This window comes from Rossellomorea vietnamensis, assembly GCF_025398035.1.
GTDB classification, from domain to species: domain Bacteria; phylum Bacillota; class Bacilli; order Bacillales; family Bacillaceae_B; genus Rossellomorea; species Rossellomorea vietnamensis_B.
This window is the reverse complement of record NZ_CP104558.1, coordinates 3,863,336-3,921,006: the sequence shown is the minus strand read 5'-3', so window position 1 is coordinate 3,921,006 and position 57,671 is coordinate 3,863,336. Positions and strand designations below refer to the sequence as shown.

Annotated in this window: 59 protein-coding genes and 2 other annotated features (2 of these 61 running past the window's edge); of the genes, 15 read left to right on the top strand and 44 right to left on the bottom strand. The window is 44.5% G+C overall.

Annotation, left to right across the window (positions count from 1 at the left end; genetic code table 11):
• Both ileS and N5C46_RS20060 read right to left on the bottom strand, forming a co-directional pair.
• Positions 1 to 404: the start of an isoleucine--tRNA ligase gene (gene ileS, locus N5C46_RS20065; protein ID WP_261749952.1), read on the bottom strand. Its footprint begins 2,689 nt before the window's first position; only the first 404 of its 3,093 coding nucleotides appear in the window; its start codon is at positions 402 to 404; its stop codon lies beyond the left edge, outside the window.
• Between the two features lie 52 nt (positions 405 to 456).
• Positions 457 to 713, bottom strand: a binding site (T-box leader).
• Positions 714 to 985: 272 nt separating this feature from the next.
• The gene (locus N5C46_RS20060) at positions 986 to 1,045 is read right to left on the bottom strand and encodes a putative holin-like toxin (RefSeq protein WP_224522333.1); all 60 of its coding nucleotides are present in this window, start codon (positions 1,043 to 1,045) and stop codon (positions 986 to 988) included.
• Between the two features lie 346 nt (positions 1,046 to 1,391).
• On the opposite strand from N5C46_RS20060, the gene N5C46_RS20055 reads away from it, so the two are divergent.
• Positions 1,392 to 1,544 (top strand): hypothetical protein, encoded by a 153-nt coding sequence (locus tag N5C46_RS20055; RefSeq protein WP_261749951.1) that lies wholly within the window; start codon positions 1,392 to 1,394, stop codon positions 1,542 to 1,544.
• A 409-nt stretch (positions 1,545 to 1,953) separates the two neighbouring features.
• Here N5C46_RS20055 and N5C46_RS20050 read toward each other — a convergent pair whose 3' ends face one another.
• The 13 genes from N5C46_RS20050 to N5C46_RS19990 all read right to left on the bottom strand — a co-directional run bounded on the left by N5C46_RS20050 (position 1,954) and on the right by N5C46_RS19990 (position 10,100).
• On the bottom strand, positions 1,954 to 3,030 hold the full coding sequence (locus tag N5C46_RS20050) for a DUF3626 domain-containing protein (RefSeq protein ID WP_261752388.1): 1,077 nt from the start codon (positions 3,028 to 3,030) through the stop codon (positions 1,954 to 1,956).
• A 36-nt stretch (positions 3,031 to 3,066) separates the two neighbouring features.
• Entirely contained in the window at positions 3,067 to 3,414 is a 348-nt protein-coding gene (locus tag N5C46_RS20045) for a VOC family protein (protein WP_261749950.1), read from the bottom strand.
• A 29-nt stretch (positions 3,415 to 3,443) separates the two neighbouring features.
• Complete coding sequence (locus tag N5C46_RS20040) at positions 3,444 to 3,848, bottom strand: hypothetical protein (protein WP_261749949.1); 405 nt, start codon at positions 3,846 to 3,848, stop codon at positions 3,444 to 3,446.
• A gap of 80 nt (positions 3,849 to 3,928) precedes the next feature.
• Entirely contained in the window at positions 3,929 to 4,276 is a 348-nt protein-coding gene (locus N5C46_RS20035; protein ID WP_261749948.1) for a YciI family protein, read from the bottom strand.
• Between the two features lie 34 nt (positions 4,277 to 4,310).
• Positions 4,311 to 4,775: a DUF3291 domain-containing protein gene (locus N5C46_RS20030; protein ID WP_261749947.1), complete on the bottom strand. Its 465-nt coding sequence runs from the start codon at positions 4,773 to 4,775 to the stop codon at positions 4,311 to 4,313.
• A 275-nt stretch (positions 4,776 to 5,050) separates the two neighbouring features.
• Complete coding sequence (locus N5C46_RS20025) at positions 5,051 to 5,800, bottom strand: ABC transporter permease (protein WP_261749946.1); 750 nt, start codon at positions 5,798 to 5,800, stop codon at positions 5,051 to 5,053.
• Positions 5,790 to 6,563, bottom strand: coding sequence for an ABC transporter ATP-binding protein (locus N5C46_RS20020; protein WP_261749945.1), 774 nt, complete (start codon positions 6,561 to 6,563; stop codon positions 5,790 to 5,792). The genes N5C46_RS20025 and N5C46_RS20020 overlap by 11 nt, the downstream gene beginning before the upstream one ends.
• Before the next feature lie 138 nt (positions 6,564 to 6,701).
• Positions 6,702 to 7,046 (bottom strand): DUF1048 domain-containing protein, encoded by a 345-nt coding sequence (locus tag N5C46_RS20015; RefSeq protein WP_261749944.1) that lies wholly within the window; start codon positions 7,044 to 7,046, stop codon positions 6,702 to 6,704.
• A 1-nt stretch (position 7,047) separates the two neighbouring features.
• Complete coding sequence (locus tag N5C46_RS20010; RefSeq protein ID WP_261749943.1) at positions 7,048 to 7,386, bottom strand: PadR family transcriptional regulator; 339 nt, start codon at positions 7,384 to 7,386, stop codon at positions 7,048 to 7,050.
• A 434-nt stretch (positions 7,387 to 7,820) separates the two neighbouring features.
• Positions 7,821 to 8,246 carry an SMI1/KNR4 family protein gene (locus N5C46_RS20005; RefSeq protein ID WP_261749942.1) on the bottom strand — a complete coding sequence of 142 codons (426 nt, stop codon included), beginning with the start codon at positions 8,244 to 8,246 and terminating at the stop codon, positions 7,821 to 7,823.
• Positions 8,247 to 8,269: 23 nt separating this feature from the next.
• The gene (locus tag N5C46_RS20000) at positions 8,270 to 8,767 is read right to left on the bottom strand and encodes a hypothetical protein (RefSeq protein WP_261749941.1); all 498 of its coding nucleotides are present in this window, start codon (positions 8,765 to 8,767) and stop codon (positions 8,270 to 8,272) included.
• A 43-nt stretch (positions 8,768 to 8,810) separates the two neighbouring features.
• A complete protein-coding gene (locus tag N5C46_RS19995) occupies positions 8,811 to 9,476 on the bottom strand; it encodes a Type 1 glutamine amidotransferase-like domain-containing protein (RefSeq protein WP_159362579.1) in 666 nt (221 codons plus the stop codon).
• Positions 9,477 to 9,632: 156 nt separating this feature from the next.
• On the bottom strand, positions 9,633 to 10,100 hold the full coding sequence (locus N5C46_RS19990; RefSeq protein WP_261749940.1) for an NUDIX hydrolase: 468 nt from the start codon (positions 10,098 to 10,100) through the stop codon (positions 9,633 to 9,635).
• Positions 10,101 to 10,349: 249 nt separating this feature from the next.
• Here N5C46_RS19990 and N5C46_RS19985 point away from each other — a divergent pair, with 249 nt between their 5' ends.
• The gene (locus N5C46_RS19985; protein WP_254652150.1) at positions 10,350 to 10,694 is read left to right on the top strand and encodes a PadR family transcriptional regulator; all 345 of its coding nucleotides are present in this window, start codon (positions 10,350 to 10,352) and stop codon (positions 10,692 to 10,694) included.
• The gene (locus N5C46_RS19980) at positions 10,685 to 11,938 is read left to right on the top strand and encodes an FtsW/RodA/SpoVE family cell cycle protein (RefSeq protein WP_261749939.1); all 1,254 of its coding nucleotides are present in this window, start codon (positions 10,685 to 10,687) and stop codon (positions 11,936 to 11,938) included. Before N5C46_RS19985 ends, N5C46_RS19980 begins: the two co-directional genes overlap by 10 nt.
• 162 nt (positions 11,939 to 12,100) lie before the next feature.
• Here the strand turns inward: N5C46_RS19980 and N5C46_RS19975 are convergent, their stop codons facing one another.
• Positions 12,101 to 13,066 carry a quinone oxidoreductase family protein gene (locus N5C46_RS19975; RefSeq protein ID WP_261749938.1) on the bottom strand — a complete coding sequence of 322 codons (966 nt, stop codon included), beginning with the start codon at positions 13,064 to 13,066 and terminating at the stop codon, positions 12,101 to 12,103.
• Between the two features lie 159 nt (positions 13,067 to 13,225).
• Between N5C46_RS19975 and N5C46_RS19970 the strand changes: the two genes are divergently transcribed.
• Both N5C46_RS19970 and N5C46_RS19965 read left to right on the top strand, forming a co-directional pair.
• A complete protein-coding gene (locus tag N5C46_RS19970) occupies positions 13,226 to 13,657 on the top strand; it encodes a MarR family winged helix-turn-helix transcriptional regulator (RefSeq protein ID WP_261749937.1) in 432 nt (143 codons plus the stop codon).
• 68 nt (positions 13,658 to 13,725) lie between these two features.
• On the top strand, positions 13,726 to 14,379 hold the full coding sequence (locus N5C46_RS19965) for an SDR family NAD(P)-dependent oxidoreductase (RefSeq protein WP_261749936.1): 654 nt from the start codon (positions 13,726 to 13,728) through the stop codon (positions 14,377 to 14,379).
• A gap of 42 nt (positions 14,380 to 14,421) precedes the next feature.
• On the opposite strand, the gene N5C46_RS19960 is transcribed toward N5C46_RS19965, so the two are convergent.
• Both N5C46_RS19960 and N5C46_RS19955 read right to left on the bottom strand, forming a co-directional pair.
• Positions 14,422 to 15,519, bottom strand: a complete 1,098-nt coding sequence (locus N5C46_RS19960) for a flavin monoamine oxidase family protein (RefSeq protein ID WP_261749935.1) — start codon at positions 15,517 to 15,519, stop codon at positions 14,422 to 14,424.
• A 132-nt stretch (positions 15,520 to 15,651) separates the two neighbouring features.
• Complete coding sequence (locus tag N5C46_RS19955; protein WP_167562120.1) at positions 15,652 to 15,804, bottom strand: hypothetical protein; 153 nt, start codon at positions 15,802 to 15,804, stop codon at positions 15,652 to 15,654.
• A 108-nt stretch (positions 15,805 to 15,912) separates the two neighbouring features.
• Between N5C46_RS19955 and N5C46_RS19950 the strand changes: the two genes are divergently transcribed.
• Positions 15,913 to 16,365 (top strand): universal stress protein, encoded by a 453-nt coding sequence (locus N5C46_RS19950; RefSeq protein WP_261749934.1) that lies wholly within the window; start codon positions 15,913 to 15,915, stop codon positions 16,363 to 16,365.
• Between the two features lie 77 nt (positions 16,366 to 16,442).
• Here the strand turns inward: N5C46_RS19950 and argH are convergent, their stop codons facing one another.
• Both argH and N5C46_RS19940 read right to left on the bottom strand, forming a co-directional pair.
• Positions 16,443 to 17,837, bottom strand: a complete 1,395-nt coding sequence (gene argH, locus N5C46_RS19945) for an argininosuccinate lyase (RefSeq protein WP_261749933.1) — start codon at positions 17,835 to 17,837, stop codon at positions 16,443 to 16,445.
• Positions 17,834 to 19,045, bottom strand: coding sequence for an argininosuccinate synthase (locus N5C46_RS19940; RefSeq protein WP_261749932.1), 1,212 nt, complete (start codon positions 19,043 to 19,045; stop codon positions 17,834 to 17,836). Before N5C46_RS19940 ends, argH begins: the two co-directional genes overlap by 4 nt.
• Before the next feature lie 211 nt (positions 19,046 to 19,256).
• Between N5C46_RS19940 and N5C46_RS19935 the strand changes: the two genes are divergently transcribed.
• Positions 19,257 to 19,568 (top strand): hypothetical protein, encoded by a 312-nt coding sequence (locus N5C46_RS19935; protein ID WP_261749931.1) that lies wholly within the window; start codon positions 19,257 to 19,259, stop codon positions 19,566 to 19,568.
• A gap of 25 nt (positions 19,569 to 19,593) precedes the next feature.
• Here N5C46_RS19935 and N5C46_RS19930 read toward each other — a convergent pair whose 3' ends face one another.
• The 8 genes from N5C46_RS19930 to sppA form a co-directional block, all read right to left on the bottom strand.
• Positions 19,594 to 20,433 (bottom strand): EcsC family protein, encoded by an 840-nt coding sequence (locus N5C46_RS19930; protein ID WP_261749930.1) that lies wholly within the window; start codon positions 20,431 to 20,433, stop codon positions 19,594 to 19,596.
• Positions 20,434 to 20,757: 324 nt separating this feature from the next.
• Positions 20,758 to 21,888, bottom strand: a complete 1,131-nt coding sequence (locus N5C46_RS19925; RefSeq protein WP_252189369.1) for an acetate kinase — start codon at positions 21,886 to 21,888, stop codon at positions 20,758 to 20,760.
• A gap of 387 nt (positions 21,889 to 22,275) precedes the next feature.
• The gene (locus tag N5C46_RS19920; RefSeq protein WP_420720426.1) at positions 22,276 to 23,262 is read right to left on the bottom strand and encodes a class I SAM-dependent methyltransferase; all 987 of its coding nucleotides are present in this window, start codon (positions 23,260 to 23,262) and stop codon (positions 22,276 to 22,278) included.
• Between the two features lie 131 nt (positions 23,263 to 23,393).
• Complete coding sequence (gene tpx, locus N5C46_RS19915; protein ID WP_034756208.1) at positions 23,394 to 23,894, bottom strand: thiol peroxidase; 501 nt, start codon at positions 23,892 to 23,894, stop codon at positions 23,394 to 23,396.
• 129 nt (positions 23,895 to 24,023) lie between these two features.
• On the bottom strand, positions 24,024 to 24,500 hold the full coding sequence (ytfJ, locus tag N5C46_RS19910) for a GerW family sporulation protein (RefSeq protein WP_261749928.1): 477 nt from the start codon (positions 24,498 to 24,500) through the stop codon (positions 24,024 to 24,026).
• Positions 24,501 to 24,515: 15 nt separating this feature from the next.
• Complete coding sequence (locus N5C46_RS19905) at positions 24,516 to 25,226, bottom strand: DUF2953 domain-containing protein (protein ID WP_261749927.1); 711 nt, start codon at positions 25,224 to 25,226, stop codon at positions 24,516 to 24,518.
• 329 nt (positions 25,227 to 25,555) lie between these two features.
• Positions 25,556 to 26,008 (bottom strand): RDD family protein, encoded by a 453-nt coding sequence (locus N5C46_RS19900; RefSeq protein WP_261752387.1) that lies wholly within the window; start codon positions 26,006 to 26,008, stop codon positions 25,556 to 25,558.
• Between the two features lie 92 nt (positions 26,009 to 26,100).
• Positions 26,101 to 27,111, bottom strand: coding sequence for a signal peptide peptidase SppA (gene sppA, locus N5C46_RS19895; RefSeq protein ID WP_261749926.1), 1,011 nt, complete (start codon positions 27,109 to 27,111; stop codon positions 26,101 to 26,103).
• Between the two features lie 150 nt (positions 27,112 to 27,261).
• On the opposite strand from sppA, the gene N5C46_RS19890 reads away from it, so the two are divergent.
• A complete protein-coding gene (locus N5C46_RS19890) occupies positions 27,262 to 28,062 on the top strand; it encodes an NAD kinase (protein ID WP_261749925.1) in 801 nt (266 codons plus the stop codon).
• 88 nt (positions 28,063 to 28,150) lie between these two features.
• Here N5C46_RS19890 and rarD read toward each other — a convergent pair whose 3' ends face one another.
• From rarD to N5C46_RS19860, 6 genes are all read right to left on the bottom strand, one after another.
• On the bottom strand, positions 28,151 to 29,065 hold the full coding sequence (gene rarD / locus N5C46_RS19885) for an EamA family transporter RarD (protein ID WP_261749924.1): 915 nt from the start codon (positions 29,063 to 29,065) through the stop codon (positions 28,151 to 28,153).
• Between the two features lie 73 nt (positions 29,066 to 29,138).
• Complete coding sequence (locus N5C46_RS19880) at positions 29,139 to 30,734, bottom strand: amidohydrolase (protein ID WP_261749923.1); 1,596 nt, start codon at positions 30,732 to 30,734, stop codon at positions 29,139 to 29,141.
• 114 nt (positions 30,735 to 30,848) lie between these two features.
• Positions 30,849 to 32,432 (bottom strand): acyl-CoA synthetase MbcS, encoded by a 1,584-nt coding sequence (gene mbcS, locus N5C46_RS19875; protein ID WP_261749922.1) that lies wholly within the window; start codon positions 32,430 to 32,432, stop codon positions 30,849 to 30,851.
• Positions 32,433 to 32,776: 344 nt separating this feature from the next.
• Positions 32,777 to 32,980, bottom strand: coding sequence for an alpha/beta-type small acid-soluble spore protein (locus N5C46_RS19870; protein ID WP_034765764.1), 204 nt, complete (start codon positions 32,978 to 32,980; stop codon positions 32,777 to 32,779).
• An 86-nt stretch (positions 32,981 to 33,066) separates the two neighbouring features.
• Positions 33,067 to 34,278, bottom strand: a complete 1,212-nt coding sequence (gene thiI / locus N5C46_RS19865; RefSeq protein WP_261749921.1) for a tRNA uracil 4-sulfurtransferase ThiI — start codon at positions 34,276 to 34,278, stop codon at positions 33,067 to 33,069.
• A complete protein-coding gene (locus N5C46_RS19860; protein ID WP_261749920.1) occupies positions 34,275 to 35,426 on the bottom strand; it encodes a cysteine desulfurase family protein in 1,152 nt (383 codons plus the stop codon). The genes thiI and N5C46_RS19860 overlap by 4 nt, the downstream gene beginning before the upstream one ends.
• A 325-nt stretch (positions 35,427 to 35,751) precedes the next feature.
• Between N5C46_RS19860 and brnQ the strand changes: the two genes are divergently transcribed.
• On the top strand, positions 35,752 to 37,092 hold the full coding sequence (gene brnQ / locus N5C46_RS19855; protein ID WP_261749919.1) for a branched-chain amino acid transport system II carrier protein: 1,341 nt from the start codon (positions 35,752 to 35,754) through the stop codon (positions 37,090 to 37,092).
• 62 nt (positions 37,093 to 37,154) lie between these two features.
• On the opposite strand, the gene ezrA is transcribed toward brnQ, so the two are convergent.
• Entirely contained in the window at positions 37,155 to 38,852 is a 1,698-nt protein-coding gene (gene ezrA / locus N5C46_RS19850) for a septation ring formation regulator EzrA (RefSeq protein WP_261749918.1), read from the bottom strand.
• Positions 38,853 to 39,342: 490 nt separating this feature from the next.
• Between ezrA and hisJ the strand changes: the two genes are divergently transcribed.
• The gene (hisJ, locus tag N5C46_RS19845) at positions 39,343 to 40,134 is read left to right on the top strand and encodes a histidinol-phosphatase HisJ (protein ID WP_261749917.1); all 792 of its coding nucleotides are present in this window, start codon (positions 39,343 to 39,345) and stop codon (positions 40,132 to 40,134) included.
• Positions 40,135 to 40,175: 41 nt separating this feature from the next.
• Here the strand turns inward: hisJ and refZ are convergent, their stop codons facing one another.
• The gene (gene refZ / locus N5C46_RS19840; RefSeq protein WP_061811109.1) at positions 40,176 to 40,829 is read right to left on the bottom strand and encodes a forespore capture DNA-binding protein RefZ; all 654 of its coding nucleotides are present in this window, start codon (positions 40,827 to 40,829) and stop codon (positions 40,176 to 40,178) included.
• A gap of 280 nt (positions 40,830 to 41,109) precedes the next feature.
• Between refZ and N5C46_RS19835 the strand changes: the two genes are divergently transcribed.
• Positions 41,110 to 41,595: a GAF domain-containing protein gene (locus N5C46_RS19835; RefSeq protein ID WP_261749916.1), complete on the top strand. Its 486-nt coding sequence runs from the start codon at positions 41,110 to 41,112 to the stop codon at positions 41,593 to 41,595.
• A 202-nt stretch (positions 41,596 to 41,797) separates the two neighbouring features.
• The gene (locus tag N5C46_RS19830) at positions 41,798 to 42,439 is read left to right on the top strand and encodes a phosphatase PAP2 family protein (protein WP_261749915.1); all 642 of its coding nucleotides are present in this window, start codon (positions 41,798 to 41,800) and stop codon (positions 42,437 to 42,439) included.
• Between the two features lie 74 nt (positions 42,440 to 42,513).
• Here the strand turns inward: N5C46_RS19830 and N5C46_RS19825 are convergent, their stop codons facing one another.
• The 3 genes from N5C46_RS19825 to N5C46_RS19815 all read right to left on the bottom strand — a co-directional run bounded on the left by N5C46_RS19825 (position 42,514) and on the right by N5C46_RS19815 (position 45,825).
• Positions 42,514 to 43,413 carry a TIGR03943 family putative permease subunit gene (locus N5C46_RS19825; RefSeq protein WP_261749914.1) on the bottom strand — a complete coding sequence of 300 codons (900 nt, stop codon included), beginning with the start codon at positions 43,411 to 43,413 and terminating at the stop codon, positions 42,514 to 42,516.
• Positions 43,414 to 43,427: 14 nt separating this feature from the next.
• Positions 43,428 to 44,438, bottom strand: a complete 1,011-nt coding sequence (locus tag N5C46_RS19820) for a permease (protein ID WP_261749913.1) — start codon at positions 44,436 to 44,438, stop codon at positions 43,428 to 43,430.
• A 205-nt stretch (positions 44,439 to 44,643) separates the two neighbouring features.
• Entirely contained in the window at positions 44,644 to 45,825 is a 1,182-nt protein-coding gene (locus N5C46_RS19815) for a GTP-binding protein (protein WP_261749912.1), read from the bottom strand.
• 362 nt (positions 45,826 to 46,187) lie between these two features.
• On the opposite strand from N5C46_RS19815, the gene N5C46_RS19810 reads away from it, so the two are divergent.
• Positions 46,188 to 47,198, top strand: coding sequence for a metal ABC transporter solute-binding protein, Zn/Mn family (locus N5C46_RS19810; protein ID WP_261749911.1), 1,011 nt, complete (start codon positions 46,188 to 46,190; stop codon positions 47,196 to 47,198).
• 75 nt (positions 47,199 to 47,273) lie between these two features.
• Here N5C46_RS19810 and megL read toward each other — a convergent pair whose 3' ends face one another.
• The 4 genes from megL to N5C46_RS19790 all read right to left on the bottom strand — a co-directional run bounded on the left by megL (position 47,274) and on the right by N5C46_RS19790 (position 52,821).
• A complete protein-coding gene (gene megL, locus N5C46_RS19805; protein WP_261749910.1) occupies positions 47,274 to 48,458 on the bottom strand; it encodes a methionine gamma-lyase in 1,185 nt (394 codons plus the stop codon).
• A gap of 243 nt (positions 48,459 to 48,701) precedes the next feature.
• Positions 48,702 to 50,059, bottom strand: a protein-coding gene (locus tag N5C46_RS19800; RefSeq protein WP_261749909.1) for an IS3 family transposase whose coding sequence is annotated in 2 segments (ribosomal slippage) — positions 48,702 to 49,588 and positions 49,588 to 50,059 — 1,359 coding nt in all. Because the reading frame shifts where the segments join, the coding sequence is not laid out codon by codon here.
• A 306-nt stretch (positions 50,060 to 50,365) separates the two neighbouring features.
• A complete protein-coding gene (locus N5C46_RS19795; RefSeq protein ID WP_261749908.1) occupies positions 50,366 to 52,180 on the bottom strand; it encodes a sensor domain-containing diguanylate cyclase in 1,815 nt (604 codons plus the stop codon).
• 41 nt (positions 52,181 to 52,221) lie between these two features.
• Positions 52,222 to 52,821 (bottom strand): hypothetical protein, encoded by a 600-nt coding sequence (locus tag N5C46_RS19790; protein ID WP_261749907.1) that lies wholly within the window; start codon positions 52,819 to 52,821, stop codon positions 52,222 to 52,224.
• A 337-nt stretch (positions 52,822 to 53,158) separates the two neighbouring features.
• Between N5C46_RS19790 and rpsD the strand changes: the two genes are divergently transcribed.
• Positions 53,159 to 53,761, top strand: coding sequence for a 30S ribosomal protein S4 (gene rpsD / locus N5C46_RS19785; protein WP_034765742.1), 603 nt, complete (start codon positions 53,159 to 53,161; stop codon positions 53,759 to 53,761).
• A 118-nt stretch (positions 53,762 to 53,879) separates the two neighbouring features.
• Here the strand turns inward: rpsD and tyrS are convergent, their stop codons facing one another.
• Positions 53,880 to 55,142 carry a tyrosine--tRNA ligase gene (gene tyrS / locus N5C46_RS19780; RefSeq protein ID WP_261749906.1) on the bottom strand — a complete coding sequence of 421 codons (1,263 nt, stop codon included), beginning with the start codon at positions 55,140 to 55,142 and terminating at the stop codon, positions 53,880 to 53,882.
• A 54-nt stretch (positions 55,143 to 55,196) separates the two neighbouring features.
• Positions 55,197 to 55,404: a binding site (T-box leader), on the bottom strand.
• Positions 55,405 to 55,581: 177 nt separating this feature from the next.
• On the opposite strand from tyrS, the gene N5C46_RS19775 reads away from it, so the two are divergent.
• Positions 55,582 to 57,671 carry the 5' portion of a transglycosylase domain-containing protein gene (locus N5C46_RS19775; protein WP_261749905.1) on the top strand. 910 nt of this gene lie beyond the right edge of the window, so only the first 2,090 of its 3,000 coding nucleotides appear in the window; it begins with the start codon at positions 55,582 to 55,584; the stop codon falls past the right edge of the window.

Sequence of the window (57,671 nt, the reverse complement as noted above, 5' to 3'; positions counted from 1 at the left end):
TCTGTGAATGTACGCCACTGCCTCTCATAATCGAATACACTTTTTTTACATTCCTCAATGAATTTCTCTACCCCGTATTCCTCGATTTCCTGTTTACCGGAGACACCGATTTTCTTTTCGACACCGAGTTCCACCGGCAGTCCGTGGGTATCCCATCCTGCCTTCCGTTTCACTTGATACCCCCGCATCGTCTGATACCTGGCGACGAAATCCTTGATCACACGTCCAAGGACATGCCCGGCGTGTGGAAGTCCGTTGGCCGTCGGGGGACCTTCATAGAAGACAAAGGTCTTTTCCCCTTCACGGTTTGCCACTGACTTTTTAAAAATATGATTCGAATTCCAGTAATCCTGGATCCGCTGCTCCCTATCTACCGACTTTTCATTTACATTGACCTTCTCCATGTCATCACACCTTCATTTTTTATAAAAATAAAAAAACCCGCCCCTAACCTAAGTTAGGGACGAGTTTGTAACCCGCGATACCACCCTGATTCTGTCCATAAACCCGATTTCAAGTTTACGTGACAGCGCTCATTCAACGTACAATCATACGCGTTCCTTGTAACGGCGGAAACCCGTCAAAGCTTAAAGGATCTTCAGCTTTGCTTCTCGGAGAGGATATTCAATATGATCTGAACGTTGACTTCCACCAAATCGCCAACTCTCTGTAGAACAGACTCCATACCTACTCGTTCTCGTCATGGAATGTAAGTGTTATATTATAAATAATCTATACGAAACAGGTTAAATTTGTCAATACTTTATTTTATTTTGGGCTGAAATTGATCCATTTATTCACTATTCTTTACTAACGAATCACATTATGTATATAATAAAAGTAGTTAAGTACACTAAAAAAGGAGCCCTGACGGCAATCAGGACTCCTCCACAACATAAACTGCATGGAAAGTGCAGCGGCTCACTCAGAGTCAATCGAAACAGAAGTAATCATCAATGATCCTCATGAGCGGTGGGGACGATGGTTACTTCTTTTTTTGTGTAACCGCGACAATTGCTACAATCAATGTTCCAAAGGCAATCATAATTTGCAATACATCTCCTACAGCAATCATTAGCGTATCACCTCCCTTCACTTGGGAGTGTGAGCCGCTACCCCATCTTTCGTATTATGTTGTGTCCTTCCATTATATCACAGACGAACGTCCGTTTGCTCCCTTCCGAAAGGACCGATTTGAAAATTTGGTCCGGTTCACTTTATACATTCTTAGAAGAATAATAAAAGGTAAATTTCAGCGTGCGCCTGAGGTATCGATATAAAATCCAACCTGAATGGTCTCTCAATGAAATTTATGAAACGTTTATAGTTCTATAGTAATGGTAAAATATACACCGTTCACTGAGAATGGTCGTCTTCTTCAAGGAGAGAAAATGAAATATAATCTCGGCGATATTGTAGAGTATGAAGATGAGTTGTATACGGTTTTCTGGATCTATGATTCAGAATACGTGGAATTGAGTTCGGATGAGAAGAAGTGTGTATTAGCGAAAGTGGAAGAACTTCGGTTAGTAAAGGCAAAATAAAATTTCAATTTTCATGGGATAGGAAAGCAATACTTTATGAAGACGATTCATCTCAGTGTACCTTCTTTATATTCTAGTATCTCACGATGATCTTTATAGAATTTACCCACCTGATTTTACTACTTTTTCAAAACAGTAAAACAAATTAAATTTCAGTTTTAGAGAGAATTCCGCCCCCTGTATTTTGCAAGGACTGGCCCACAGAATATAAGGGCCAGTCCTGACTTATTTACAAGATACACTCCAATGAAAAGATAGAAAGGTCTTTTCTACGATTGGGGTTTTATCCTTTTTGATACAAGACTGCTCGGCATGACGATAAGAGTATTCATTTGATAGGATACAGATCAATATCACACTTAAAGCTACTGCAGTCACGGATGTTTTTTTCACCTTAAATCCACCTCAATCACTTCTTCATCGGTCTTCCATACTTCACAAGGACATGCCACAATAGCTTCAATTCCTGCAGCACGTCTTCATACGTACCCCGATCACTCCAGGAATCCCGATCTCGTATTAAACTCATAACGGCTGATCCGATTGTGTGGGCATCAATCCTATCTTTATAAGCGATCCGCTTTGCCAGGGACGGCATGGATGGTCCCCTGAAATCAGAAGGGACATCTTTTACATGAAGGACAAAACCCATATGCCATTTAAGATTGATGGAATACTTGGAACACATTTGCTCCAGGGTTTTACCAACAGTCGTGTCCTTAAAGGATGGATCGGCAACCAGCACTTCCACATCTTCTTTCAGGGAAATGGGACCATGAATCTGTGATTCTATGTAATGGTTCAAATTTCGATTCGCCAAGCTTTCTTTCCTGCCATGTTCAAGATGATGCAGTACATGTTGCATAAACCTCGTCGGTGTCAAATCCTTCTCTCCAAGTGCAAAATCCCTTAAGAACATTTCTTCTAAAAGCGCGGCAAGGATCATATCAAATTCTTGATATGTCCCCTTCTCGAATGGGTTTTGATGCGAGTCCAGATATGTAAAGGTCGATCGGGATGAAACGTTAGGTGATAACAAAAAGTAGCATGACCCAAATCGAGGGGAAGGACCATCCGGATGCAGCATCAGATTCAGTGCCCCGTACTTTGGCCGTTCGCTCATCAATGTACCGTCTGATTGGTAAGCCCCTCCAAACATACTCTCTTCCCACCTATCCCGGTCACCACCTGAATGGGGGGACACCTTCCCGTTCGATATGAATGTTTCAAACTGACTTTTGTATTCCCCATTTTCAAGAAGGGACTGGGCAACGGTCTTCATCGTAGGAGTCGGTCGATCCGGATGGAAGTGCAAACCGATTTGTGCGTGAGTTTTAATATGATGAACTGCCTGTTCAAATACCTCACCTGAAATATTGGACATGTTCAGAATATGTTGAATGGTAGCCTTCGCATCCGCTCTATGCTTAAGGGCATAGACCGTAAAATAATCGATTGCCTGACGCTGTGACGGTGTTAACCCCATAAAGATCCGACCCTTCTTCCCGTATGATTTCAACCATTATTTCTCCCATAGCTCAATCAGTCTTCCTTCAGGATCTTTAATCCAAATAAACTGACCGAATTCACTCACTTCTTTTTCCTTTGCAAGGGATACCCCCATCCGTTCAAGATGCTGCATCGTTTCGTTAAGATCATGTACTTGAAAATTCAACATCACCTGCTGTTCTGTCGGGAAATAGGGGTCTTCTTCTTTAAAGAAAGAAAAGATCGTTTCATTTTCCGGATCGGGTTTAATCATGGTTCCGTTCCAATCCCCCATTTCAATCTTCAACACTTCACTGTACCATCTCTTTAACGCATCCAGGTTTTTCGTTCTCCAGAAGATTCCTCCGAATCCTTTTATCATCTAAAATCGCTCCCTTTTGTTTTTCTGCATTATTTTATCCGTTCTTCTATTTCTCTTATAACCATCCATTTTCCATTCACTAATCTCCAGTTTTCAATTGTAAATAACCGTGCTAATACTTCCTCTTCTTTTACAATTAATTGTTCATAGAAAACCACTGCATTCTCGCTATTCCTTAATCGAATGACTCTGTTTTCAAACCTTTTTTCTGCCCCTGAAAAATGGCTGACCGATTGTTTCATACCATCCATAGCTTCTAATTTGTTGAAAAAAATGGGTCTATCACTTCCACTATTAAAAAATGCTACATAGTAATCCTCTGTCATTCTTTCAACGGAAGAGGTGTCACCCGAACTCATCGCATGACTCCAATCCCTGATAAATTCATCGTGCATTTTGGTAAAGGCATTATAGCGGGTTTGCAAGTCATGCATTTAAAAACCTTCTTTCTTCTTTTCTATTTACAAGTCAATCGTTCACTAGATTAATCATCTTTTCCCTTCTGTTCTGTTACTTAGAAGACTTGACGCAATTCCACCTGTCCTTCCCCATATCCCTGGGGGTCCGGCACCCGCATGACCCACTCGATGGCTTCTTCCCTCGATTTCACATCAATCAGGAAGAACCCCGCCACTAACCCGTCGACTTCAAATGGACCCTTGGTTACAACCGGCTCACCACCTGGTTTCGGGTACGATACGCGGATACCGTCAGAGCTTGGATGAAGTCCTTTTGCCATCACCCGTACGCCTGCTTCCACTAAATCCTCATTGTACTTTGTCATGGCTTCCATGAGCTCGGGGCTCGGAGGATTTCCGGCTTCCGAGTTTCTTGAGGCTTTGACGATCATCATAAACAGCATAGAAACTTCCTCCTTCCGGAATTTCTCTTTATCTTCACTTCAGAATACACAGTTTTCCACTCTCATCAAATGCTTTCTTTAAATCAAACGCAAAAGGAGTAGCTTGATGTTCAAGATAATAATGGTATCTCGTAAAAGCTTCCTCCCATGAGACATCCTTGACCTTCTCTGTCCACCAGACAACATACGAAGAACGCTTCCCATCATCAGGCTCCATCCATTTGTTCCTGTTCCGCAGTGCCTGACTGTGCTTCCCCGCATATGTAAAGCGATATAAGGATTGCAGGCTATTCCATACCGTTAATGTCAGGACGGGGTAACCACTTCCATCTCCTTCTTCAGGTAACGAAACACCGTCTGATGAAAACTCTTCGATAAGATGTCCTGCTACGTAAGCCTGACGCATCACTCTTTGTCCAACGTCATAAAATTCTCGAGATGCCGGATGGTCATACGGGTGAGCTAACCTGCCAACAGTATAAATTGACACGAATGCCATACACATTCCTCCCATAATAGTCTTTGTTCAGATTTATTCATGTGGATCAAAATCTAAACCAAATACCATACTAATGGTATTCCATTCCCATCAAGATACTTCCTCCATTTAGCGTAAAAAACTATGAAAACATTAACTTGGATCACAACAAAAAGAAGACACAAAAGTCCATTTGGCTACTATTTAGTAGTGCCACGCTCTCTTGTGTCCACCTGCATCCTGGAAGTTATATAGGTTCTCCATCAACAACTCTCATTTTCCTTCTTCTTCAATGCTCATCCTAACTGGCGATTAAATATCTTACTGGCAATGAAATAAGTAATGATCATGATACCGATACACCAGGCAAGCGAGGTCCAGATTTCACTGCCGACCGTCCCTCCATACAAAAGGGCACGAATCGCATTCACGATTGAAGTGACGGGCTGATTCTCTGCGAACACCCGTACAACGGTTGGCATCGTTTCCGTTGGAACAAAGGCCGAACTGATAAACGGAAGGAAAATCAGCGGATATGAGTATGCCGTCGCCCCTTCCATCGAGTTTGCCGTCAAACCGGAAATTACGGCAAGCCATGTCAGCGCCAGCGTAAACAGGAGGAGTATCCCGATAACCGCTAGCCATGCTAAAATATCAGCACCAGAACGAAAGCCCATCAACAACGCAATGAGAATGACGACCATCACGGCAAGGAGATTCGATACAAGGGAAGTCAACACGTGTGCCCATAATATCGAAGAGCGTTTGATCGGCATCGTACTAAAACGCGCCATCAGGCCGCTCTTCGCATCCGTAAAGAGCCGGTGCGATGTATAAGCGACACCTGACGCAATCGTAATCAGCAGAATTCCGGGTAACAAGTAATTCACATAGCTGTCCGTCCCTGTCTCAATGGCACCGCCAAATACATAAACAAACAATAGTAGCATCATGACCGGAGTAACGGCAACCGTGATGATCGTATCAGGACTCCGTAAAATACCGCGCATCAAACGGCCAAATAATACCCCTGTGTTACTGTTCATTTTCATTTCCCCCTTTTTTGCCAATGATCGAGAGGAAGATTTCCTCCAGCGTCGGCTGCTTCTCGATATACTCCACTTTCGCAGGTGGGAACATTTCCTTCAGTTCAGCAAGAGTACCTGTCGTAATGATTTCCCCTCCATGGAGGATGGCGATGCGGTCCGCCAGCTGTTCCGCTTCCTCAAGATATTGAGTCGTCAGTAAGATGGACGTTCCACCACCCGCAAGCTCCTTGACGGTGTCCCAGACTTCCATCCGGGCTTCCGGGTCCAGCCCTGTCGTCGGCTCATCGAGAAAGATGACAGGCGGCGCCCCGATCAGGCTCATGGCGATGTCGAGCCTGCGCTTCATCCCCCCGGAATACGTATCCGCACGTCTGTCCGCCGCGTCCGTCAGACTGAAACGTGTCAGGAGATCTTCTGCGATTTTGGACGGATTGGATACTCCCCGTAACTTCCCAATCATGATCAGATTTTCTCTTCCTGTCTGGATACCATCCAAGGCAGCAAACTGTCCTGTCAGACTGATGCTTCGCCGAACCTGATCAGGCTGATGCTGCACATCAAAGCTATAAACACTCCCGCTGCCACTATCCGCCTTCAACAGCGTCGAAAGAATATTGACGATCGTTGTCTTACCCGCCCCATTGGAACCGAGAAGGGCGAATATCTCCCCGCGCTTCACCTCAAAATCCACACCCTTTAAGACTTCCTTGTCTTTGAACGATTTTTTCAATCCATTTACTGAAATCGCTGCATGACTCATCTGTTTTCCTCCTTTTATTTTAAGTGCTACTTAGTGTTACCGGTAATCAGTATCACTTACTACTATGGTAAAAAAAACAACTGAATAGTCTTGGTTCTGTATTTTCACCCTCCATTCAGTCGGTATAACCGATTAGATTCACTTTTTTCCACGACCGATCGAATCGTTCAACTTCGCCCGGTACTTATCACTCCACGTTTCCGAGTCTTTCACCAGTTCATCACAAAATCCGGCTACGTCTTCCCCGGTGAGGTCAGTAACTTCCTTGCCTTCCGCTGCCCCTTCTTCGAACAGATCCAGAATGCCATTAAAGATTCGGCTCGTGTCTTTCCAGTCGGTAAGACCGCCGGCTGTCCACATATATTTTTGAATCGCCTTGTAGGCATTGAGGTATTCACTTGGCAATGTCTTCGCACGGGCTTCCATCGCTCTCCATTCGCGCTTGTCAGCAAAACTTCCCGTAATCTTTTCAATAAATTTCATCTTATCCTCTCCTTATGATTTCTTTTGTCCTTAGTTCATTCATTTTGCTTGAAAGGAATTCCCATTTCCCCCAAAAAATCTTGAGTTTCTGCTGACCCGCTTCATTCAGGGTGTAGAATTTCCGCGGTGGTCCGACACTGCTTTTCTTCTTTTCAATATTCACCAGATTGTTTTTCTCGAGGCGCATGGTAATGGTGTACACCGTGCCTTCCACCACATCCGTGAAACCAAGTTCCCTCAACTGCTGCGTGATCTCGTAGCCATACGTTTCACCCCGGCTGATGATCTCAAGCACACAGCCTTCAAGAACCCCTTTCAGCATTTCTGTGAAGTTTTCCAAACATTCACCCCCTATATTTTCATTCACTACTCGTTAATACTAACTACCACTATATAGTATGACAAAGTAGTGGATGGTGTCAACCCAATTTATAAAAGCTGAAGAATGTTTTTTCATCTTCAGCTTTTGTGGTAGATATTTAAGTGTATTTTTGAATAATTTCTCTATTGATCAAGCGAGTAGTGGTTGATTTCCACTCCAGGTGCTCGCTTTCCGCGGGGCTGGCGGTGAGCCTCCTCGGGCTAAAGCCCTGCGGGGTCTCACCTGTCCAGCGTTTCCCGCAGGAGTCGAGCGCCTTCCGCTCCAATCAACGTCAAAGATCGAGTGAATTTCTAGTACTCTTTCCTAGATCATTAGGTATAAAAACTCATTTACTTCTACTTCTTTAAATGGTGAGAGGAACAAAATCGGCGAGCCGAAACTCCTAAAGCGAATTAAACATTCAGCTCTCCCATAATCCATCCTTCCAAAAACTTCTTTAGAGACGCTGCCACTATCCTTCGACTTCCATTTTCGTGATTCCATATGTGGATTTTCTCTGACTGTATTGTGTCCTTTTCGATGAGATATCCAAATAAATCACCATTTCCTGCGTCGGCAAAAAATAACAATGAATTCACACCACTCTGTTGATGGGCATTTCTACAAAACACGTTTTCCCTGATCGTCTGTTCTGTTGACCAAATAAATGAAATCCCATAGTCGCCGTAAACCCCATTCGTCTCGTTGTATAATTGGGCAAGTCTCCTTGGCAATTCAATTTCTAATATATCTTTAACTGCTACTATCTCAGATTCAGTTGCGGGTGGTTTGAACTGACATTCTTTCGATAGACTGTTGAAGAAAGCTTTCCATTTCATTAAGTTTAACCACCTGAAATTTATTATTTAAAAGACTCCGCCATTTGAATCAACTGTGTTTTACTCACTTCTTTTGGGGTTAGTTTAGGGTAATAGATCACTTCATAATACATGTCATCTTTCCAGGTAATGACTCTTCTTCCTGAGTCATTCGGGATGAACTCTCCATAAGATTCACTACCGATTTTTACTTTTTCAATTTTATCTTTTGAATATTCTGGTTTTGAGGACGAAATTCGGATATCCATCATATTTATATCCGCGTTTAATAACGACATTTCTGCTTCCTGGTGATCCCCACTAACTGAAAAATCGGTGACCTTCATTTCAGCAAATGGAACCTGTGTTGGCGTCTTGAATTCAAATGTCATTTGGCTTGCCTTTGGAATGTAATGTAGATCGTACATCCTGCCACGGAGCTCCGACCAGACAAATAGTATGGTCAGAATGGAAGCAACTAATATTACAGAGTATAATCGTTTCCCTTTGGTTACGTTCAAAAATCCTATACTGTTAATCATTAACCCACCTTATATGTTTATATTTTTGAAGAGGAATCAACCCTTATGAAAACAGCCTCCAATTCCCCTCCGAAACCACTTCCACTTCACCATCGATCACCTTGATGGCTGTCTGATCATCAATGGCATACGATGGTCCCTTTATTCCTCTGGCCCATTTCTCTGCATCAGCCATCGTATTTTCAGGCAGCATCTCGTGGTCCAGATGGGGGAATATCGAAAAATCAACCATTCCGAGCGCTTCATCTTCGCCGTTCGGAGGATTCCAGCCAACAAAGTCTTCTCCGACGACAGGCGCCATCACCATACTCCCTGCACTCATTCCCACATAGACTGCATCCAGCGATGGCAAAAGATCTGCAAGTCCGGATTGTCGCATCCAATGAGCCAAATAGAGAGCGTCACCGCCAGATACAAGAAAGACATCCGTCTCTTTAACGAGTGGTACCCAGCGTTCTTTATGGATGCTTGGCAACGCTGTTAGTTCCAGTACGCCGACAGACTTCCATCCCAAATCCACCATGGGATTCTCTGAATTTCCGCTGATGAACTCCCACGTTCTGACGCCGGGACCGACCCAGGGGTGTCCGTACATGGCGGTGGGGATGCACAGGGCCGTGCAATCGGCGATCGGTTTGTCGAGCATGGCAACCAGGGCTTCGTGTATGCTTTTATTATTGACGCCTGCTGATGTAAGCAGTAATTTCATGTTTTTCATCTCCTTTGTATGATCAAAACGGATTTTCACTTATGCACTAAATCTTACCAGAGCTACTTGTACCATAAGGAATTCAACTAAAACGGCCATTTATCCTCCCTGGAAAAACCATGTGCTATTGCTCCGTTCCCTTATATCTGCCATCATTTATACACCTTTTCTGTAATGTTTGGACAAAAACTCATCCACTATCACTTTATGGCTTTTAACCATATTGGTTGGCAGTTCATCAGGATAAAAGAACTCGCATGTAATGGATTCTGATGGATCTATGTTCAATTTCCCTTCATATCCCTCCGAATAATAGGCAACCGTTACGACGTAAAACTCATCACCATTTTCGGCCTTTACATAGTGTTCCGGTCCTGAATACACATTGATTAAATGAAGTTCATCGACTCGCAATCCCGTTTCCTCATATACTTCTCTTCTAGCAACCTCTTCAGTGGATTCCCCAAGTTCCATCAGTCCGCCCGAAATTCCCCAAACACCTTTCGGATACGTTCGCTGTTGAAGCAGTAACCTTCCCATATCATCCACTATAACCGTAACGGCCCCTACAAAAAGTAATGGCCTGTGACCCACGATTTCCCTCAGTTCTTCTATGTATCCCATCATCTAGACTCCTTTTCATGCTATTTTAACTTGATGTCGCATTTCAAACCTGTCCTTTAACTTAGTACCAATTATTTCAAATGGTGGAGATTTGGGCAAGAGTCTTCATGATGTAAAAGTAAAGAATGATACGAAAGAATGGCTTCACTCTGTACCCAAAACCAATATTGACAGTTGCCATTATGGCGTATACAATACACATATAAATACTATGCATAGATTTACTATGCATACGAAGGGAGCCTATCTATGAAAGTAAGTAAAGAACTGCTGAAAGGGAGCACCACTACCCTAATATTAAGCTTGCTGGATGCCAAACCGATGTATGGCTATGAAATTATTAAAGAGCTGGAATTAAAATCTGACGGGATTTTCAACTTGAAAGAAGGGACCATCTATCCCATCCTGCACACGCTGGAGGATAAAGGCTTCATTTTGTCTTACTGGGAGGAAGGGTCTGGAAAAAGAAAAAGAAAATACTACAAGTTAAATGACTCCGGAAGAGAATTTATTCAGGAAAAGAAAAAAGAATGGTCCACTTTTAAACAAGCTGTGGACCAAGTCCTAAATGGAGAGAAACGCGCATGGGAATAGAAAAAAAGGTTGAATTATATATTGAAAGAATCTGTAAGCGGGTCAGAAACAAAGATGTTCATGCTCAAATAGCGCTTGAAATTCAAGATCATCTCCTTTTATTGAAAGAGGAAGGCATGAGCAGGGGACTCTCTGAGGAAGAGGCAATCGACTATGCGCTAACTCATTTGGGAGACGCAGAGGCGTTGGGAGACCAGTTAAACAAGACCCATAAAGCTCCGCTGGATGTCAAAACCATTCTTCCAGTACTGGCCGCTTCCCTGTTCGGTTTGGTGGTCATGTATTATTTGCAATTCCATTCCACTATTTCAGCCCTTAATGAAATGAGTGTTTTCAATAAAAGTCTTGTTTTTTATATAATCGGTCTCCTAATCATGCTGACTTTATATACCTTCGATTATCGGAAACTATTAACCTACTCGAAGTACGTTTACGTGGGGACGGTCCTTCTTCTACTTTTGACCGTTATAACTGGCGATAAAGTGGATGGTGTGCCATTTTTAAATTTAGGTATTGCCCATGTGAATGTAACGGAAGTGGCTCCCTTTCTTTTGATCATTTCCTTTGCAGGTATCTTTCATTCATGGAAGTGGAGGAGTACACGATCGTTATGGTTTGGGGTAGGAATGATTTCAATCCCCATCGCTTTATTGTCGACGACTGGTGCCTTAGCCACTACCTTCATCAGCATTCTGGTCTGTACTGCCATCATGCATGCTTCGGGTGCCGGCCTTAAACAAGTGATAACATTTGCAGCCGTCTCCACTATATGGCCAGTGGTACATTTGATCAGTCATGCCCAAACACATACGATGGTCAGTCCATATGCCGACCTACCATTTAAGCAAGCAGATCTAATAGGGAGTACAATCCAGACCGCTCCAAGTTTAATGTCCGAAGTTCATACAGATTTCATCCTGGCGTATACCATCTATTCATTTGGCTGGTTGGCCGCCATCGCGGTCTCCGGGACGATTGTCTATTTTATTTACAGAGCCTTTACCATATCAAGTAGCGTGAATAATGCCTTTGGTAAACTGCTTGTGGTTGGCCTTGCCACTACTTTTACAGCTCAATTTACAGTAAGCATCCTTGCAAATATGGGGTTATCGGCTCTTCCTGGGGTTTCCGTTCCATTTATCAGCTTTGGCGGCTCCCATATCATCATTGAAATGCTGGCAGCAGGATTGTTATTGAGTATATATAGAAGACGAAATACCGTTGATCTGGTTGTGGCAAATTAATAAATTCACTGATAAGAAGGAACAGCTTGAGTTACTGTTCCTTTTTATTGTACATATAACATATTACTCAAAGTATTTTATAAACCACCAAACTGTTCACTTCTAACATTCCTCTAGATCATACTTTTACCACATGAACTCGATATCTTATTTTAAACATCCTTATGCTTTAATCAATACCTTCCCCTCATAAGCACGACTCTCAATCAAATCGTGAGCCTGTTTGGCATCACTTAAATCGAATACCTTGGCAATGGGGAGCGTTACTTTGCCTGCTGCAAATAGCTCAATCACTCTTTCAGCAGCAGGAGCCAACATGTCCGGTCGATGTTTCCTCGTCGTCCCGAGGCTGAAGCCTTTTACATTTCGACAGGAGGAATGTACATCACTGGTTTTGAAGTGGCCTGCACTGCCGCTGCTGTTGCCGAATTGAACGAGGGTTCCGTACAAACCGAGACAGTCCAGGCTAGCCGTTGTGACTTCCCCTGCAACGGAATCGAAAACGGCATTGGCCCCTTTGCCGTTCGTCAGTTGAAGCACTTCTTCTGAAAACGTGTCGTATGTACAAACATGATCTGCCCCCATCCTCTTTACATAGTCTTCCTTGCTCAAGTTGCCTACTGTTGCCATGACTGTCTCAACCCCGGCAAGCTTCGCTAATTGAATGAGCATGGAACCGACACCACCTGCCCCGCTGTGCACAACGATCGTATCACTCTTCTTCACCTGTCCGATATCGTGTAACAGGATATAAGAAAGGATCGAAACAGTAGGCATGGCGGCCGCCTGTTCAAAGGAAAGACTCTCGGGAATTCTGAATGTCAGTTGCTTATGGGCTTTCACATACTCTGCGTAAGAACCACCTTTAGGAAAAGCAATGACACGGTCCCCTTCAGAAAAACCCGACGACGTTCCTGCTTCCACCACGGTTCCCGTTGCATCGAGCCCAAGGGTTAAAGGGAATTTCCCCTTTCCTTTATTGCCTCTTCTTGATTTGATATCGGCATAGTTTACACTTGTATATGCCGTTTTGAGCAAGACTTCTTCTTCCGTTATGGTTGGAGTCTCCACTTCGGCCAATTGTAGTATATGGGAACCCCCAAATTCATGTTGAATCACTGCTTTCATCTCAACACCCCTTTTACAACATCTCTCTTTCATTTTACTGTAATGACTGAAAGATGGGATAATAGAAAAAATGAAAGAACAGTCATAAACAACGCTTATATTGACAAGTTGTTCTCACCTATGTTAATTTGTATATGCAAATGAAAGGATGTTGTCCTTATGAATCAAGAAGAAGATGTTCTGATTCACTGCTTATATTTCACGGCAAGCCGTTTTTCCCGCAGCATCACCAAGCTTGCTGAAAAACACCTGGATGCCGGAGGACTTGCTCCATCTTACTTTTATATGATCATGGTCATCCACTTCAAACCTGGAATTACACAGAAAGAGCTATGTCAAAAGCTGGCGATTGCTCCTTCCACCAGTACACGTTTCATTGATAAACTGGAAAAGCGAAACATCGTCGTTCGCAAAATGTCCGGTAAGCAAACCTTCATTTCATTAACGGATGAAGGCGAAGAATTGTACCGTGAATTCCGCGTGTCAATCAAAGAAATGTTCCAGGATTATTCCAAGACGCTTGGGAAGGATTTCAGCCTGGATCTGAGTCGGATGCTGCATGAAGCAAGTTTAAAGCTTGAAAAAGAATGAGAGTGTTTTGCGCTCTTTTTTTACCCACTCATTTGCATATACAAATATAAAAATTGGAGGAATATATTATGAATAAAACGATTGTCATCATCGGAGCCGGTAGAGGGATCAGCTATGAGACAGCAAAGAATTTCGGATTGAAAGGTTACAAGGTGGCACTCATTTCTCGTACACTCTCTTCACTTCAGGAGCTTGAAAGTGATTTAGCGTCGCACGGTATCACGGCAAAAGGATTTCAAGGTGATGTTTCATCCGGATCGTCCATGAAAAAGGCTCTTTCTGAGGTAAGAGCTGCATTTGGTGATGAAATCGAGGTCCTGTTGTATAATGCAGCGTCCATCCGACCTGGACAACCGACTGCGATCAATGTGGAAGATTTCATTTATGACTTTAAAGTGAACGTGGCAGGTGCACTGGTCGCCGTTCAGGAGATCCTTCCTTTCATGAAAAAAGATTCCGGGTCCATCCTATTGACCGGTGGAGGACTTGCCCTCAATCCAAATGCAGATGTTGCGTCATTATCTGTCGGTAAAGCGGGCTTGAGAAACCTTGCCTACAGCCTGAATCAGGAACTGACGCCGAATGGAATCTATGTGGGGACTCTGACCATTAATGGCTTCGTTCATGAACACACTTATTTCTCGGGGGATAAGATTGCCGGCGCTTTGTTCGATATGCATGAAAAGAAAGAAGAGGTTGATGTTGTGTACGAAGAGGCGTGACAGATCAAGAGCCATCACAAGGCTTATGTGATGGCTCTTTGTTTATTTATTTTGGTTTTCCAATAACCTTGAAACGGCACGTTCCGCCGACTGCAGAGCACCTTCAAGATGGCCGCCATTTTCGGCTGCTGTTTCGGTTCCGGCAAATAGGATGTTCTGTTCCCACAGCCCCGCATGTCCAAGTGGACCATATTCAGGAAAATTCATGAGCGGTTCAGCATCCTCTCTTACCGCAGTGTGTGGGTCATCTGACCAATCCTTGTACAAAAGGGAGAGGGGCGAACCCGCCTGCTCACCGAATAAGCGTTTCAGCTGTTCCAAGACAAGCTTCATTATTTTATCCTCACCCAGCTCCCTGCGCGTTGCAGCCGGTATTCCGAAGAATCCAAACAAAGCACCTGCCCCTTTATCTGGTGAAGCGTCATGTATTTCCTGAAGAGGACCTGCCCAGCTCGTTACCTGACCCGAAAGACCATCTTTCCGCCAGAAAGGCCGATCATAAATAGCGATTGCCTTTGCCTGTCCCGCCATCCAAGTCGGCATTTCAAGCATGCTTTGGATAAGGTCTTCCGGAAGAGAAGGTGAGAATGAAAGATGTCGTGCTACAAGTCGTGGTGGCATGGCAAGGATCACAGCTTCTGCCTTCCATTCCTTCTTCCCGCCTTGCTCATCAGCTTCGACCGTGATGTCCCCATCGTTATTCATCCGGATTGCCTTTACGGCAGTATTCATCTGAACAGTACCCGGCGGAAGAGTATCATGGACGGCATCAATGAGTGACTCCACACCGCCATGCAGCCTGAAAGATCTTTGCACAGCCCCTTCCGGTAACACATGCCGTTGTGGAACAGCGTTTTCTGACTGCTCATAGAGAAGGGCTCCTTCCGTATGCTGCAGGAACGTCTGTAAACCGAGCTCCTTTACAAGACGGGTGATGAGCGGCTCATAGTCAGGCCAGAACCACGTCGGTCCGAGGTCCACTTTCGCAAGGTCCGTCCCTCCGATGGTCTCGCTTATGACTCTCCCTCCGATTCTTCTCCGGGCTTCGAGGACCACACACTCAACGCCTTTCGTGTGGAGGAGGGAAGCGGCCCTGAGACCGCTCAGGCCAGCCCCGACAATGATCACAGGTTTCTTCATGCCGTGACCTCCTATTCTCTTTATAATATAGAGTATTGTAGCAGAAGGGTCGGACCTTTTCATTCAGGGGAGCTTAAGCCATAAAAAAGAGCTTGCAGAAACATTTACTGTCTCTACAAGCTTTTCCTTTACCTACTCTTCATATTGCTCGTTTTCATACGTACCATACTGACCATTCTCCGTATCGATGACACCGCTCGTGTATGAATCCATGATCTGCTGACTTACCTGTTGGTTCGCATTTTCATCATATGTGAACTGCTCTTTCGGATCTCTCTTCTTCATGGTGATTCCCCCTTAAAATTAAGTAGTCGATTCTCCTTTATTGTTCGAAAATTGGCTACAGATATAAGTGGGAAAATATAGTATAATGATTGTAAGGAGGGGATCACAATGAGTTTAAAATATCAGAACATATTAGTAGCTGTAGATGGATCCAGGGAAGCAGAATGGGCCTTCAAAAAAGCGATTGCCATCGCCAAACGGAACGACGCCGTTCTGTCCCTGATCCACGTCATCGACACCCGCTCTTTCGCGGCCATCGAATCCTACGACCGCACTGTGGGAGAAAGAGCCATCAAGTATGCTGAAGAATTATTAAACGAATACAAAGACGAAGCGGCCAAAACCGGATTGACCAAAGTCAAAACCTATGTCGAATACGGCTCCCCGAAAGTGATCATCCCAAGAGAAGCAAACAAAAACGTCAAAGCAGACCTCATCATATGCGGTGCAACCGGCCTCAACGCCGTCGAACGCTTCCTCATCGGCAGCGTCTCAGAACACATCACCCGGGCTGCCCACTGCGACGTACTGGTTGTCAGAACGGAAGAAGTGGAAGATTGATTTACTATCTTTAATCCATTCAAAAAAGAAAGAAGCGATTGAGGGAGAGTGGTTCTCCCCAATCGCTTCTTTTTCTGTTACACAGATTGTTCAACAAAAGCTTTCAACTCAGCCTTCCCCTTCCCAATCTGCACCTTCACCTGCTCAAACCCCGTACCACCATACGACTTCCTTCTCTCCACAGCCGAATACGGAGTCAAAATCGAATAAATATCCTCCTCGATCAACGAAGAAAACTCACCATACTCCTCAAGCGATACATCCTTCAGATAGCAGCCCTTCTCAATACAATACAGCACAAGCTTCCCGACGATTTCATGAGCCTGTCTGAACGGAATCCCCTTCGTCGCCAGGTAATCCGCAAGCTCTGTCGCATTGGAAAAATCATTCCCGACTGCTTCCTTCATCTGTTCACTATTCACCTTCATCGTCGAGATCATGCCCGTAAAGATCTTAAGCGATCCCACAACGGTCTTCACCGTATCGAACATCCCTTCCTTGTCTTCCTGCATGTCTTTATTGTAGGCAAGTGGCAGACCTTTTAACACAGTGAGAAGAGAAATGAGATTCCCGTTCACCCTGCCCGTCTTCCCTCTGACAAGCTCCGCCATATCCGGGTTCTTCTTTTGAGGCATGATACTGCTTCCAGTAGTGAAACTGTCATCGAGCTCGATGAATCGGAACTCTTCCGTGGACCACAGGATCATCTCTTCCGCGAGGCGGGAAAGATGGGTCATCATGATCGAGCTGTTGCTCAGGAATTCCAGGATGAAATCACGGTCGCTCACGGCATCCAGACTATTCTCATAGCAAGCATCAAAACCAAGGAGCTCAGCTGAATATTCCCTGTCGATGGGGAATGTGGTCCCTGCCAGTGCACCTGCTCCCAATGGGGAGATATCGATTCTTTTCAGAGAATCAGCGAGTCTCTCCTTATCACGATTCAGCATCCAGAAATAACACATCAGATGATGAGCGAACGAGATAGGTTGGGCACGCTGTAGATGAGTGTACCCTGGAATGATCGTTTCAACATTTGCTTCCGCCTGGGCGATGATCGCTTCCTGAAGGTCCTCAACGAGCTTGACGATTTCCTCCACACGTCTTTTTAAAAAGAGATGCATGTCTGTCGCCACCTGGTCGTTACGGCTTCTGCCCGTGTGGAGCTTGCCGCCGACCTCACCGATCAAATCGATCAGATGCTTCTCCAGATTCAAATGAATGTCCTCATACTCAACGGAAAACTGAAGCTCATTCTTTTCAGCCTTCCCATACAGCACGTGAAGGCCATCGAGGATCTGATCGGATTCACTTTCTGTCAGAATCCCGCACTTTTTCAACATTTTCACATGGGCGATGCTGCCTTCAATGTCCTCCAGTACAAGCTCCTGGTCGAATGAGATGGATGCATTGAATTCATCCACCCATTCTTCCGGCTTCTTGGTGAAACGTCCTCCCCACAGCTTACTCATAGAGTGACTTTCTCTTTCTTCTCAGCGTTGACCATGGAAGACACCTTCGTTGGCAGACCCCATAGTTGAATGAATCCAATGGCAGCATCATGATCGAATTCATCCGCTTTTGTGTACGTTGCAAGGTTTTCATCATACAGTGAGTTCGGTGATTTTCTACCTTCTACGATGGCATGGCCTTTGAATAATTTCACGCGTACGACACCGTTCACATACAACTGTGTTTGATCAAGGAAAGCCTTTAACGCTTTATTTAATGGAGAGAACCAAAGTCCCTCATAAATTAGTTCCGTCATTTTTTTCTCGATCACCGGTTTGAAATGGGCCATTTCTTTCACCAGTGTGAGGTCTTCCAGTTCTTTATGTGCTTTTAAAAGGGTCATGGCGGCCGGACATTCGTAGACTTCACGTGACTTGATCCCGACAAGACGGTTTTCCACATGATCGATGCGTCCGACTCCGTGCTTTCCGGCCAACACATTCAGCTTCGCAATGATTTCATCAAGAGGATAAGCCACGTGATTCAGCTCCACAGGAACCCCTTTGGAGAACGTGATTTCAACCACATCCGCTTCATTTGGCGATTCTTCGATGCTAGCTGTCAGATCATATGCATCTTCCGGTGGTGCCGTCCAAGGATTTTCGAGCACTCCGCACTCATTGCTTCTACCCCATAGATTCTGGTCGATGCTGTATGGTGAATCAAGATTGATGGGAATCGGAATCCCCTTATCCTTCGCATATTCAATTTCTTCTTCACGTGACCATTTCCATTCACGAACCGGCGCGATTACTTCTAAAGAAGGGTTCAATGCGGCGATTGACACTTCGAATCTCACCTGGTCATTTCCTTTTCCCGTACAGCCATGTGCAACAGCCGTTGCATCTTCCTGTTCTGCGATCTCTACAAGCTTTTTAGCGATCAACGGTCTTGAGAGAGCGGACACCAGTGGGTATTTTCCTTCGTACAGCGCATGACTTTGAAGGGCAAGAAGCGCGTATTCATTTGCAAACTCTTCTTTTGCATCGATAACATAGCTTTTCGACGCTCCAACCGTCAGTGCTTTTTCCTGTACAAAATCAAGATCCTTTCCTTCCCCGACATCCAGGCAGCATGCAATGACTTCGTATCCTTTTTCCTTTAACCATTGAACTGCAACCGACGTATCCAAACCACCTGAGTAGGCTAATACCACTTTTTTATTCATCCGTATCTCCTCCTGTTGATTTTCTATATAAATGAATATTTATTCTTTAAGATGAATTTATATTAGCAGTTTACGAGAAATACATCAATACTTATTCATGAATTTGTATAATTATTTTATGGACAATTAGTGACATCCCCTTCGCACTGGGCTTCACCGAGAATTTATTGTAGGATAAAAGAAGAATGAAATGTGAGGAGCATCCAGAGAGATGAGAAACGAATTTTTTTCATATGATTCAAGACTGGGCATCCACCTTCCATTGCAGTTGAAGGAATGGCCGCTGTATTCTTCAGAGGAACAGGAAGTGATTCTCTTAGAGTGGGAGCGCGTCCGGGGAACGATTCCAGACCGGATCGGGGAAATGGATGCGGAGATCGAGCGCCTTCAGGATGAACTGGCTGGGGAAGAAGATTTTGAACGATCCTGCAAGATCAATCATGAAATCTCTGAACGTGCTTCGGAAATCAATGATTTATGGCTCTGGTACCGGACCAATCCGGAAAAAACAGAAAGGGAATGATGCGTTGAACACATCATTCCCTTTTTTATTGTTCATTTTTCTTATCGCGCAAATAGCGGTATTGATAATATTTTTCGGCAAAATCAGTGATCTTCCTGGAAAGCTGATAATTGGATCCCGCACCGATGGCAATGCTGACAAGAGGCAGACCCGACCACTTCTTACCCTTAAACATGGTGATGGCCATCGCTTTCAGTGCCTGCTTCATGGACCCCTCGAGCCACGTATAGTCCGTCAGCTGTTCCGATCCATCGTAAAAGTAATTGGAATCCTTCTTGTTCAGGTCCTCCATCAGATCCTCCCACGCAAGGGCACGGAGCCTTGAAGGAAGAGTCGCCGCATGGAACACCTTCAGGGAGGTCATCATTTCAAACGGCGTCTGTACATCAAATCCATACGTGATGGCGATGAGCTGTACCGAACGCAGATTGATGACGAGCATGGCAGGCAAATCCGACCCAAGAGCCACCAGCCCCCCGGTACCCGTCACCCCTCCCTGCAACAGGGAATAGATGCGATGGCGTCCCGCATGCTGTTCCGCTATGTAGTGAAGCTGGTCAATCGTTAAAAGGTGAAGATCCTCAACCGTTTGAATGTCCTGATTGAAGGCCCGCGCCGTCACAAGGATGCGCTCCCTTGCGTCATTTTGCATCTGTGAACCTTGAATCAGGGAATGCATATGAAATAACCAGCCATCCAGCCGCTGAAAAAACTGATCCTGAACATCTTCAGGAATCGATTCAAAGGCGTAGTCCAGCCACTTCACATATGTATGCTCCAAATCATTCGCTTCATACTCATACAACTCTTCTCTCCAAGCCTTGATCGACTGCCATACCTGCTTATCTCGTTCTGACCAGTTCACTTCTCCCCACTCCTTACATTCCTTAAATTACGTATAGTATACCATATATGGAATGGACAATTCCTTGGTGACGGGTAGAATGGTGGGAATAGTCAGTAAATTCTATTTACAAAGAAAATTCGACAGCCCGGCATGATTTATTGGAATGTCGCACGATACATGTGAATCTCGCATGAAAATGTAAATACACGCACGATTATCCTAAATCCGGCATGATACAGGTCATTTTCCGCATGATTCCTCCGCTAGGGATTTTTTGAGGTCCGTCCCTCTTTTCTGAACAAAAAAACAGGACCACCATAGCTGGCGATCCCGTTTTATTTATTAGATATTCCCTTTTTCCACAACATCACGAGCGATCATGACTTCTTCATTCGTAGGAATGATCATGACTTTTACCGGTGAATGCGGGTAGTTGACGAATGCTTCTTTACCACGGACCTGATTGCGTGCCGGATCCCAGTATACGCCCATGAATTCCAAGCCTTGAAGGACTTTTTCACGGATTAATGTACTGTTTTCACCGATTCCTGCTGTGAAGACGATCGCGTCTACACCGTACATGCGTGATGCATAGGAACCGATGTATTTGTGGATACGGTTGGCGAACACTTCAAGAGCCAATTCCGCACGCTCGTTACCTTCTGAAGCCTGCATCTCGATATCACGTAGGTCACTTGAGAATCCTGATACACCAAGCATACCGGATTTCTTGTTCAGGATATTTAATACTTCATCAGCCGTTGATCCTGTTTTCTCCATGATGAACGGGATAAGGGCCGGGTCAATATTACCTGAACGTGTTCCCATGGCAACACCAGCAAGTGGTGTGAAGCCCATGGATGTATCGATGGATTTACCGCCTTCGATAGCTGCGATACTTGCACCGTTACCTAAGTGACAAGAAATCAGGCGCACTTGCTCTTCCGGACGGCCAAGCATTTCAGCTGCACGCTGAGATACATACTTGTGGGAAGTCCCGTGGAAACCATATTTACGGATTCCGAAATCTTCATAGTACTCATACGGAAGACTGTACAAGAATGAGCTTTCAGGCATCGTTTGGTGGAATGCTGTATCAAACACAGCAACCGCAGGAACATTCGGCAGCACGCTTTGGAATGCCTTGATTCCCGTTAAGTTTGCAGGGTTATGAAGTGGTGCCAGATCAGAAAGTTCTTCGATTTTGTTAATTACTTCGTCAGTGATCAGAACGGACTCATTGAAGACTTCCCCACCGTGTACGACACGATGTCCGATTCCTTCGATTTCATCAAGTGAGTTGATGATGCCATAGCCCGTCAGCTTTTCTAGCAGCATTTTAACCGCTACTTCATGGTTCGGGATATCCGTTACTTCTTCACGTTTCTCATCGTTCACTGTTATATTGAAAACCGCATCGTTCAATCCGATACGTTCAATTAGACCTTTGGTAATGACTGTTTCTTCAGGCATATCAAAAAGCTGAAACTTTAACGAAGAGCTTCCAGCATTAATTGCAATCACTTTTTTTGCCACGTTGTATCGCTCCTTTTGTTTTCGATCTATCGACTCTACCATTATTCTGTTCATTGAATCGTTTTTTATCTCTCAATTTCCCATTAAATCACTGACTCCACCCTATTTCAAGAAAAAGCTTGAAATGACATCGTTTTCATGTTAAATTAAATGTTTTCACAAAAGTGCGAATACTATCTGGAGGATTCGTCGATATATTGAAATTTCGGTTGATAAACTTGAAAAAACGGACTATAATCCCCTCACTCCCTGCATACCCCGAACACCTATCCAGTAAAACACCCATAAAAAAAGACCGCCCAAAGGCAGTCTCGATTCATACGATTATTTATTCTGCACAAGCCACTGATCAATCTTCGACAGGATATCCTGAAGGGCTCTCTGATTCGATAGGCTTGGCAGTTGAGCAAGCAATACCTCTTTAGGAGGCTTGATTCCTTCCTTTTTCTTCTGAAGGATCAGGATGCTCTTCGCCGAGTTTTTATTTTTAAACAGGGAAAGCGGCAGCTGCAGGAAGCCCTGGATGTCGGCTTTCTCTTTCAGGTATCCTTGAAGCTGTGCACTGTGCGGCGATTCGAAAAGGCCGTTCGGCACGATGAAGAACAGGTATCCGCCGTCTTTCGTATGCTTCAGGCTTTGTTCGATGAACAGATGGTGGGCATACGAGTGGCCCTCATCCGCTTTCAGCTCATAATCCTGGGCGCGCAGGTCGTTCGGGTAATACCCGATCGGCAGGTCGCAAAGGACTAGATCGACGGGATCGATGAACAACGGCTCCAGTGAGTCCTGGTTAAAGAGCTGCAGTGGATGCTTCTGAAGATCAGCTCCCACGTAGGCAAGTTTGATGAGCACTTCATCGATTTCGACACCGATGGACTGGGTTTCTTTACCCGGCATCTGGTTCAACACCGTCGTCAGGAGATTCCCCGTTCCGATCGCAGGGTCAAGGACGGTCAGCTTATTCATGCCCGCCGTGAATTTATTCACCAAATAGCTGATGAACAGCCCAAGTGAGTCCGGCGTCATTTGGTGATTCGGCTGGACGTTTTCTTTCATCCCTTTTAAAATCGCGAATTGAAACGCTTTACGGATATTTTCATTCTCAAGTTGAGAAAAGTTCACTTCATCGTACTTTTTATTCAGGCGCTTCTTCGTCAGTTCACTGACTTCTTCCTGAAGGACATCCCCTTGAAAAAGGTTCTCCCCCGTTTCCGCAACGGCTTCTAAATAACTGCAGGCAAGTTCATCCTTCAGCAAGGTAGCCGTTTCGTCGATTATTCCAAATAATGATTCGACTGGCGAATTAATCATCGGCATTCATTCCTTTATCTCAATTTCATTCATCTATTTTACCTTTGTCCAGGACGTTTGTAAAAAAAACAATGCTGACCATGAGAAAGTCAGGTCAGCATGTCTTAAGAAATATTCTGGTTGGGACAGGATTACTTCGCGTTTTTCACTGCTTCAACCGCAGCGTCATAATCCGGGTGATCAGTCGCTTCGCTTACATATTCCACATACGTTACTTCATCATTGCTGTTTACAACGAATACAGCACGTGCCAGAAGACGAAGTTCCTGGATGTGAACACCGAATGCTTCACCGAATGAAAGGTCGCGGTGATCGGATAACGTTTGGACATTTTCGATTCCGTTCGCTCCGCACCAGCGTTTTTGCGCGAATGGAAGGTCCACTGAAATCGTCAATACTTCTACATTATCAAATTTCGTTGCTTCTTCATTGAATTTACGTGTCTGTGCATCACAAACACCTGTATCGATGGAAGGAACGACACTGATCAGACGTACCTTGCCCTTGGAATCATTCAGTGTGACTTCCGATAGATCATTAGCTAACACTGTGAAGTTGGGAGCTTTGTCGCCTACTTTTACCTCATTACCTAATAAAGTGACAGGGTTGTTCTTAAACGTGATATTTGCCATGATTTGTTCCTCCTCTATAAATGGTATGTACACTTTTCATAGTACAGAAAAAGGGAGGAGGAAAGCAAATCATAGGGGTCCTTTTCAAAAAAAAGATGAGCTCACTCATTCGAGTAAGCTCACGATCATTTACAGCTCCATCTTATGATTTTGATTGTGCTGTCCGTTCTGATCCTCTTTATTGCCGTCCTTTTTCATCATGCCCTGAATCTTTTCAATGGCACCAGGAGCAAGGTCCAGCAGGCGATCGATTAGGTGAGTGCTTTCATCTAAGTGAAGCATTTTGATCCCCTTCGAGCTGACGATGAGGAACGCGATCGGTGTAATGGAAACACCGCCCCCGCTACCTCCGCCAAACGGCTGCTGCTTAGGAGCTGACTTGTCACCGCCGCCTTCTCCGCCTTTACCGCTGTCGTCTTTCCCCTTACTGTCGATGATGAACTCACTTCCACCAGCTGCAAACCCAAAGCCTACCTTTGAAACGGTGAGGATGACACTTCCATCGGGTGTTTCAACGGGATCACCGATGATCGTATTCACATCGATCATTTCTTTTAAATTTTCCATTGCCGTGGTCATCAGACCTTCAATCGGATGTTCTGACATGTGAAGACCTCCTAATTAGACTGAATGTTTTTCTCCAGAAATGGTGGAAAGGGGCTTTGTCTTGAACTTAGCCATACCGCCTCTCCAGTACCGAAGTATCTTGAAACCTACTAGGATAGCATTCCCTATGCGAAACTGGATAATACATGAAAATTGCGTTTGGATCACTGCATGCTGAAAAGTCGGGGTCACCTCGATGACCGGCATGGATTGAAGGCGCATATACCCGCTTAAGATGCCGATAATACTTCCTTTCATTCCCCAGATTGTACCCGTCAATGTCCCTGTCGATGCCGCATCCCCGGTTCCGAATAAAGTCTTCCACTCGATCTGATCCAGTTTGACTTTTTTAAGAAACCCTCTGATGATCCGGTGCATGGACTGGACGTGGATGACGATTTCCTTCGTATCATTTAAACTCGCAATGAAATCATGGGGCGTAATTTTCTTTTTTGACTCCTTTTCCTTGGATGGATTGCTTTCCTTCCCCTTCTTCGTTTTTTGTTCGACGACGACGTTCGGACCATCGTCATCAAGCTTCACTAGGGGGATGTCGATCGTATATTTGATCAAACCGAACCACGCCCTCAGCTTCACCTTGAAATGATCATTGTCATTTCCATGGTATAGGGAGATTGTGATGGTCAGCTTCGTGATAATAAGAATGAATAATAGAAAAATAATAAGTGCCGCGATAATGATTAACGTCCAGATCCACCAGCTCATAAATTCACACCCTTCAACCTCTTATTATGGCCTTTGTTCGGGAAAATAAACTCCGGTGGGTGGAAAATGCACGGGAAAATCGGCTCTTGGGGAGGGGTCCTGACGGGGATTGCGTCATTTTGGGTGGTGATTGCGTCGTTTTTCGATTAATTGCGTCATTATTCCTGTGATTGCGTCATTATTTATTTAATTGCGTCATTTCACCAGGTAATTGCGTTATTTTCCATAAAAAGGTAAATATTTCGTGAAGTCATCTCATTCTCTTCACAGAAATCCAATCCCTCATAAAAAAAAACAAACCCGCCCCACCAGCAGGTTTGCCTCTCTTTTTACACAGCCGGAGTAAATTCCAGCTTCTTCTTTTCCTGAACCACCGTCGTATCCGCAAACAGATCATGGATCCCCTGCTTCTTATGGGTAAACGCCACCACCACATATAAAATAAAGACGGTCGTGGAGATGAACCGGCCGATCAGTTCCCTGAAAAGGATGGTTCCCCATGATGGCTTCGTGCCTTTCAACTCGATGACCCGGATGCCGAATACCATTTTCCCAATCGTCTGGCTGAAGTATTTCGTCATCAGGATAAAGTATCCGTAAAAAACGATGCTCGTCAGAATCGAGATCGGGGCAAACATCGAGCCGTCGGATAAGGAAATATCCAATAGTTTAAAGATGGGATTCACGATCAGCCGCGTGATGCTGCCGATGACGATCAGATCGACCAGATACGCCCAAAATCGGATCCAGAATCCCGCCAGATAATAGCCGTCGTGGGGGATGGTCTTTGAAAAGTCAGGAGAAGAAGATTGGACTTCGATATGCTCCCGTGTTTCATTATGTTCATAGCGATCACTCACTTCATTCACCTTCCTTATTCAGAATAGAGATACATCAATCGTGGAGAGCTAGGGTTTGATAGAAGCTTCATCAGTGCCGCCGCTTCCATATCCTGACCCATCATTTTCTTTGCACCCATACTGAAGAATTCGGAGAAAGGATCGCCCGCCGTGTATTCAAATACTTGTGCATCTTTCAATTTATAATCCTTCTTCATCGCGGCAATCGTATCTTCCACATAGCCGAATTCATCAATCAGATTGACTTCCTTCGCCTGGATTCCATCGTACACACGTCCGTCGGCAATCTTCTTCACTTCCGCTTCAGACATATCACGACCTTTAGCGATGACATCCACGAAACCTTCATACGAATTATCGATCATGGATTGAATGATCTTCCGTTCTTCATCGGTCATTTTACGGGTCGGACTCATAATGTCCTTATACGGGCCACTTTTGATTGTGACAAAATCGACACCGTATTTCTCAGCCAGTTCTGAGTAGTTGATGCTGTGCATGATAACACCGAGTGAACCCGTGAGCGTTTCTTTGCTGGCAAAGATTTTTGTAGCCGGTGCTGATATGTAATAGCCTCCGGATGCCGCCGTACCGCCCATCGATACATAGATCGGTTTCTTCGTCTTTTCCATGATTTCAACTAGTTTCGAGTGGATCTGTGCACTTTCCACTACACCGCCGCCTGGAGAATTCACTTTTAAAATGATCCCTTTGACAGATTTGTCTTTTTCAACGGCATCAAGCTTATCCATAAAGAGCTCGTGGTTATAGCCCGGGCTTTCGAATAAGGAACTTGCACCACCTGTATCCTGGATGACACCTTCCACTTCAAGGACCGCGATCCGTTTATTCGCATTCCCTTCATCGATGATTTCCTCGGAGAATGGATTGTCCGTCCCTCCGAACATGTCTTCAAATGCTTGATTAACATCACTTGTCACAGCAGAGGTCGCAAAGTTGACGATTACCGAAACAAAGAATAATGCGCCAGCGATTCCTAATGCCGTCCACCTTTTTGCATTCATCTGTATATTCCTCCCTCGTTTACCCTATCTTATGTAAGGATATGAATATCATTCTCATGGGGAAACATGATAGAATATTCACTAAGTTAGATTCTAGCAAAATTTTATGTAAATGGGAAAAATTATCTTTTATCCTGGGAGGTACATACGATGAATAACCGTCGAAATATCTTTTTCTATGCCCTTCATCAAGAAGGAATGCAGGCCAAACTTGATCAATTATATGAACTGGCAAAGCGGTATGATTTCAATATAGTAGAATCTTCGAAGAACGCGAACATCATCGTCAGCATCGGAGGCGACGGAACATTCCTTCAGGCCGTCCGGCAAACCGGCTTCAGGGAGGACTGCCTGTATGCAGGTATTTCAACCGGCGGCACGTTAAGCATGTACTGTGACTTCCATATCGATGACACATCCAAGATGATCGAAGCCATGACAACCGAGCAGATCGAAGTACGTAAATACCCGACCATCGAAGTGACCGTCGACAATCAGACGTCCTTCCACTGCCTGAATGAATTCAGCATCCGCTCCGGCATCATCAAAACCTTCGTCATGGACGTCTTCATCGACGACAAACATTTCGAAACGTTCCGGGGCGACGGCATGATCTTCGCCACCCCGACGGGAAGTACCGCTTATAATAAATCCGTCAACGGTGCCGTCGTCGATCCGATGCTCCCTTGCATCCAGGTGAGCGAAATGGCTTCCCTGAATAATAATCGCTACCGTACACTTGGTTCCTCCTTCATCGTGAGCGGCCAGCGCCGACTCGTACTGAAGATCGTCCAGGATGGAAACGACTACCCTGCCATGGGCATGGACAACGAGGCGTTGAGTATTCAGCATGTGGAAAAAGTCGAAGCCAAACTGAGTGACAAAGTCATTAAAACAGTAAAATTGAAGGATAACTCGTTCTGGGAAAAAGTGAAACGTTCGTTTTTATAAGTTGAGTGGGTTCTGAAAATGGTGTATGACAATACTAACTAAATCCCACACAAAAACGCTCCAGTCAAAAAGACTGGAGCGTTTTTCATCATGCCGACAATCTGGCATCCCGTCTGCGCTTTCTGGCATACTGCACGCGCGATGCGGTGAAGACCGTCAAGGCGAGCCAGATGAACATGAACGAAACGAGATGGGTAACAGAAAACTCTTCATGATACATGAAAATACCGAGTATCAATGTGATGGTCGGGGCGATATATTGCAGAAATCCGACCATATACAGCGGGATCTGCTGAGCACCCTTTGAGAAAAACAATAAAGGAATCGCTGTCGCTGCCCCGGCTCCCATCAGTAGAAGGTCCGTCCCTACTGAAACGTGAAAGAGGGAAAGGGTTCCTTCTTGGTACATGTAGCCAAGGTAGATCAGGGCTAGTGGTGCGATGGTCATCGTTTCGAGTGTGAGGCCGATGGATGATTCCACCTGGATGAGCTTTTTGGCTAATCCGTATAGGCCGAATGAGAAAGCGAGACCGATGGCGATCCAGGGAAATTCCCCGTATGAAAGAGTCAGGATCAGCACTCCGATGGCGGCTAATCCAAAGGAAATGATCTGGGCCTTTGACAGGCTTTCCTTCAGGATGAATACGCCGAGCAGCACGCTGACCAGTGGATTGATATAGTAACCCAGGCTTGCTTCCACCATCTGGTTCGTATTCACGGCCCATATGTAGATGAACCAGTTCGTACTGATCAGAAGTGAAGCAACCAGCAAAGCGAATAGCTGCTTCTTTTTAGTGAGAGATGTTTTCAGATAGTTGGTAAATTCTTTCCAACGCTTGCTGACGAACAAGAACAGAAGCATAAACCAGAACGACCAAAAGATGCGGTTGGCGAGGATTTCATCCGCCGACACATGATTGACCCATTTCCAATAGATCGGCAGAATCCCCCATAATAAGTATGAAAACGCCGTATACAGGATCCCGGCTTGATCTTGCTTCATAAAAACACCCCCAAAACTATTTCTATTTCCGAAATATCTCCATTATATCGGTGAAAAGTTTTGGGGGCAATGATTATTTACTTTTTTTATAAACGATGGTCTCGTCAACGATCGTCATATCGACGACTTTGCCAAGTATTTGATCTGTTTCGACGTTAAATGGGTCGATATCCAAGACGGTGAAGTCTGCTGTGTACCCTTCACGGATCACTCCTCGGTCTTCCTCATGGTGACAGGCGTATGCGCTTCCCTTTGTGAAAAGGGATATCGCTTCATACATCGTCAGTTTTTCTTCGGGACGATACACGGTCCTGTCGGGGTCCAGCGGATTCGTCCGGGTAACCGCCGCATGAATTCCCCAAAGTGGATTGATCGGTTCAATCGGGGCATCCGAGCCGCCTGCACACGGGATGCCTTCATCAAGGAGCGTTTTCCACGCATAGTTGTACTTCATGTTTTCTTTTCCCAGTCGTTCAACGACCCATGGGAAATCCGATGCCACGAATCTTGGTTGGATATCCAGGATGAGAGGCAGCCCTTTGATCTTCTCTATCAGTTCTTTACGGAGGATCTGGGCATGGATGAGCCGGTCCCGTCTAGCATGAAGGCTAGGTGCCTCCAGGATGCTGTCGACGACATTTTCAAATGCCTGATCCCCAATCGTATGGACGGCGATCGGCAGTTCATACTTCCTTGCTTTTTTCACCAGTTCCAGAAGTCGCTCGTTCGTGTGGATGCTGACTCCATTCGTACTTGGATCATCGGCGTATGGATAGCTTAAGAGTGCCGTCCTGCCACCTAATGCACCATCGGCGAAGATCTTCATAGCACCGAATTCAATGAATTCATTTCCGCCCAGGAACTGATGGCCATCTTCCTTCCAGTCTTCGATCACTGCATGATGGACAAGGAGATGGGCCCTGAACTTCTTGTCTCCTTCGTTAATGGTCTCCAGAAAAGCATTATACGTTTTCTTGAAGTTCCCATAATAACTCAAGTCCTCTGTGTGACCACCGACCAGTCCATGTTCCCAGCAGCTTTCGATTCCTTTTGTCAGGGCTTCAACAAGGTACTCGGATGAGATAGGCGGTAGTGCATCAATCATCAGATCTTGTGCCTTATCCTTTAGTAATCCATTGAGGGAACCATCATCGGCTTTTTCAATCAAACCACCTGGAGGATTCGGTGTATGTTCATCGATCCCGGCATTTCGTAATGCAGGTGAGTTGACGACCATGGCATGACGGCAGATCCGCTTTAGAAGCACGGGATGGTTCGGAACGACTGCATCGATTTCCTGCTTGGTCAAAACCTCTGCATCACTCCAGAGATTCTCATTCCAGCCTTCTCCGATGATCCATTTTCCTTCTTCCACGCCATTGGCTTTTTCCTTGATGGCATCCAGCACTTCACGCTTGCTGTTCATACTGGAAAGATCAAGCCTCATCAGCGTCTCACCGTGACCGATGAGGTGCATGTGACTGTCGACAAATCCCGGAAACATGATCTTTTTCTCTAAATCCACCACTGAATCAATCGTGAACTTCTGCTCAAGTTCTTCCGCTGTGCCCAACCCCTTGATCAGGCCGTTCTCTGTAAAAACCGCTTCCACATGATGTCCTTCGTGTTGCATTGTATAGATAGTGCCGTTTCTCCATAAAGTACCCATGATGCATTTCCTTCTTTCCTAAAAGTCTATTTCTCAAATGTATCATATTATAGGAAGATTCTGAAATGAAAAAACCATAAAAAATAGAGAGCCTTATAGGCTCCCTATCCGTGATCAGTTTTTCACTGAACTCAGTTCTTTTTGTCTCAATTCAATTCTTCTGATTTTTCCTGATGTCGTTTTCGGCAGTTCCTTCACAAATTCAATCTTGCGCGGATATTTGTAAGGGGCCGTTAAGTCTTTCACATGCTGCTGAAGGGAAGGAATCAGTTCGGGATCGTTTTGATCCACATCTTCACGTAAGACGACAAACGCCTTAACGATCAGTCCTCTTACTTCATCGGGACTTCCCACGACGGCACATTCCTGAACCGATGGATGCTTCACGAGGGCATCTTCCACTTCGAAAGGTCCGATCGTGTAGCCTGAGCTGATGATGATATCGTCTCCACGGCCTTCAAACCAGAAGTAGCCGTCTTCATCCTTCTTCGCTTTATCTCCCGTAATATAGTAATCTCCCCTGAACTGCATGGCCGTACGCTCGGGATCCTTGTAATAATTTTTGAACAGGGCAGGCGTTTCTACGTGAACCGCGATGTCTCCCACTTCGCCTACATCACAAGGATAGCCTTCATCATTGATGATTTCGACCCGATTCCCAGGGGTCGGTTTCCCCATGGAACCCGGTTTCAGTTCCATTCCTTTCATGATCCCGACAAGGAGGGTATTCTCCGTTTGACCGTAGCCGTCACGGACTTCGATCTCAAAGTGTCTCTTGAAGGCATCGATGACTTCCCTGTTCAACGGCTCCCCAGCCGACACGGCGCTGTGCAGGTGATCGAGCTTATAGGTGCCCAGATTATCCACTTTGGCCATCAGACGATACTCTGTAGGCGTACAGCATAGGACGTTGACATGGTTATCCTCGAGCATCTGAAGATACTTGTTCGGATCGAATTTCCCTTGGTACACAAGACCTGTGGCACCTGAACCGAGGACAGACAGGAACGGACTCCAGATCCACTTTTGCCAGCCTGGGCCTGCCGTTGCCCAAACCGTATCTCCTTCTTCGATGCACAACCATTCACGTGCCGCTGTTTTCAGGTGAGCGTATGCCCATCCATGCGTGTGGACAACCCCTTTCGGATTCCCAGTCGTCCCTGACGTGTAGGAAAGGAAGGCCATATCGTCCCGTTTGGTATCGGCGAATGCCAGATCTTCAGAGACCGATTTCATTTCGTCTTCAATGGCAAGCCAGCCATCCTGCTTGTCTCCTACTACGAATTTCTTGAGATTATCCATTCCCCTTACGTTTTCAAACTGCTCGACGAAAGGAGAATACGCTACAATCCCTTTCACATCCCCGTGATCGATCCGGTATTCGAGATCCTTTGTCCGCAGCATCTCAGAGCTTGGAATCACGACTAATCCTGATTTCAAGGCTGCAAGATAGACAGCATATGCCTCAATTAAGCGGGGAACCATGACAAGGATGACATCCCCTTTCTCAAGGCCCTCCCCTAAGAAAACGTTTCCAATTTTATTTACATTTTTCAATAATTGTTTGTATGTAATGTCTTCTTTTTTACCTTCTTCATTTTCCCACTTGATGGCAAGCTTCTCTCCATCACGTGCAAACTTCTCTACTTCTTCCACCAAATTGTACTTTTCCGGTGCAATCAATTCTTCCCTCTTCACGTATGACTCCCCCTTGTTTGTCGATTCTTCTCTATTATACAAAATAATTTAAATTTTTTAAATTATTTGGTTATAATTTACTCACAAGCAAAATATGAGTATTTTCGACAAACGCAACTGGGATTTAAATAAATTCAATCTAAATACAATCAATCCCTATAAAATGATCACTTGTAACACCGCTATTGATTTCCGTGCAAGACTTCGCTTTCCTCGGGCGGAAAGCGAGCACCTGCAGCGGAAATCAACCACTACTGGCTTCTTAAAACACGAAAACAACCTTCTTTTTTTATAGAAATAGAAAAGGAGCGGGGAATCCCGCTCCTTGTAGCCATTGTATTTAATTATTTTGAATATCCGCCACCGATTTGTTGTTCAGCCATTTGAACTAAACGTTTAGTGATTTCACCACCTACAGAACCGTTAGCGCGTGCTGTTGCATCTGGACCAAGTTGAACTCCGAATTCAGAAGCGATTTCGTATTTCATTTGGTCGATTGCTTGTTGAGCTCCTGGAGCTACTAATTGATTTGAACTGTTGTTTGCCATGTGTTTTCACCTCCTTGTTGAATATAGATTGTGTCAAAACACATGGCTTCATACAGTTATTTTCTTTGGTAAATTATCCTAAATTTTTAGAGTAATCCGTCAAACGTTTTTTCTGCATTCGAACCTGTGGAACCGTCGATTGTAAGCGTTTCTGTACCGTCCACAGCTTCTGTAAGGAGGGCTTCGAAATCAACAAAGCTTTCATAGTACTCCACTTTTTCTTTTTTAGGTCTAGTTTTCGGTGCAGGCGGTGTAAAAATTGTACAGCAGTCTTCATAAGGAAGAATGGAAATATCATGGGTATCGATTTTTTGGGCGATATCGATGATTTCAAGCTTATCCATGGCGATGAGCGGTCGTAACACCGGTGTGTTCGTGACGTCATTTATCGCCTGCATGCTCTCAAGTGTCTGACTCGCCACCTGTCCGAGGCTTTCCCCGGTAATGAGTGCCAGTCCTTCATTCTTCTCACGGATTTGATCCGCGATCCTGAGCATCATCCGTCGTGTTGATGTCATCGTATAGTTTTCAGGGACCTGATCATGAATCGTTTGCTGCACCTTCGTAAATGGGACGATATGCAGCTTCACTTTTCCGCTGAAGGCAGAGAGCTTCTTCGATAGGTCGATTACCTTTTGCTTCGCCCGTTCACTTGTAAACGGAGGGCTGTGAAAATGGACCGCTTCGATCTCCACTCCTCTTTTCATCGTCAGATAACCGGCGACAGGACTGTCGATCCCGCCTGAAAGCATCAGCATCGCTTTCCCGCTTGCTCCGACAGGCATCCCGGTGGATCCTTGATAAATTTCAGAAGAGAGATAGACGGCTTCTTTTCTCACTTCCACATTCAGTTGAATGTCGGGATTCTTTACATCTACCTTTAATCCATCCATATTGCGGAGGATATAGGACCCTACTTCATAGTTTAATTCATTCGTGTCGAGTTCAAACTTTTTATCCGCTCTTCTGGCAGCCACTTTAAAGGTTTTGCCGGGGGAAAAGCTCTTTTGGACGAGAGAAAGACCTGCTTTCATGATGTCCTCCATATTTTGAGGGACTTTGACGACTGGACTGAATGATTGGATCCCGAAGATCTTTTCAAGTCTCGGAATGATTTCTTCTGCGTTTTCGTCTCCCAATTGAATGTGGAGGCGATCCCGGCTCGCTGCAACGGAAATCGTCGGGAAATCCTTCAGCGTGTGCAAAATATTTTCACGGAGCTTGGCTGTGAACATCTTACGGTTTCTTCCTTTGGTTGAAATTTCACCGTATCGTACGAGTATGCGATTATATTTCATCTTGATCTCCTCATTGTATGTTGTAAGTATTGAATTTCTTTATTTAGTAAACCAATAAATTCTTTGCATTCCTCCATCGTATTATGGAAGGACAGGCTGATCCGGATCGAATTAGCGGCAAGGTTGTCCGGTACACCCATGGATAAGAGGGTCTGACTGGGCTTGCTTTGCTTCGATGAACAAGCGCTTGTCGTCGATACATACACTTCATGCCGGTCGAGGGCGTGAATGAGTACTTCCCCTTTAAAATCCGCCACTGAAAAATTTAGGATATGGGGGGCGTGATCCCGTGCCGGTGTATGAACCGTCACACTTTCGATTTTCTCCAGCTCTCCCTTTAGGAATCGCTGATTTTCTTCCATTATAACCAACTTTTGCTTGCTTTCTTCCATATGCATCCGGAGTGCCTTGGCGAAAGATACGATTCCGCCGGTGTTTTCCGTGCCGCTTCTGAGGTTCCCTTCCTGCTCGCCTCCTGAGAGGATGGGCGAAATCTTAAGTCCGTCCCTCACATACAGCATGCCGGTTCCTTTGATGCCATGAATTTTATGAGCGGATAGGCTGCATAAATCGATGAGCTTTTCGTCGAGAATAAGGGGGACCTTCCCGCATGCCTGTACGGCATCGACATGAAAGAGTATCTTGGGATAACCATTCAGGATCTCAGCGATCTCCCTGATGGGCTGCACGCTCCCGATTTCATTATTCACCTGCATCACCGAAACAAGGATCGTGTCATCCTGGATCGCCTCTTTCAATTCTGAGGGACGCACCTTGCCCTCTGGATCCACATCGAGATACGTCGTTGTGTAACCAAACGCTTCTAACTGCTTAAAGGCATTGATGACGGAAGGATGCTCAATCCTGGTCGTAATGATATGCTTCCCTCTGTTGCCGTACTGCAGAGCGGTTCCTTTTATCGCCAGATTATTCGATTCAGTCCCGCCAGAGGTGAAGAATACCTCTTTTGTCTTTATCCCTAATAGGGAAGCGATCTGCTCCCTGGATTGTTGAACTAACTTTTCCACCTGACCACCGAACGAATGGATGGACGATGGATTGGCATAATAGCTTTCATTTACTTTCAGGAATGTGTCCAGCACTTCCTTATATGGCTTGGTTGTCGCACTATTATCAAAATAAATCAAGTTTACACCTTCTTTTACATGAGGCTTTTATACTCAATCATTAATCTTACCATAAATCCTGCCCATCCCAAATGAAATTCATTTCGGCATAAGGATTCATTATAGTAGAAAAATGATTTGTCACATCATTCACAAATATTTTTTCATTTTCCAAAAATTATTATTGAAAAATGACAGAATTTTTGCGAGAATCTAAAAGGTAGCAGAAACGGAAGTTATTTAAATATACTAAATTGTAAGACTATTTAGTTTTTCGACATTTTTCTACAAACTTATGATAAGATATTTTTTGCTTATGATAACGATTACAAACGGAGGGGTATATATGAACGAGAAAGCGCTATCATTCAGTCAGATCTTGACGATTGGATTAATGCTCTTCGCTCTTTTTCTTGGAGCAGGAAATATGATCTTCCCGCCATTCCTGGGGCAGCAGGCCGGAGAACATGTCTGGACCGGTATCATCGGCTTTCTTATTACGGGAGTGGGGCTACCACTGCTTGGTGTCATCGCCATTGCGAAGTCCGGAGGGGACCTTCAGACACTCGCAAACCGCGTACATCCATTATTCGGACTTATCTTTACCATTGTTATGTACCTGGCGATCGGGCCGTTCTTCGGAATACCACGGACCGGAACCGTCGCCTATGAAATCGGGGTCATCCCCTTCTTACCTGAAGATACAGCGAAATACGGTGTTTCTTTACTGATTTATACGATTATCTTCTTTGGATTGACGGCATGGCTTGCGATGAATCCGTCAAAGCTTGTCGACCGTATCGGGAAGATCTTGACTCCTTCCCTCATTGTCATCCTGACAGTTCTAGTGGTCAAAAGCATCATCAGTCCGATGGGAGACTTCGGTGCACCGCATGAAGCCTATCAGGATGGACCATTATTCAAAGGATTCATCGAGGGATACCTGACCATGGATACGATCGCTGCTTTAGTGTTCGGGATCGTCGTCATCAATTCCATCAAAGACCGCGGCATCACCAATAAGTCCAGCCTTACACGCATCACGATCATTGCCGGGTTCATTGCGGCCGCAGGACTTGCCCTTGTGTATTTATCTTTAAGCTATATCGGTGCGAGCAGTACGGATTCCATCGGCGTGCAGGCAAACGGTGGAGCGATCCTTTCAGCTGCAGCGAGCCATTTATTCGGTTCAATGGGGACGATCATCCTGGGACTTGCGATTACGTTTGCGTGCATTACGACTTCAGTCGGACTTGTGTCGGCATGCTCACAATTTTTCGCCAAAATCCTGCCGGTATCCTACCCTAAATTGGTGATCATCATTTCTCTATTCAGCATGATCATCGCCAATATCGGATTGACTCAGTTGATTGCCGTCTCTTTACCTGTTCTAATATTCATTTATCCATTGGCGATCGTACTGATTCTTCTATCATTCATGCATAATGGATTTAACGGTTACTCCCTTGTGTATGTTGGGGCATTGATTCCAACGGGTCTGATCAGTCTGATCGATGGCATCAAAACCGCTGGCGTCGACGTGACGGCCATCAGTCAATCTCTTGAATTCCTTCCGTTCTATACTCAAGGAATCGGCTGGATTGTTCCGGCTATGATCGGTGCCATCATCGGATTCATCATTGCCGTACTCGCAGGCCAAACCAAACGGACGATTGAAGCCAGTTAAGTTCAATCGTCTTACAAAAAAGGACTGATGTAGATTGAAACGTCTACATCAGTCCTTTTTATTTATGATCTTTCTTCAAGATCCATCATCTTCTCAATTTTCTTCAATGCGCCCGGCTCCACCTTCTCGATGGTCGTGGCCGCTTCTTCCAACGCTCTGCGGTAATCATATTGACGGAAGGCTTGTTCAGCCGTCTGAAGACCTTCCCGTACCGAACTATATTTGCTGCGGTAGCGATTTCCGTACTGAATGATCTTCTCGGATAAAAGAACATTCTCGATCAGATCTCCCGTTTTCGTATAGAAATGGTCGACCGTATCCTCGGCACCCAATAATGTTTCCTGGATGAACTTCATGTTTAAAGGCTTTTCCGTTAAGCTCGCATTCACCTGCTCGATCTTACGATGGACTTCATCAAGAAGATCCTTGTAATCGGCAGGCAATCCCGGTACATTGCTCTTTGAAATCATCCGGCTTGCTTCAGCCACCTTTTTCTTAAGCTCCTGGATTTTTTCCCTTGTAGCCAATTCATCCTTGCGGAGGTTCTGCAGATAGACGGAGAATTCACTTTGCTGTTGATTCAGTTCTTCCAGTCCACTTCTGATATCTTTCAGCTCATCACTTAAATTCGAGAAAGCCGTCGCATTCGTTTCTTCCTTATGCATCAGCATTTCATGTCGCTTGGAGAGCTGGATGATTTTCTTATCAATCTCGTTCGGTGTACTAAGGTCCGCATCATGTAGATGGTACCCTTGCTTCACGATTCTTACTTCCGATTGAATGTCATCATTGTCTTCTTTTGCCTTGATGAGCCCTTCCGTCGTTTGGTCTCGATACTGCTCTACAAAATGTTTGGCATGGACTTCTTTTTCCAGTAAATCGTAAAGGCTTTCCACCTTCACTTTGATTTCCTGTATGCCTTCTTCCACTTCTTCGACCTGAAGCTCCTCAAGATTTTTATTAAAGTGTTGAAGGGTTTCCTTCAATGAGGCTACTTCCTTGTCCACTTCAATATGATCAAGGGTGTAGCCCTGATCCTTCATCTCGATGTATCCTGCTTCAAGCTCGGACAACTGGGACGGCAAAACGTTCTCAAAGTCCGTAATCAGCTTCGGTACCGTCTCCATTTTGTAGGCAACCATCTTCATTTCCTCTGCAAGGCTGAGCACGATCTCCCTTGCATCCAGATAGTTCCCCTGCTCCGTCAGCTCATTGAACTGATTGATTTGTTCAGAAAGCTTATCAAGGACTGCTTCCATATGCTTTGCCGTTTGACCGTATGTATGACGATAGGCGAGCAATTGTTTCTTGCTGTTCCGGAATTCTTCTTGAAGGGCCAGGATTTCTTCGCGGTTCTTCTCTTCACTGCCGACCAGTTCATTTAATTCGCTCAGGATCAGTTCGATCTTCTTTTCGATATCAGTGAGAACCTGATCGATTCTTGACAGGACCTCTTTGGTTTTATTAAAGCGAAATTTATCGGTGTACTCTTCTGCATCGAATAGTAGTTCTTCAACATCAGGAAGCTGCACAGCAACAATCTCATCCCAACCCTGTCTCCAGCCGTCAAACAATTCTTCTGTCTGACCTGTCATATTCAGTTGCTTCACTCTGGAAAGTTCGTCTGAAACCGGTTTGTTCATGATATCGATTTTCCAGGCTTCATACCGATCGATTTCGGCGTAATATTTCTTTCTAGAGATAAATCCGATTAGGAATACGATTAAGATAAGTATTATTCCAGCGATGACGTATTGCATCTTAAGCCCCCTGTTCAACTATTCAGTAGACATCTATATGAATGTGAATGTTTCATTAATAATTTGTCATTGCTATAATGATACCATGTTAACGACATTTTTTGACTATTAATTTCTGATTTTTTAGTGATAAAAGTCAATTTTAGCAAATTTGAGGGGAAATGGGTATGATTATTGGGTTTGGTGCTGATTTGGCTAGTTATTTTAGACCGGTCGGATGAGTGAGTGCTGGTTGATTTCCGCTGCAGGTGCTCGCTTTCCGCGGGGCGTGAGTTGAGCCTCCTCGGGCTTTGCCCTGCGGGGTCTCAACTTTCCCGCTATTCCCGTCGGAGTCGAGCACCTTTCGCTTCAATCAACTTATTTAGTTTCAATTTATTTTCCTAATCGGGGCTAATATATTCCCATAGCGCTTATTCCCCTATCAAATTTGTAATATTTCTATCCTATTCAATTAGCACAAATAATTATTATAACAAGGATGTGAAGTCTGATGGTAAAAGTCGACGGACATGTTCATACGCCTTTTTGTCCACATGGTAGTACGGATTCTTTTGAGATGTATGTGGAGAGGGCGATTGCTCTTGATTATCGTGCTATAACGTTTACGGAGCATGCGCCGCTGCCTGAGGGGTTTGTTGATACGACACCTGATCAGGACAGCGGGATGGATCCTTCCCGTCTTTCTGAATACTTCGATGCACTGGATATTCTTAAGGAAAAATATAAGGATAAGATCATCATCCTCTCTGGACTTGAAGTTGATTATATAGATGGGTTTGAAAAAGAGACCGCAGAAATTCTTACAACCTACGGACCTCGGATGGATGACAGTATTCTTTCTGTTCATTTTCTGCAGCACCGTGGAAAGTGGGATTGTCTGGACTTCAGTCCCGATGTGTTCGGGTCGATGGTCGATGATTACGGTTCGGTGGATGCGGTTTATGCGCGGTATTATGAGACGGTATTGAAATCAACCAGGGCTGATTTAGGTGTTTATAAACCTAAGAGAATCGGTCACATCACTCTCGTAAAGAAATTCCAGAAGCTGTTTCCAGCATCCCAGTCGTTTTCCGATGAGGTTTCCCTCATCCTTCAGGAAATGGCCGGAAGGGATTTGGAGCTTGATTATAACGGGGCGGGGTTCGTGAAACCTCATTGCGGGGAATCCTATCCGCCACCGGAGGTCATCAAACAGGCCCGCGCCATGGGGATCAAGATCGTCTATGGATCGGATGCCCATACGGCTGATGGGCTGGATCAAGGAAGAGCCTTGATGAAATAAAAGGAAAGAACTCTTCTTCAATCGGAGAAGAGTTCTTTCTTTCAGATGATCAGCTCTTTTTTCATGACCTCTTTCGCTTCAGAAACGAGTAAGAGATCGATCCATTGATCAATGTTTTTATAATATTGATCAATGAAGTAGTATTCCTGAGGGAACATCTGCCACACTTCCCTTAGCTGCTGGCTGTGAAGGAACGGCATCGTCAGCATGGACTTGAGCTGGATGACGAGGAAGCTGACGGGCTGCTTTTTCAAGGCATGGTCCTTCATTCCCTGTTCGAATAATCGTTTCATATAATGCCTTTCTTTCATTAAATAGGAAGAAATGATTTCCCGGACCACCTGGGAATCGATGGATACTTCCCTCCAGATGAATCGGGATAGTTGATGATTTTCGCTTTGGAATTTCAATATTTTATAGACGGCCCGCTTCAGGCACAGATCGGCACTGACATAATTCAGCGCCTCCACTTCTTCCTGAAGGAAACGCAGGTACGGTTCAAAGAAATGGGTGAAGCACGCTTCCAATACACCCTGCTTGCCTTTAAAGTAATAGGAGATGGTAGCAGGATTCACGTCCGCCCGCTTTGCAATGTCCCTGACGGACGTTCCATCGAAGCCATGATCATAAAAAAGGTAGACAGCCGCTTTAAAAATGGACTCTTTCGTCGACTTGGAGGTATCTAGTTTTTTCATATTTCCCCTTCTTTCCTGTATATTAGGCGAATGAAAAAAACAGTGGCGAGGATCAATGTATAAAAACGTTTCAGAAATGAACTAAATCATTGAAGACGATGAAGAAATATGCTAAAAATGGTTCAATAGATGTTTCTATTATAATTTGTTTACACTAAGATTTCGTGTTTTCGTATGGATTTCCTTTAAGTATTTCTCGACAGGATCTGTCGCTTGGAGTTCCTGCGGTAACGCTTAGACATGAAAAAGCGCAGAATATGTAGAATTGGGGGAGTTTATGATGTTTCAAGTAGAAAAATATCAAGGTACAAAGGAACAGGGCTTTGGTCTTGTCACGAAACAATTGAAGGCTTTGTTGGAAGGTGAGCCGAATCAGATCGCGAATTTAAGCAATGCTTCCGCCTTACTGAACCAATTCATGGATCGCATCAACTGGGTTGGCTTTTATTTAATGGAAGAAGAAAGCAATCAATTGGTACTCGGACCTTTCCAGGGACTGCCTGCATGTGTAAGGATTCCTTTAGGAAGAGGGGTTTGCGGTACGGCTGCAAGTGAACAGAAGACGCTGCGAATCGAGGATGTCCATCAATTCCCCGGTCACATCGCATGCGATGCTGCCTCCCAATCCGAAATCGTCATCCCTCTCGTCAAAGATGGAAAACTGATCGGGGTCCTCGATATCGACAGCCCTGAAAAAGCACGATTTGATGAAGAAGATCAGAAGTATTTGGAAATCTTTACAGATGAGCTTTTAAGACATCTTTAATACTGTATAATAGGGATAAAGCCCTGCCGGGAATACGACATTTCCGACAGGGTGTTTTTTTGTGTTGGGAAAAATTCGGTGACTTGTTAAAAAGTTCACGTTTCCCTGCTCTTTTTATAGGGAAAAGAGTACCATACATGAGAACTTTAACTGAGATATCCCATACAATATCCAAAATGGAGTACAGCTAAAGAGGTGTAATATGCGAGCAAAGAAAAAAGACTTACCCTATTTATTATGTTTGCTGGTGATGCCGGCATTAGGTTTTATATACACGCTATTAAATACGGATACCCGTGAAGCAGTCATTTTATCTACCCAGCTCGATGAATGGATCCCATTCGTGCCGATTTTCATTGTGCCGTATATATTATGGTACGCCTTTATTTTAGGATATCTTTTTTATTTCTGGTATAAAGATGTCCCTACATTCCTTAAAACCCTCGGCATCATTTTCATCGGAGAATTGGTTTGTTTTGTGATCTACTTTTACTTTCAAACGACCGTACCCCGCCCGGAACTTGCAGGCAGCGGAGTGTTTCTCGACATGGTCCAGATGATCTACAGCCATGATCAACCGTACAATGCCTTTCCAAGCATCCATGTCCTGACGACTTTCGCCATCATTCTCGGCAATTTCAATATTCAAGATAAACACCGTTTCCACTCGGTCTTTGTGCCGGCCATGGGATCGTTGATCATTGTATCGACCCTCTTTGTCAAACAACATTTCGTACTCGACATGGTCAGTTCGATTTTCTTGACGACGTTCATCTATGGCATCATGTTTGAACTGTATGGAGTCAGTGCAAAGAAGTCGAAGCAGGCGTATTTAGAAGATTAAAACCTAAAAACAGGAAGGAACCCATGATATCGGGTACCTTCCTGTTTTTATTCGTCGAATGACATCAGCCAAGATTATTCAATTTTAATATAAAATTCTTCCACATAAGGATTCTCAGGCTGTTTGACTTTTTCAAATACCGGATGGGTAATGACCGGCATTTTCCGACCGTTGAAGTCCACGGCATCGATGAATCCACTTACATTCACCCACGTATCAGGTTCCAGATTCGCCATATCCTTATCCTGGACCAATAATCCGTATACCGATGCATCGGCCACACAGCAGGATACTACATATCTTGAAATGACGGCCTGGTTCCCGCTGAAACCTTCATCTTTATAAATGAATCCTGTCAGCTGCACTTCTTTTCCAACATACTGTTCAAGCTCCTCATCCACTATACTCAGGGTTTGAATATACTGTTCATCCCGTACGATGATTTTTTCTTTGCTCCCCACAATGTCTTTGAGTTTTTCGAAGTCTTTCTCAACAGGGAAGTCTTCATATGAATCCAGAGTTGGTTGCAAACCTTGCTTGGAATCTTGATTCGGCTCCCCGGTATTTTTCGATTGACCGCCAATTGCCGGTGGAGTGGAAAACATCGTATTCCCGATCTTCACGCCTCTTTTTGCCGCGGCGGCACTGTCCAGTACATTATCAGGCAGCATGAACCCGAGAACGACAGGGAAAACAAACAATGTATAGATCATGAAAGACTTCATCGCCCCTCTCGGCAGTTCATGTCCTTCACAATCACATGAATGACTCTTTGCATTGGACGATGTTCCACGAATGACCTGAATGGCCCCGAGCAAAAGAAACACCCCTAATGCAAAATACAGATATCCATTCATTTTCGGCGCGATGAAGTACTGAAGATTAAAGGTCAAAAACAGCTTAAGTAAAAGTAATGCATACCCCAGCAGGATGATTCCCCTTATATACGTATGAAATCGAACGGATGAATTCATTTTACGATCCCTCCCTATAACCAAATTTGAGAACCCACTGTTATGACATAAACGGTAACGGTGACGACTGCCATAAATAATAAGACAAAGCTCTTCTTAAAATAGGCAAGCATCAATAAAGTATTCTTGAAATCAATCATCGGACCATACACAAGAAACGCAAGAAGGGACGTCGTTGAGAACAGGTTGCCGAATGAAGATGCAACGAAGGCATCTGCTTCGGAGCATAGGGACATAATGTACGCAAACCCCATCATGACTCCAGGTCCTGCCCAATTGTTCGAGCCTAATGTCACTATGGTTTCACGGTCAATATACGTTTGAAACAAAGCTGCCAATAAGGCTCCGATGATTAAGAATTTACCCATATCAAAAAATTCATCACTGGCATGGACGAGTGTTTGCATCAGTTTATTCGATGAATGTTCATGATCATGCCCGTGATGATGTTCGTGATCGTGACTTCTTTGCTTAAGGGGATCCTGCCTGCCAAACAGCTTGTACAGTAACGCCCCAATGATCAGTGCTGCAATGAACGCAATCGCCATTCTCCCTATGACCACAGTAAGGTTATTTTGAAACGCATAGTAGGTTGAAAGCAGGACGATCGGGTTGAGGATCGGGGCCGTCACCATAATGACGATGGCCAGGTGTGTCGGCATCCCTTTCTTTATTAACCTTCTGGCCACGGGTACGATGGCACACTCACAAACCGGGAGCAGGGCACCTACTAAGACGGCAGGCAACAATGCCAGATAAGGGAATCTCTTCGGAACCAGCCTTTGTAATAAACTTTCTGACACAAATACTTGAATAAGAGCGGAAGCAAATACGCCGATTAATATAAAGGGGATGGCTTCTAACAGGATGCTTAAGAAAATCGTGATGACATTCACCAAAGAACCTTCGAAAACGTCCTCCGGTACCCAACCTTTTATAAATTCACCGGCTAAGAACATTCCGATGATTAATATGAATAGAAAAAGACCAGTCAGGTCCTGTCCTATTTTTTTTAATCCTTTCAAAGATTCTAAAACTCCTCTCTTAACAAAACGAAATCATTACGTTTTAACACTTATACTACTTCTATTCTTCTTGACCTGCATTATGACTAATCCATGGATATTTCATGATAAAGTCCGCACTTTTTATCTTACTGAAGAAGAATCATTCCTTGGACTTCTTTCACTTTTCATTCCAGATAGTATGAATATGTGATATGCATCTCTATTAATCTTCTACATTAAATCCCGGAATCGGATCATTGAATGCAGTCCAATCCTCTCCCATTTCCCTGTCTGTTAATAAACAACGGTCTAATGACTGCTCTATTTCTTCCTTGTTCATCTCCAGCCCGATAAAAACAAGCTCGTTCATTCGATCTCCATAAACCGGATCCCATTTCTCTCTCAATTCCACTTCTTCCGCAAGAATTTCATTTCTTTCAACTTCAGGGTACGCAGCCACCCACTCTCCTGCTCCCTGGATGATAATCGAGGGACCAGCCTGCGATAATAAGCCTGTCATGTCATTACGTGTAGGCAGCCAAAAGAATCCCTTTGCCCTTACAATATCCACCGGCCATTCCTCCATCCACTTCATGAAGCGTTCAGGGTGAAAGGGTTTCTTCCGACGGTACACAAAGGAAGATATTCCATACTCCTCCGTTTCAGGAGTGTGTTCTTCCTGTAATTCTTTTATCCAACCGGCTCCCTGACTTGCTTCTTCAAAATCAAACCGTTTCGTATCGAGTACTTGATTCAACGGGATGTTGGAGTGAGTAGCAGAAATGATTTTTGCACCCGGGTTCAGCTTCTGAAGCATCGCTTTTAATTCAATGACATCCTCGTCTTCCACTAAATCGATCTTGTTTAACACAATCACATTGGCAAACTCAATTTGATCGATCAGTAAATCCACCACTTCCCTTGTGTCTCCTTCATCTGTTGCCTGCTTCCGGTCCAGCAATGTCTCCCCACTGGCGAAGTCGTGCCAGAAACGATTGGCATCCACAACCGTGACCATTGTATCCAGCCTTGTTTTACTCGTAAGGTCAATGTCCATTTCCTCATCCAGATACGTGAAGGTTTGGGCAACCGGTATGGGTTCAGAAATCCCGGTGGACTCAATGACGATATAATCGATATCCCCCTGATCGACCAGGCGCTGTACTTCAATCATGAGGTCTTCCCTTAACGTGCAGCAAATGCAGCCATTTTGAAGCTCCACCAATTTCTCTTCTGTTCTAGTAAAACCTCCGCTCTTTACGAGGGCCGCATCAATGTTCACCTCACTCATATCATTCACAATAACGGCAATTTTCCTATTCTCCCGATTTTGTAAAATATGATTTAATAACGTCGTCTTTCCTGATCCTAAATAGCCGCTTAATACTGTTACTGGTACTTTCATGTTTTCCATTCCTTCCTAACTAAAATCAAAATCATTACGATTTAGATGACGTGGCAAATTACGGACACTATCCTCGCACCGTAAATATCCATGATACAGGACTGATTTTCACTCCATTTTCACTTAGAAACATGTCCCGTTTCACTAGGTATGATGTAGATCTATGTATATCTCCCCCAATGAGGAGCCACTCAATCAAAGAATCACCAACTTAAATCGTAACAATTACGCTTTAAAAGTATTTAACCACACAAATGATTTACGCGCAACGAAAAATGGAATTTAAATCGTAATAATTCTTATTTACAAAACGGAATGATTACGATAAAGTGATGATTACATTCAATTTAAAGGAGTTAACAATGAGAAAATACCTGTTCATTTCACTTGTACTTATGTTATCCACTTTTCTTTCTGCCTGTAATCAGACTGCTAAAAAGACAGACGGCAGTCAATCTAATGCTGAACCAATAAGCATCATGACGTCCCTTTATCCTCTTCAATATTTCGCTGAACGTATAGGAGACGATATGGTAAAGGCGGAGTCCCTGCTCCCATCCGGTTCTGACGCCCACACCTTTGAACCGACATCTAAAGATATGATGAGCATTGCAGAATCAGATCTGTTTATTTATAACGGACTTGGGATGGAGTCTTATGCTGAAAAAATCACTAAATCCCTGGAAAACGAGGATACGATCATGGTTAAGGCTACAAAGGGAGTCGATGTCATCGCAAGCTCTCACAATCACTCTGAAGAAGGGCATCACGAAGAGGGAGAAGGTGCTCATGAAGAAGAACACCACGAAGAAAGTGATGCGGATCATGAAGAGGAGCACCATCACGGGGATTATGACCCTCACGTTTGGCTAGATCCAAACCGTGCCATTGGGTTGGCTGAAAATATCCGTGACTCTCTCATTGATCTTCAACCCCAACATAAAGATGCATTCAACCAGAACTTCGATGAATTGAAAAAAGATCTGGAAGAGATTGACGCTGCATTTACATCATTGGCTCAAGAAAGTGACCATCCAGAGATCCTTGTTTCCCATGCTGCCTATGGATATTGGGAGGATGCCTATGGAATTGAACAATTGGCTGTTGCGGGACTCTCTCCTACTGATGAGCCTTCCCAAAAAGAATTGAAGGAAATTATTGAAACGGCTAAAGAGCATTCTATTCATTATGTCATTTTCGAACAAAATGTTACGACCCGGATTGCTGAAATCATACAGAAAGAAATCAATGCAAAGCCATTAAAGGTTCATAACCTTTCTGTATTAACAGAATCGGACATTGAAAACAATGAAAACTATCTTACATTGATGAAGAAAAACATCAAGACTCTCGAGCAAGCCATGAATGATTGATGATGAAAGCCTAAACCAGATAAGCGCGTGCCACGATATATGGCACGCGCTTGTTTCCTTTTTTAAAAAATAAGACTACTTTGCCTTATCCAGGGCCTGTGATAAATCACTCCAAATATCCTCCGGTGCCTCAAGTCCCACCGAAAGCCTCAGAAGCGAGTCATTGATTCCCATACTCTTTCTAGACTCTTCCGGCACGACGGCATGAGTCATAGTAGCAGGGTGCTGGATCAATGTTTCCGCATCCCCCAGGCTTACGGCAATCTTGATCATGTCAAGATCATCCATGAACTTCTGCGCTTCTTCCTTGGATCCTTTCAGCGTGAAGGAGATCATTCCGCCCGGTTTTTTCATTTGTTTCTTCATGACACCGTGCTGAGGGTGATTTTCATGTCCGGGGTAGATGACCGTTTCCACGGCAGGATGCCCGGCTAACAGATCGGCAATCTTTTCAGCACTGTCACAGTGGCGGTCCATCCGGACAGCCAGGGTTTTTAATCCCCGTAACAGTAACCATGCATCAAATGGAGAAATGATGCCCCCGATATCCTTTTGGGTCGTCATCCGGATTTCGGCCATTTTCTCCTGTGAGCCGACAACGAGTCCGGCAACGACATCCCCATGACCCCCGATGTATTTCGTTGCGCTGTGGATGACAATGTCACATCCAAGCTCCAACGGACGTTGCAGATACGGTGAACAGAACGTGTTATCGACTACGACAGGGATTCCCTTTTCCTTCGCAACCTTTACCACAAGTTCCAGGTCAATGAGCTGCATGGTCGGATTGATCGGGGTTTCCACATAAATGCAGCTGGTGTTTTCCGTGATTTTCCCGCGGATTTCCTCTTCAGAATCCATGGAAGAAAAGTCATGTCCGATCGCAAATTTCTCCTGGAGGAGCTCAAGTAAACCAAACGTACAGCCATACACCCCTTGGGAGCATAGAATGTGATCTCCTGATTTTGTCAGGGAAAACAGCACTGCGCTTACAGCCGCCATTCCGGAACCGAAAGCAAGGGCCGCTTCGCCCCCTTCCAACGATGCCATCCGTTCTTCCAGGATCGCCACCGTCGGATTTCCCAGTCTTGAATATATATATCCTTCTTCTTCACCGGCGAATCGATTTTCACCTTGTTTCGCGTTTGCGAAGGTATAAGTAGAAGTTTGGTATAAAGGGGGTGCTAAACTATCAAAATGCTGAGACGATTGATACCCCTCGTGAATCACCCTTGTTTCAAAACGTTTCTCTTCTTTCATCCAGTATTCCTCCCAGTATTCCCTTTAAGTCTAAGTAACTACTATTCTAGAATATGATAATCCAGGTGAAAAAGAAAGCGTTTACACTAAAGTGGTAAAGGAAGTTAGCTGTTTCTTAAACTTCATTTCTATACAAAGTGACGCGTTGGTTGATTTCCGCTGCAGGTGCTCGCTTTCCGCGGGGCGTGAGTTGAGCCTCCTCGGGCTTCTGCACTGGCCCCATAATGTTGGACACTTAAATTTCTAAGCAGCTAATTCAGTACTTACTCGATAAGCTACCGGACTTTTTCGTTTTAACCTTGATTTGATTCTCAGGTGATTGTAGTAATACATGTATTCTTTCAGTTCTTCTTTAAAGTGCTCGATACTATCAAATTCCTTTAAGTAAAGGAACTCAGACTTCATTATCCCAAAAAAGTTCTCCATGACCGAGTTGTCGTAACAGTTTCCTTTACGAGACATACTTTGGGTGATGTTATGTTTTTTCAGTGTCCTTCGGTACTGAGCCATTTGATAATGCCACCCTTGATCTGAATGGATTAAGAGCTCATCGCCTTCATTTACATGTTTTAATCCTTTTTCTAACATCTTCTCGACCAAGTCAAATGTCGGCCTTGATTGGAGCGTATAGGTAATGATCTCTCCGTTAAATAGGTCTAGAATGGGGGACAGATAGAGCTTTTGACCGAACAGTTTGAACTCCGTTACGTCTGTCACCCATTTTTGATTAGGTTTATCGGCTCTAAAATTACGATTTAGGATGTTGGGAGCTACTTTTCCAACTTTCCCTTTGTAGGATTTATATTTTTTCATTCGCACAATGCATTTAAGGCCCAATTCTCTCATGATTCGAAGGACTTTCTTTTTATTTATATCGTGTCCTTTTGCTTGAAGAACGTCCGTAATGCGACGGTACCCAAGGCGTCCTAAGTGTTTATGGTAGATGAAATTGATCCTTCTTTTCCATTTGCGATCAGGATCTGGTTGGTCTAATTTTTTTGTGATGTGATAGTAAGTACTTTTAGGCAGCTTAGCTACTTTTATCATTTTAGTCACCGGGAATTCGTTCCTTAGTTCAAATACTACTTTCGCTTTGATTTCGTTGGTGATGGTTCTTCCTGAACTAAGGCTTTTAGCTTTTTTAAATACGCATTTTCCATACGAAGGTATTCCAGTTCTTTTTTCATATCTTCCATCGTTTGGTTAGAAGAGTTATCTTTGATCTTCTTATCTTTATGATTAGATGTCATTGTAGAAGGCCTCATTTCTAATGATCCGAAGGCATCTTCTCCAGCTCTTTCCCACTTTTTGACCCACCTACGAACCATACAGGGGTCTGGGATATGAAAAATGGCTGATGCCTCTCGAATGGAGCAATTCTTCTCCGTAATAAATTGAATTACCCTCAGTTTAAAGGCGGAAGGATAGTTTGTATAGGGAAAGGTAAAGGCTTGGTCCCCGTGGTGACGAACTAACATCACCCAATAGCGCAGAACAGATTGATCAACCCCCACTTGATTGGCAAGATCTCGATAACTAACGAGTTCATTAAGATAACGTTTAGCAGCTTTCAATTTAGATTCTTGAGTAAACTTGGCCATACGTGCTGGCACCTCCTATTGTTGGTTGGGGTGTCCAACAATAGGGGTGCAACTCAGCTTCGCCCTGTGGGGTCTCAACTTTCCCGCTATTCCCGTCGGAGTCGAGCACCTTCCGCTTCAATCAACTTACTGAGCATGTGTTTTCTATAATTAACAACATATAATATCTATTCCCATAAGGTCGAGTAACCTTTCAAGATCATCACATTCTAATTCAGCGTTACATATCAGATTCTGAAAAATTCATTCAAAATCAAAAAAAACAGGAAGAACCACTGTCGGCTCATCCTGTTGATTTGATATTGTTTATTGACAATCTTTTACTACCTGGTTCTTTCCATTATTTTTGGCCAGGTAGAGTGCTTCGTCGGCTTTTTTGACTAGTTCTTTGACGGATTTGGGGCAGTGGTCGTCGTCTGCTTTCCAGATGGATAGTCCGCATGATAGGGTGACGGATGGATCGGTTTTCAATGGGATGTCTTTGATGATACGCTCTGCGATTTCCATTCCTTCTTTACGACCTAAGGAAGGCAGGTAGACGGCCAGTTCTTCCCCTCCCCATCTTGCGACGAATCCGTGGTGGCTGACGATGCCCTTGATGAGATTCGACACTTCTATGATGACTTCATCGCCGATTTGATGACCGTAGTTATCGTTGATGGATTTGAAGTCATCGATATCGATCAGGAGAAGGGTCCCCAGTTCATCCTTATTCATGGAGGATTCCATTTCATCATCCAAATAATTCCGTGCGAACAGTTTGGTCATGTGATCGGTGATGACCATATGCTCCAATTTTTCACGGAGGGTGGCATTGGTAATGGCCAGGGTGGAATGATGGATGAACGACTGCAGCAGCTTGTACATATCAAACGAAAACATATACGGTTCTTTATGGAGCACCACACAGAACCCGATCAGGGCTTCATTTTGAACCATAGGGGCAGCCATGATCGACGGAAAGGCGCCCGCCCCTTCAAAACGATCGCCGACATCCCCTAAAAAGATGGAGTCCCTCTCCTCTTCGATACGCTTCTTAACGTATGAAATAAAACTCCTGCCGATCTCTTCAAAAAAGACAGGGGAACTTTCGTCCAAAATGGTATATTCCCCTTTTTGAAGGAGGACGAACCCAATGGCCGATGCCTGAAAAGAACGCTTGATCTGTTTCTTTAAAAATTGGACCGTTTCAGATAAACGTAAATTCAAGTTTAATTGATGGGACGTTTCATTGATGAGCTGAAGATCGGTGATGAGCCTCTTTGACTGTTCATAGAGCTTGGCGTTCTCCAGGGCACTCCCGGCTGTATAGGCTAGTAGGCGGATGAACTCGATCTTCTGATCCGTAAAATCAAGGGAAGCGGATTCCACCTCAAGGACCCCGTAGATCCCCTGTTTCCCTTTTAGAGGGGCATAGAGAATATCTTCTTCGCCGGACTCAATGGTTCCGTTCACAAATGCCTGCATGGCCGATTCATTGGCACGCTCAAAATCGAAACTCTTAATGGGCAGTTCACCGAAGTCATGCCGGTCATTGGACAATAACAAACGGAACTCATCAATCGGAAATACCTGTTTCAACGTCTCGATGACCTGTACAAGGAGAGTATGAACGTCCCTCGTTGAATGGAAGATCTCTGTCACTTTGAATAATTCCCTATATCTTCTCTCGTCTTCTAGGACAGTCTGGATGCCGCCTGTATGCTGTAAAAACTGATTGCTTGCCTTCCAAAAGGAATGAAGCCAGCTTTCATCGGCCCACCTTTTCGAATCCTCCTTCTTCACTTGGAGGATCGCCAAAGGACTTCCATCACTCTTCGTAAAGTGAAACTTAATGGAAGAAAGGTCTTCTTTTTCTATTAAGATCGGCCTGAGAATATACTCCTCTGTCGCTTCAGCAAGTGTGAGGGGAACACCACCATTATGATGGGGTTGATATAGGAAATAGGCAGAATCGGTATAAAAATATAAAAATGCCTGATCGATTTCCAGGCAATCCTTTACAACCGTCAGCCACTTTTGCAATTGAACGGAATGATCTGCCCCTACTGACATTTCTTCATAGATTAAATCGAATAGCTTTGACTTGTATTCATGCAAAGCATGTTGGATAACGTACATTTTTCTCACCCACACCTGAAAGGTTTGTGAAACGAATTACATCACCGGCTCCTGGCCAGCACCATATCCTTTTGAAAGACAACGAGCCATACTGAATCGTCTTCTGATAAGGAATGGATTTCTTTCGGTTCCCCGCTTTTGTCTGTAAGATTCAGTCGGACATCACGAGAGCTCCGGGAAATGTTGATATATCCGGTGTCTTCCTGAATATGAAAGGGATGCCGGCTTGAAGTAACGGAAGACGGATCGCCATCCCGCTCCTGTAAAACCTCTAACGATTCGGAAAACAGGATCCATTTCCCCTCTTCCATTTGGACCCAGACCCCATTATGTTCCTTTGTAGTACGAAGCATTTTCACTGGATTGTGTAACGACACACTATGTAATACCTTAAAGTAATATTGGTTTTTTTGATCAATTTCATATATGACAAGGACCGGCTGCTCTTCTACCACTTTTGCCACTGCAATGACCGGGTTACGACCTTCGTCTCCCCTGGACAATACTTCAGCATGGATGGAGGGTTCGATCTCCTCGACTTTCCCCGATGAGGAGGAATAAAGGAAACCTCCCAATACGACCAGCAGACAGATACCGATCAATAGATATCGAAGAAATTTCTCTCTCTTTGATTCCTGCAAATCTGCTCACCTATTTAACATAATTTTCAACTTTTATTATATCACAACAAATGACTTATGAACTATTTTGTTTGTGCAATCCAGATCGCTCTTTTCAGGAATCTATAAAATACTTCCTTGACTTCTAATCTCTCGCATCATATAATATTCTTTGTGTAAAATAATGCAGCTTCAGTGAAGTCCTTTATGCTCGTATTTTGTTCCTCTTTTGTTGAGGTGTATCTTGTAACCCTCTGCTGCTAGGGCGAAGGTACATGAAAACAAAATGCACATAATTGTTTATTCACAGGTGTTTTTATTTTACAACAAAATAAAAACAATAAAGGAGGAGTCTCTCATGGCTCGATATACTGGCCCAAGCTGGAAATTATCTCGTCGTCTTGGAATCTCTCTAAGCGGTACGGGTAAAGAATTAGAAAAGCGTCCTTACGCTCCAGGACAACACGGTCCTAACCAACGTAAAAAAATCTCTGAATACGGTTTACAACTTCAAGAGAAGCAAAAACTTCGTCACATGTACGGAGTAACTGAGCGTCAATTCCGTAACCTATTTGACCAAGCTGGCAAATTACAAGGTAAACACGGTGAAAACTTCATGGCGCTACTTGAGTGCCGCCTGGATAACGTTGTTTATCGTTTAGGTCTTGCTCGTACTCGCCGTCAAGCACGTCAACTTGTTAACCACGGTCACGTTACAGTGAACGGATCTCGCGTAGACATCCCTTCATTCCGCGTACTTCCTGGTCAAACAATCTCAGTTCGTGAAAAATCACGTAACCTTGACATCATCAAAGAAGCGATGGAAGTGAACAGCTTTGTTCCTGAATTCCTAACTTTCGATGCTGACAAATTAGAAGGTACATTCACACGCGTTCCTGAACGTTCTGAATTACCAGCTGAAATTAACGAAGCTCTTATCGTTGAGTTCTACTCTCGTTAATCTTTGTACGAAGACACTGTCCACTATGTGGGCAGTGTTTTTTTGTGTATGTAAAAAAGCACGGCACCCGCTCCAAAATAAGAGAAACGGATACCGCACTGATAGATTGTATTTTCTATTATACGTACTGAACTCTGAAATATTTCTTCTTTCCGCGTCGGATGATGGTAAATTGTCCTTCGATCTTATCCCCTTCGCCCATTACATGCTGAAGATCCGTGATACGCTCACCGTTGATGTAGATGGCACCGTTTCCGACATCTTCACGTGCCTGACGCTTGGATGGCGAGATTTTCGCATTGACGAGGAGATCGATCAATCCGATTTCTTCTCCTTTTGCCTGTTCGAAAGAAGGAACATCTTTGAAGCCTTCCAGTATTTCAGAAGCTGATAATGACTTGATGTCACCACTGAATAGCGCTTGAGTGATACGGATCGCCTGATCAAGGGCTTCTTCTCCGTGAATCAGCTTCGTCATTTCTTCCGCAAGCGTCTTTTGTGCTTTGCGAAGATGAGGTTCTGTTTCAACGGATTGAGCCAATGCATCTATTTCTTCATGAGAAAGGAAGGTGAAGTACTTCAAGTATTTCACGACATCGGCGTCAGCCGCGTTGATCCAGAACTGGTAGAACTCATATGGAGACGTCTTCTTCGGATCGAGCCATACCGCCCCGCTTTCCGTTTTCCCGAATTTTGTTCCGTCCGCTTTCGTGACAAGTGGAATCGTGAAACCGAATGCCTTCGTTTCTTCCTCATGTGTACGTCTGATCAATTCAAGGCCGGTCGTGATATTCCCCCACTGATCACTTCCACCGATCTGCAGCTTGCAGTTGTAGTTGTCGTACAGATGATTGAAGTCCATCGCCTGCAGGATCGTATACGTAAATTCAGTGAATGAAATACCTGATTCCAGACGGGAAGAGATCGTATCTTTCGCCAGCATGTAATTCACACCCACATGCTTACCGAAATCACGAAGGAATGTGACAACGTCCATTGCTCCGATCCAGTCATAGTTATTCACCATCACTGCCCCATTTTCCCCTTCGAAATCAAAAATGCTCTGGAGCTGTCCTTTAATGCTCGCTACATTTCCCTGAATCGCTTCAACTGTCTGCAGTTTACGCTCTTCGTTTTTACCACTCGGGTCACCGATCAACCCTGTTGCCCCTCCAACCAGTACAAGTGGACGATGCCCTTGATTCTGGAAACGACGAAGTGTCAGGAATGGAAGCAGATGCCCGATATGCATGCTGTCCGCTGTCGGATCGATCCCGCAGTAAATCGAAATGCTTTCTTTATTCAATAAGTCCTTCAAACCTTCAGCATCTGTTTGCTGGTACGTGATCCCACGCCATTCCAAGTCTTTTAATAAATCCATCTCTCTTCCTCCTTTAAATTCAACGTGCAAACAACAAAAAAGTCCCTGCATATATGCAGGGACGCTGTCGCGCGGTACCACCCAAATTAAGGAATAACATCCTTCACTCATAGAGATAACGGCTCTCACCGTTTGCCGCTACTAAGGTTCACGGCAAAAGCTCCAGGATGTAATTCATCGGCCTTTTGTGTCAGTTCACAGCAACCACTGACTCTCTTCGTAACAGGGAAGGCAGACTACTTATTCCTCTCAATGCATGTATTATTTGTACAGTAATCCGATTGATGTCGGATGATCATTACAATCACTATATTAGGTTTTTACCATATTCCAAAATAATAGTCAACTAAACGCATGATAAAAGACCATTTTATTTGACTTTTTACGACAGCCTTCCTGTAATTATGCTATAATGGGAATGTTCTGGGGGGAATGATATATGAAGGAAAAATGGAACATATTACGTGAAAAATTAGACCCTGCAACCAGGTTCTTTTCAAATACTAGACTACAAAAACGAGCAAGAATTACATACGGTGTATTCTGGAACCTGTCTTTGATCCTGATCGTCCTCTTTGTATTGGGATTCGCATTTGCAGGAGGAGTCGGAGCGGGTTATTTCGCTTCACTCGTCAAGGAAGAACCAATCCGTCCTTATGACCAAATGAAAAAGGACATCTACAACTACGAAGAAACCTCTCGACTTTACTTCTCGGACGATGTCTATCTCGGGAAACTCCGGACCGACCTGGAACGGGAAGAAGTGAAGCTTGAAGATATTTCGAAAGATCTGCAGCATGCCGTCATTGCCACGGAAGATGAGTACTTCAACGAACATAACGGTGTCGTGCCTAAAGCGATCATGCGCGCCGTCCTACAGGAATTCACGAATTCAGCCACCCAATCGGGCGGGAGTACACTCACTCAACAGCTGATCAAAAATCAGATCCTCACGAATGAAGTTTCATTTGAAAGAAAAGCGAAAGAAATCCTTCTCGCTCTTCGCCTGGAAAGATTTTTTGATAAAGATGAAATACTGGAAGCGTATCTGAATGTAGCGACTCTTGGACGGAACTCATCCGGCCAAAACATCGCGGGCGTCCAATCGGCTGCCAAAGGGATCTTCGGAGTGGACGCAAAGGATTTGTCCCTGCCGCAGTCAGCCTTCATCGCAGGACTTCCACAGGCTCCCTTCTCTTACACGCCATTCAAGAATAATGGGGAGATCAAAGAGAATCTCGAAGCCGGGATGAGCCGGAAAAACACGGTCCTCTACCGGATGCACCGGGAAGGATACATCACGAAAAAGCAATATGACGATGCCGTTGCCTATGACATCTCAAAGGATTTCGTAAAACCAAAGCCATCACCTCGGGAGCAATATCCATGGCTCACTGCTGAACTTGAAAGCAGGGCAGTGGAAATCATGAAAAATGTGCTTGCCAAGGAAGATGGATATTCCGAACAGGATCTCGAAAACAATGATGAACTTGAAGACAAGTACCAGACGCTTGCTGACCGCAATGTTCGTCAAAGCGGGTATGAAATCCATTCAACCATCAACAAGAAGATTTATGATCAAATGCAAAAAACAAAGGATGCGTATGAGATGTACGGTCCGACTAAAACCAGAACGTTAAAAGACGCTGACACAGGGAAAGATGTAGAAATCGAAGAACCGGTTCAGGTCGGCGCCGTGATGATCGAGAACAAAACGGGCCGCATCATCAGCTTCATTGGCGGCCGTGATTTTAAATTGGAACAAATCAACCATGCCACTCAATCACACAGATCAAACGGCTCAACCATGAAGCCTTTGCTCGCTTACGGACCAGCACTCGAATACGGGTACATCTCACCGGGATCACCGATTCCTGATGTGGGCGTCAACATCAATGGCTGGAAACCGGAAAACTATTCGTTCAGGGAGCGCGGACTCTTCCCTGCAAGATTCGCACTGGCAGAATCATTGAATCTACCAGCGGTCAGAACGTATGCGAATATTTACAACCGGAATCCATTTAAAGAGTTTCTGTTGAAGATGGGCTTTGAATCCCTTTCAAGCAGATATGACAATAACCTGTCCCTTACTCTGGGGGCAACGACGACGGGTGTCACGGTAGAAGAAAACGTAAATGCCTACACCACCTTTGCCAATGGGGGAAAATTCATCGATGCCTTCATGATTGACAAGATCGTCGACAAAGATGGCAATGTCGTCTTTGAACACAAGACAGAACCTGTGGATGTCTTCAGTCCGCAAACCGCTTATTTAGCGATCGATATGATGAGGGATACCCTGGATCATAACCTAGGTACCGGGCGCTACGCGAAGACCTTCCTGAACTTTGATTCAGACTGGGCCGGGAAATCCGGAACGAGTCAGGAATACAAAGATCACTGGTTTGTAGCAACGAATCCTAGTATTACATTTGGGACCTGGTTCGGCTACGACACACCTTCGTCACTGAACACTCCTGGATCCCGTGCCCGGTACGGACATTACGGACTGCGTAACATCCGCTTATG

Coding starts and splice junctions, on each gene's coding strand:
- N5C46_RS19940 (WP_261749932.1), bottom strand. CDS start 19,045: ATGAATAAAAAAGTGGTATTAGCCTACTCAGGTGGTTTGGATACGTCG.
- N5C46_RS20045 (WP_261749950.1), bottom strand. CDS start 3,414: ATGATAAAAGGATTCGGAGGAATCTTCTGGAGAACGAAAAACCTGGAT.
- N5C46_RS19870 (WP_034765764.1), bottom strand. CDS start 32,980: ATGGCAAACAACAGTTCAAATCAATTAGTAGCTCCAGGAGCTCAACAA.
- N5C46_RS19995 (WP_159362579.1), bottom strand. CDS start 9,476: ATGAAATTACTGCTTACATCAGCAGGCGTCAATAATAAAAGCATACAC.
- tyrS (WP_261749906.1), bottom strand. CDS start 55,142: ATGGATTTATTAAAAGACTTGGAATGGCGTGGGATCACGTACCAGCAA.
- thiI (WP_261749921.1), bottom strand. CDS start 34,278: ATGAAATATAATCGCATACTCGTACGATACGGTGAAATTTCAACCAAA.
- N5C46_RS20000 (WP_261749941.1), bottom strand. CDS start 8,767: ATGATTAACAGTATAGGATTTTTGAACGTAACCAAAGGGAAACGATTA.
- N5C46_RS19810 (WP_261749911.1), top strand. CDS start 46,188: ATGAGAAAATACCTGTTCATTTCACTTGTACTTATGTTATCCACTTTT.
- tpx (WP_034756208.1), bottom strand. CDS start 23,894: ATGGCAAATATCACGTTTAAGAACAACCCTGTCACTTTATTAGGTAAT.
- N5C46_RS19985 (WP_254652150.1), top strand. CDS start 10,350: ATGAAAGTAAGTAAAGAACTGCTGAAAGGGAGCACCACTACCCTAATA.
- rpsD (WP_034765742.1), top strand. CDS start 53,159: ATGGCTCGATATACTGGCCCAAGCTGGAAATTATCTCGTCGTCTTGGA.
- N5C46_RS19970 (WP_261749937.1), top strand. CDS start 13,226: ATGAATCAAGAAGAAGATGTTCTGATTCACTGCTTATATTTCACGGCA.
- N5C46_RS19935 (WP_261749931.1), top strand. CDS start 19,257: ATGAGAAACGAATTTTTTTCATATGATTCAAGACTGGGCATCCACCTT.
- N5C46_RS20025 (WP_261749946.1), bottom strand. CDS start 5,800: ATGAACAGTAACACAGGGGTATTATTTGGCCGTTTGATGCGCGGTATT.
- ezrA (WP_261749918.1), bottom strand. CDS start 38,852: ATGCAATACGTCATCGCTGGAATAATACTTATCTTAATCGTATTCCTA.
- hisJ (WP_261749917.1), top strand. CDS start 39,343: ATGGTAAAAGTCGACGGACATGTTCATACGCCTTTTTGTCCACATGGT.
- N5C46_RS19955 (WP_167562120.1), bottom strand. CDS start 15,804: ATGAAGAAGAGAGATCCGAAAGAGCAGTTCACATATGATGAAAATGCG.
- N5C46_RS19960 (WP_261749935.1), bottom strand. CDS start 15,519: ATGAAGAAACCTGTGATCATTGTCGGGGCTGGCCTGAGCGGTCTCAGG.
- N5C46_RS19815 (WP_261749912.1), bottom strand. CDS start 45,825: ATGAAAGTACCAGTAACAGTATTAAGCGGCTATTTAGGATCAGGAAAG.
- N5C46_RS20005 (WP_261749942.1), bottom strand. CDS start 8,246: ATGAAATGGAAAGCTTTCTTCAACAGTCTATCGAAAGAATGTCAGTTC.
- N5C46_RS19890 (WP_261749925.1), top strand. CDS start 27,262: ATGAATAACCGTCGAAATATCTTTTTCTATGCCCTTCATCAAGAAGGA.
- megL (WP_261749910.1), bottom strand. CDS start 48,458: ATGAAAGAAGAGAAACGTTTTGAAACAAGGGTGATTCACGAGGGGTAT.
- N5C46_RS19925 (WP_252189369.1), bottom strand. CDS start 21,888: ATGCCTGAAGAAACAGTCATTACCAAAGGTCTAATTGAACGTATCGGA.
- N5C46_RS19975 (WP_261749938.1), bottom strand. CDS start 13,066: ATGAAAGCAGTGATTCAACATGAATTTGGGGGTTCCCATATACTACAA.
- N5C46_RS19880 (WP_261749923.1), bottom strand. CDS start 30,734: ATGGGTACTTTATGGAGAAACGGCACTATCTATACAATGCAACACGAA.
- N5C46_RS20055 (WP_261749951.1), top strand. CDS start 1,392: ATGAAATATAATCTCGGCGATATTGTAGAGTATGAAGATGAGTTGTAT.
- N5C46_RS19905 (WP_261749927.1), bottom strand. CDS start 25,226: ATGAGCTGGTGGATCTGGACGTTAATCATTATCGCGGCACTTATTATT.
- rarD (WP_261749924.1), bottom strand. CDS start 29,065: ATGAAGCAAGATCAAGCCGGGATCCTGTATACGGCGTTTTCATACTTA.
- N5C46_RS20040 (WP_261749949.1), bottom strand. CDS start 3,848: ATGCATGACTTGCAAACCCGCTATAATGCCTTTACCAAAATGCACGAT.
- ytfJ (WP_261749928.1), bottom strand. CDS start 24,500: ATGTCAGAACATCCGATTGAAGGTCTGATGACCACGGCAATGGAAAAT.
- N5C46_RS20020 (WP_261749945.1), bottom strand. CDS start 6,563: ATGAGTCATGCAGCGATTTCAGTAAATGGATTGAAAAAATCGTTCAAA.
- N5C46_RS20030 (WP_261749947.1), bottom strand. CDS start 4,775: ATGGCATTCGTGTCAATTTATACTGTTGGCAGGTTAGCTCACCCGTAT.
- N5C46_RS20035 (WP_261749948.1), bottom strand. CDS start 4,276: ATGCTGTTTATGATGATCGTCAAAGCCTCAAGAAACTCGGAAGCCGGA.
- N5C46_RS19950 (WP_261749934.1), top strand. CDS start 15,913: ATGAGTTTAAAATATCAGAACATATTAGTAGCTGTAGATGGATCCAGG.
- N5C46_RS19825 (WP_261749914.1), bottom strand. CDS start 43,413: ATGAATTCATCCGTTCGATTTCATACGTATATAAGGGGAATCATCCTG.
- N5C46_RS19980 (WP_261749939.1), top strand. CDS start 10,685: ATGGGAATAGAAAAAAAGGTTGAATTATATATTGAAAGAATCTGTAAG.
- N5C46_RS20050 (WP_261752388.1), bottom strand. CDS start 3,030: ATGGGGTTAACACCGTCACAGCGTCAGGCAATCGATTATTTTACGGTC.
- N5C46_RS20015 (WP_261749944.1), bottom strand. CDS start 7,046: ATGAAATTTATTGAAAAGATTACGGGAAGTTTTGCTGACAAGCGCGAA.
- N5C46_RS19795 (WP_261749908.1), bottom strand. CDS start 52,180: ATGTACGTTATCCAACATGCTTTGCATGAATACAAGTCAAAGCTATTC.
- N5C46_RS19920 (WP_420720426.1), bottom strand. CDS start 23,262: ATGATTAATTCGCCAGTCGAATCATTATTTGGAATAATCGACGAAACG.
- N5C46_RS19835 (WP_261749916.1), top strand. CDS start 41,110: ATGTTTCAAGTAGAAAAATATCAAGGTACAAAGGAACAGGGCTTTGGT.
- refZ (WP_061811109.1), bottom strand. CDS start 40,829: ATGAAAAAACTAGATACCTCCAAGTCGACGAAAGAGTCCATTTTTAAA.
- argH (WP_261749933.1), bottom strand. CDS start 17,837: ATGAGTAAGCTGTGGGGAGGACGTTTCACCAAGAAGCCGGAAGAATGG.
- N5C46_RS19830 (WP_261749915.1), top strand. CDS start 41,798: ATGCGAGCAAAGAAAAAAGACTTACCCTATTTATTATGTTTGCTGGTG.
- brnQ (WP_261749919.1), top strand. CDS start 35,752: ATGAACGAGAAAGCGCTATCATTCAGTCAGATCTTGACGATTGGATTA.
- sppA (WP_261749926.1), bottom strand. CDS start 27,111: ATGAATGCAAAAAGGTGGACGGCATTAGGAATCGCTGGCGCATTATTC.
- N5C46_RS19990 (WP_261749940.1), bottom strand. CDS start 10,100: ATGGGATACATAGAAGAACTGAGGGAAATCGTGGGTCACAGGCCATTA.
- N5C46_RS19965 (WP_261749936.1), top strand. CDS start 13,726: ATGAATAAAACGATTGTCATCATCGGAGCCGGTAGAGGGATCAGCTAT.